The sequence below is a fragment of the Streptomyces corchorusii genome (assembly GCF_001514055.1).
In the GTDB taxonomy this organism is placed as follows: Bacteria; Actinomycetota; Actinomycetes; order Streptomycetales; family Streptomycetaceae; genus Streptomyces; species Streptomyces olivaceoviridis.
This window is the reverse complement of record NZ_KQ948361.1, coordinates 173015-230507: the sequence shown is the minus strand read 5'-3', so window position 1 is coordinate 230507 and position 57493 is coordinate 173015. Positions and strand designations below refer to the sequence as shown.

The window sequence follows — 57493 nt, the reverse complement described above, 5'->3', positions numbered from 1 at the left end:
CGACTCGACCGTCTCGCTCGGCAACGGCTGCCTGTGCTGTGCCGTCGACGTGAGCGAACTCGACGGCTACCTGGACCGGCTCGCCGCGCCCGACGCCGGGATCGACGTGATCGTCATCGAGGCCAGCGGGTTGGCCGAGCCCCGGGAACTCGTGCGCATGGTGCTCGCCAGCGAGCACCCGGGCATCGTCTACGGCGGCCTCGTGGAGGTCGTCGACGCCGCCGAGTTCGACGACACGCGGGCGAAGCACCCCGAGATCGACCGGCACCTGGCGCTCGCCGACCTGGTCGTCGTCAACAAGCTCGACCGAGCGGACGACGCCGAGCGGACGCTGGCGGCCGTCCGTGCGCTCACCGGCCGAGCCGCCGTCGTCCCCGCCACCTACGGCCGGATCGACCCCGAGTTCCTCTTCGACTGCCGGCCGAGCGAGGAGCGCCTCGGGCAGCTCTCCTTCGACGACCTCACCGACCGCGACGCCGACGACCACGCCGGACATCTGCACACCGGCTACGACAGCCTGTCCTTCACCTCCGGCGTGCCCCTGGAGCCCCGTCGGCTCATGCGGTTCCTGGACAGCCGGCCCGAGGGGCTGTACCGGATCAAGGGGTACGTCGACTTCGGGCCGTACGACCCGCTCAACCGCTACGCCGTGCACGCCGTCGGCCGGTTCCTGCGCTTCTACCCGGAGCCCTGGGCACCCCGCGAGGACCGCCTCACCCAGCTCGTGCTGATCGGCACCGGCATCGACGCCGACACCCTCGGCAAGGAACTGGAGGCGTGCAGGGGCGACGACGCCCCACACACCGACGAACACGGCATGTGGGGCGTCCTGCGCTACGTACAGGGCCCGGACGAAGCGGACGCCGACGTGGAGGATCCGCCCGCCTAAAGCCCCGCCTAAAGCCCCGCCTGGAGCCCCGCCTGGAGCCCCGCCTAGAGCCACCGGGCGGCCCCCGGGGAGCCCGCCCGGAGCCCGTCTACAGCACCGGCCCCGCCACCACCGCCACCGTCTTCGCCAGCGACGTGCCCGAGCCGTCCCGGCGCGGGTCCGGCTCCGGCAGGTCCGCCGGGGTGCCGTTCTTCTGCGCCGCGAGCGCGGGCGTCGGGCCCGCCCAGGCCAGCGACAGGCAGTCCTCGCCCTTCAGGAACCGCTGGCAGCGCACGCCGCCCGTGGCCCGGCCCTTGCGCGGGTACTGGTCGAACGGGGTGAGCTTGGCCGTCGTCTGCACCGAGTCGTCCAGCGTGCCGCGCGAGCCCGCGACCGTGAACACCACCGCGTCGACGGCCGGGTCGACCGCCGTGAAGGAGATCACCTTCGCGCCCTCGGTGAGCTTGATGCCCGCCATGCCGCCCGCCGGGCGGCCCTGCGGGCGCACGATGGAGGCCTGGAAGCGCAGCAGCTGCGCGTCGTCCGTGATGAACACCAGGTCCTCCTCGCCGGTGCGCAGCTCCACCGCGCCGACGATCCGGTCGCCCTCCTTGAGCGTGATGACCTCCAACTCGTCCTTGTTGGACGGGTAGTCGGGCACCACGCGCTTGACGACGCCCTGCTCGGTGCCGAGCGCGAGACCCGGGGACGATTCGTCCAGCGTGGTCAGGCAGACCACCGTCTCGTCGTCCTCCAGGGAGACGAACTCCGCCAGCGGGGCACCTCCGGAGAGATTCGGCGCGCCGGCCTGCTCGGGCAGCTGCGGCAGGTCGACCACGTTGATCCGCAGCAGCCGGCCCTCCGAGGTCACCGCGCCGATCACCCCGCGCGCGGTCGCCGGCACCGCCGAGACGATCACGTCGTGCTTGACGCGCTTGGCGCCCGCCGCCTCCGGGAACGGCTCGTCGGTCGCCGTACGCGCCAGCAGCCCCGTCGAGGACAGCAGCACCCGGCACGGGTCGTCGGCCACCTGGAGCGGGACGGTGGCCGCCGGGGCGCCCGCGGACTCCAGCAGGACCGTGCGCCGGTCGGTGCCGAACTTCTTCGCCACGGCGGCCAGTTCGGCCGAGACCAGCTTGCGCAGCTCCACGTCCGACTCCAGGATCCGGGTCAGCTCCTCGATCTCCGCGGTGAGCTTGTCCTTCTCCGCCTCCAGCTCGATCCGGTCGTACTTGGTGAGCCGGCGCAGCGGCGTGTCGAGGATGTACTGCGTCTGCACCTCGCTCAGCGAGAAGCGCTCGATCAGGCGCTCCTTGGCCTGCGCGGAGTTCTCACTGGACCGGATGATCCGGATGACCTCGTCGATGTCGACCAGCGCGGTCAACAGGCCCTCGACCAGGTGCAGCCGGTCGCGCTTCTTGCCGCGGCGGAACTCGCTGCGGCGCCGGACCACGTCGAAGCGGTGGTCCAGGTAGACCTCCAGCAGCTCCTTCAGGCCCAGGGTGAGCGGCTGGCCGTCGACCAGGGCGACGTTGTTGATGCCGAAGGACTCCTCCATCGGGGTCAGCTTGTACAGCTGCTCCAGGATCGCCTCCGGCACGAAGCCGTTCTTGATCTCGATGACCAGGCGCAGGCCGTGCTCGCGGTCGGTGAGGTCCTTGACGTCGGCGATGCCCTGGACCTTCTTCGCGTTGACCAGGTCCTTGATCTTCGCGATGACCTTCTCGGGGCCGACCGTGAACGGCAGCTCGGTGACCACCAGGCCCTTGCGGCGGGCGGTGACCGTCTCGACCGAGACGGTCGCGCGCATCTTGAAGGTGCCGCGGCCGGTCGCGTACGCGTCCCGGATGCCGTCCAGGCCGACGATCCGGCCGCCGGTGGGCAGGTCCGGGCCGGGGACGTGCTTCATCAGCGCGTCCAGGTCCGCGTTCGGGTTGCGGATCAGGTGGCGGGCGGCGGCGATGACCTCGCGCAGGTTGTGCGGCGGCATGTTCGTCGCCATGCCGACCGCGATGCCCGAGGAGCCGTTGACCAGCAGGTTCGGGAAGGCGGCGGGCAGCGCCACCGGCTCCTGCTCCTGGCCGTCGTAGTTCGGCGCGAAGTCGACCGTGTCCTCGTCGATCGACTCGGTCATCAGGCTCGTCGCCTCGGCCATCCGGCACTCGGTGTACCGCATGGCGGCCGGCGGGTCGTCGTTGCCCAGCGAGCCGAAGTTGCCGTGGCCGTCGACCAGCGGCACGCGCATGGAGAAGGGCTGCGCCATGCGCACCAGGGCGTCGTAGATCGACGCGTCGCCGTGCGGGTGCAGCTTGCCCATGACCTCGCCGACGACACGGGCGCACTTCACATAGCCGCGTTCGGGGCGCAGGCCCATCTCGTTCATCTGGTACACGATGCGGCGGTGCACCGGCTTCAGGCCGTCGCGGGCGTCCGGCAGGGCGCGCGAGTAGATGACCGAGTACGCGTACTCCAGGTAGGAGCCACGCATCTCGTCCACGACGTCGATGTCGAGGATCCTCTCCTCGAACGAATCGTCGGGCGGCGGGGTCTTCGTGCTGCGGCGGGCCATCGCTGCCGGCTCCTTGCTGAAAGGATGGACGGAACTGACGCCGACCATTGTGGACCGAGGCAGTGACAACCCGTGCCGCGACCCGGTTCCCAAGGCCCCGCCGGGAGCCGGGAGCGGGTCCCGGGCGGGTCACGGGATCCGCTGTGGGCGTACGCCCCGCGGGAACTTCGCCGAGGCCCCGCACGCTTTGCATACAGTGGCAGGAACGGCAGGAAAACCGCGGTTTCCATCAACCGCCTCCGCTCGCGAAGGGACGTACATGCCCATGGGTCACACGACCACAGCCGAGGCAGGCTCCGGGGGCCTGACAGCGACCGAGCACCGCCTGGCCAACGGTCTGCGCGTGGTGCTCTCCGAGGACCACCTGACCCCGGTGGCGGCGGTCTGCCTCTGGTACGACGTCGGCTCACGCCACGAAGTCAAGGGGCGTACCGGCCTGGCTCACCTCTTCGAGCACCTGATGTTCCAGGGCTCCGCGCAGGTCAAGGGGAACGGCCACTTCGAGCTGGTGCAGGGCGCCGGCGGCTCGCTGAACGGCACCACCAGCTTCGAGCGGACCAACTACTTCGAGACCATGCCCGCCCACCAGCTGGAGCTGGCGCTCTGGCTGGAGGCCGACCGCATGGGCTCGCTGCTGGCCGCCCTGGACGACGAGTCCATGGAGAACCAGCGGGACGTCGTCAAGAACGAGCGCCGCCAGCGCTACGACAACGTGCCGTACGGCACCGCCTTCGAGAAGCTGACCGCGCTCTCCTACCCGGAGGGCCACCCCTACCACCACACGCCGATCGGCTCGATGGCGGACCTGGACGCGGCCACCCTGGAGGACGCCCGCCAGTTCTTCCGCACCTACTACGCGCCGAACAACGCGGTGCTCTCCGTGGTCGGCGACATCGACCCCCAGCAGACGCTCGCGTGGATCGAGAAGTACTTCGGCTCCATCCCGTCCCACGACGGCAAGCCCGCCCCCCGCGACGGCTCCCTGCCGGACGTCATCGGCGAGCAGCTGCGCGAGGTCGTCGTGGAGGAGGTCCCGGCGCGTGCCCTGATGGCCGCCTACCGGCTCCCGCACGACGGCACGCGCGCGTGCGACGCGGCCGACCTCGCCCTGACCGTCCTGGGCGGCGGAGAGTCCTCCCGCCTGTACAACCGGCTGGTGCGCCGGGACCGGACGGCCGTCGCGGCCGGCTTCGGTCTGCTGCGACTGGCCGGCGCTCCCTCCATGGGCTGGCTGGACGTGAAGACCTCCGGTGACGTCGAGGTGCCGGTCATCGAGGCCGCCATCGACGAGGAGCTGGCCCGGTTCGCCGCGGAGGGCCCCACGGCCGAGGAGATGGAGCGCGCCCAGGCCCAGCTGGAGCGCGAGTGGCTGGACCGGCTCGGCACGGTCGCCGGCCGCGCCGACGAACTGTGCCGGTACGCGGTCCTGTTCGGCGACCCGCAGCTCGCCCTGACCGCGGTCAAGCGCGTCCTGGAGGTGACCCCGCAGGAGGTCCAGGAGGTCGCCAAGGCCCGTCTGCGGCCCGACAACCGCGCGGTCCTCGTCTACGAGCCGAAGTCCCCGGAGTCCGTCCCGGACGCCGGGGTCCCCGAGGACCCGGAGCAGGAAGCGACCGTCGAGGCGGGCCGCGACGAGACCGAGAACGAGGAGACGGCCAAGTGACCGAGCTCGCCACCATGGACTTCCACCCCCAGCCGCGGCCCGGCGAGGCCAAGCCGTGGGCGTTCCCGGCGCCCGAGCGCGGCACGCTGGACAACGGCCTGACCGTGCTGCGCTGCCACCGCCCGGGCCAGCAGGTCGTCGCCGTCGAGGTGCTGCTGGACGCGCCGCTGGACGCCGAGCCGGCCGGCCTGGACGGCGTCGCCACGATCATGGCGCGGGCCTTCTCCGAGGGCACCGACAAGCACTCCGCCGAGGAGTTCGCCGCCGAGCTGGAGCGCGCGGGCGCCACCCTCGACGCGCATGCCGACCACCCCGGCGTGCGGCTCAGCCTGGAGGTCCCGGCCTCCCGCCTGGCCAAGGGCCTCGGCCTGCTCGCCGACGCCCTGCGCGCGCCCGCCTTCGCCGCGAGCGAGGTCGAGCGGCTGGTCCGCAACCGCCTGGACGAGATCCCGCACGAGCTGGCCAACCCCTCCCGCCGGGCCGCCAAGGAGCTCTCCAAGGAGCTGTTCCCGGCGACCTCGCGCATGTCCCGTCCGCGCCAGGGCACCGAGGAGACGGTCGAGAAGATCGACGAGGCGGCCGTACGCGCCTTCTACGACCGTCATGTGCGGCCCGCCACGGCCACCGTGGTCGTCGTCGGCGACCTGACCGGCGCCGACCTGGACGCGCTGCTGGGCGACACCCTGGGCGCCTGGACCGGCACCCCGGGCGAGCCCCGGCCGGTGCCGCCGGTGACCGCCGACGACACCGGGCGCGTGGTCATCGTGGACCGGCCCGGCGCGGTCCAGACCCAGCTGCTCATCGGCCGGATCGGTCCCGACCGGCACGACCGGGTGTGGCCCGCCCAGGTGCTCGGCACGTACTGCCTCGGCGGCACCCTCACCTCCCGCCTGGACCGGGTGCTGCGCGAGGAGAAGGGCTACACCTACGGCGTGCGGTCCTTCGGGCAGGTCCTGCGGTCCGCGCCGGACGGCACGGGCGCGGCGATGCTCGCCATCAGCGGCTCCGTGGACACCCCGAACACCGGCCCGGCGCTGGACGACCTGTGGAAGGTGCTGCGCACGGTCGCGGCGGACGGTCTGACCGACGCCGAGCGGGACGTCGCCGTGCAGAACCTGGTCGGTGTGGCGCCGCTGAAGTACGAGACCGCGGCGGCCGTCGCGAGCACGCTGGCGGACCAGGTCGAGCAGCATCTGCCCGACGACTTCCAGGCGAGGCTGTACCAGCAGTTGGCGGCCACGGGCACGGTGGAGGCCACCGCGGCCGTGGTGAACGCCTTCCCGGTGGACCGCCTGGTGACCGTCCTCGTCGGGGACGCGTCGCAGATCAAGGCGCCGGTGGAGGCGCTGGGCATCGGTGAAGTGACCGTGGTGGCGGCCGAGTAGGCGACCGCGGTGGCGGCCGGACGACGGCACGCGCGCGTGGGGCCCTGGCGACCTACGGGTCGTCAGGGCCCCACGCTGTTCCACTCCGTCCGCCAGATGCCCGTTTTGGGGCGGAGGTTGCCTGTCTGCCCTGTGGGATGCGCTACAAAATCCGGGATGTGTTTGAGGATTGACAGCGTGCTTGCGTAGTTTCGTCCGGGCTGTTCGTCAGGCAGTGCGCCGCACCCGCGGCACCGGACAGTCATCGCCGAGTCCCCGTACGGCGCGAGCCAGGGGAGCCGGGGACCCACCGTCCCTGGGGTGAATCGGGCGCCCGCGCTGCTGCGAGGGGGCCCGTAGGAGACCTTCCTGCTCCGAACCCGTCAGCTAACCCGGTAGGCGAGAGGGAAGGAAAGGACCAGCCACTTCATGGCGTTCATGTGCGCCACCGGGAAGCACCGCAAGCCCGGCCGGGTCAAGCGGACCACCGTCCAGGCGGCCGGCGTCGCGGCCCTCACCACCACCGGTGTGATCGGCACCCTCGCCGCCTCCCCGGCGCTCGCCGCCGAGACATCCACGGAGCAGACCGGCCTCACCCCGGTCGTCGCCGTGTCCGAGGACGTCGCCGACGAGATCGACGCGCAGGCCGCCGCGCAGCAGCAGGCCGCCGAACAGAAGGCGGCCGAGGAGGCCGCGGCGAAGGCGGCGGCGAAGCGGGCCGAGGAGGTCCGCGCCGCCAAGGCCCGGGCGGCCCGGGAGGCGGAGCGCAAGCGGCTGAACGCCTTCGTGGCCCCCATCGTGCACTCCTACGTCTCCACCGCCTACCGGGCCAGCAGCTCCCTGTGGTCCTCCGGTGCGCACACCGGCATCGACTTCCACGCGGCCAGCGGCACGGCCGTCCACGCGGTGGGCTCCGGCACGGTCGTCTCCGCGGGCTGGGGCGGCGCGTACGGCAACCAGGTCGTGATCCGCATGGCCGACGGCATGTACACCCAGTACGGCCACCTGTCGTCCATCGGGGTCGCGGTGGGCCAGAAGGTCGTCCCGGGCCAGCAGATCGGCCTGTCCGGCGCCACCGGCAACGTCACCGGTCCGCACCTCCACTTCGAGGTGCGCACGACCCCCGAGTACGGCTCGGACGTCGACCCCGTCGCCTACCTCCGCAAGCACGGCGTGCACGTCTGACACCGACCGCACGGCTGTCCGAGGCCCCGGCTCACCGAGCCGGGGCTTTCGCCGTTTTTCACGGTGTCCGCCGGATCCGCTGTCCAAAAAATCGCCATGGATTAGGGTCCGCCGTCGGAAATTCCGGTTCGTTGGAATAGAGTCTCGGAACACGCGTCCATCGTCGACGTTTCACGGGGATTAAGACGGAGGTCGGTCATGCGTATTCCGGCGCACTCGGTGTGCACGGCCATCCGGGACGACATCGTCGCGGGTGTCTACGAGCGCGGCAGCCGCCTCACCGAGGAAGTCCTGGCCCGCCGCTACGGCGTCTCGCGCGTCCCCGTGCGCGAGGCCCTGCGCACCCTGGAGGCCGAGGGCTTCGTGGTGACGCGCCGGCACGCGGGCGCGTGCGTGGCCGAGCCGACCGAGCAGGAGGCCGCCGACCTGCTGGAGATGCGGACGCTGCTGGAGCCGCTGGGCGCCGCCCGGGCCGCCCAGCGGCGCACCGAGGCGCACCTGAAAGTGCTGCGCGGTCTGGTCCGGCTGGGCCAGGAGCGGGCCCGCAGGGGCAGCAACGAGGACCTGCGCTCGCTGGGCGGCTGGTTCCACGAGACGCTGGCCCAGGCCTCCGGCAGCACCTCGCTGACCTCGATGCTCACCCAGTTGCGGCACAAGATCGCCTGGATGTACACGGTGGAGGCGCCGGTCGGCCCGGTGGAGTCCTGGACGGAGCACGGTGCCATCGTGGACGCGGTGGCGCGTGGCGACGCGGAGCGCGCGCGGGCGCTCACGGCGCTGCACGCCGAGCGTGCGACGGGGGCGCACCGATTGCGGTTTTCTCCCGCCACGGAGCGCGTGAGGACTTCGCAACATGCCGTAAACATGCCGGGCCCGCGGCATTAACAAGGGCACCGTATACAAAGAAGAGGCATTTCCCGTCGGGGTATTTCCTGCTGCCCCGAATTCATCGTGCCGTAATTCCGCGGAGTTCACCGGGCGCCTGCGGGCGGTGAATCGACGGCACATCGGGTCGAGTGCGTCCGTGTGCGGTCGACTTCGTCCCGGATACGGCGGAGCCGCGCCGCCCCGAAAGGCGAACGCGGCTCCGGCGCTCTGCGCGGTGGTCGCTCAGACGGTCTCGGGCAGCTCTTCCAGGCCCTCGGAGACCAGCTTGGCCAGACGGTCCAGGGCGGCGTCGGCGCCCTCAGCGTCGGAGGCGAGGACGATCTCCTCGCCACCCTGGGCACCGAGGCCCAGGACGGCCAGCATGGAGGCCGCGTTGACGGGGTTGCCCCCGGCCTTGGCGATCGTCACCGGGACGCCTGCGGCCGTGGCGGCTCGGACGAAGATGGAGGCGGGGCGGGCGTGGAGGCCCTCGGCCCAGCCGACGTTGACGCGGCGCTCAGCCATGTGTTGCTGCCCTTCGGTGTTCAGGTTGTCTAGACCAGTTTCCCATATCGTGAAGCCTCTCCGGAGCGGACGTGCGTCCCCTCCGGTGCGGCACCGGACCGCGGCCTCGGTCCGGCTTCTCGTCCTCCACAGACTGCCTCGCGACGTTGTCGGACGCGAGCCGTACTCTGGGGCCCATGCAGACCTCGGCGGGCCGGCAGGACCGGCACCAGTACCCCGCCCACTGGGAGGCGGACGTGGTGCTGCGCGACGGTGGCACCGCGCGCATCAGGCCCATCACCGTTGATGACGCCGACCGCCTGGTCAGTTTCTACGAGCAGGTCTCGGACGAGTCGAAGTACTACCGCTTCTTCGCGCCGTACCCACGACTCTCCGCCAAGGACGTCCACCGCTTCACGCACCACGACTTTGTGGACCGGGTGGGACTCGCGGCCACCATCGGCGGCGAGTTCATCGCCACCGTACGCTATGACCGCATCGGCACCGGCGGCATGCCCGCGTCCGCGCCCGCCGACGAGGCCGAGGTCGCCTTCCTGGTGCAGGACGCCCACCAGGGCCGCGGGGTCGCCTCCGCCCTGCTGGAGCACATCGCGGCCGTCGCGCGCGAGCGGGGCATCCGCCGCTTCGCCGCCGAGGTGCTGCCCGCCAACACCAAGATGATCAAGGTGTTCACGGACGCGGGCTACACCCAGAAGCGCAGCTTCGAGGACGGCGTCGTCCGCCTGGAGTTCGACCTGGAACCCACCGACCGCTCCCTCGCCGTGCAGCGCGCGCGGGAGCAGCGCGCCGAGGCCCGTTCGGTACGCAGGCTCCTCGCGCCCGGCTCCGTCGCGGTCGTCGGCGTCGGCCGCGCCCCCGGCGGGGTGGGCCGCGGCGTCCTCGGCAACCTCCGCGACGCCGGCTACCCCGGCGCCCTGTACGCCGTGAACACGGCCTTCCCCGTCGACCTCAAGGAGGTCGACGGGGTGCCCGCGCACCGCTCGGTGCGGGACATCGACGGGCATGTCGACCTGGCCGTCGTCGCCGTACCGGCCGCGTACGTGCCCGCCGTCGTCGCCGAGTGCGGGGAGCACGGCGTCCAGGGGCTGGTCGTGCTCTCCGCCGGATACGCCGAGAGCGGGCCCGAGGGGCGCGAGCGGCAACGGGCCCTCGTCCGGGCCGCGCGCGCGTACGGCATGCGGATCATCGGCCCGAACGCCTTCGGGATCATCAACACCGCCCCGGACGTCCGGCTCAACGCCTCGCTCGCCCCGCAGATGCCCCGCCCCGGCCGCATCGGGCTGTTCGCCCAGTCCGGCGCCATCGGCATCGCCCTGCTCTCCCGGCTGCACCGGCGCGGCGGCGGGGTCACCGGCGTCACCGGCGTCTCCACCTTCGTCTCCGCCGGCAACCGCGCCGACGTCTCCGGCAACGACGTCCTCCAGTACTGGTACGACGACCCCGAGACCGACGTCGTCCTCATGTATCTGGAGTCCATCGGCAACCCCCGCAAGTTCACCCGCCTCGCCCGGCGGACGGCGGCGTCCAAGCCGCTCGTGGTGGTGCAGGGGACCGGCACGGCACCGCAGGGGCACGCGGTACGGGCCACCCGGCTGCCGTACGAGACCGTCTCCGCGCTCCTGCGGCAGGCCGGTGTGATCCGGGTCGACACGATCACCGAGCTGGTCGACGCGGGCCTGCTGCTCGCGCGGCAGCCGCTGCCCGCCGGACCGCGCGTGGCCATCCTCGGCAACTCCGAGTCGCTGGGCGTGCTGACGTACGACCGGTGCCTCGCCGAGGGACTGCGGCCCGCGCGGCCGGTCGACCTGACGACCGGGGCGACGGCCGAGGACTTCCACCATGCGCTCGCCGCCGCCCTGGCCGACGGCACGAACGACGCCGTCGTCGTCACGGCGATCCCCGCGATCGGGGAGAGCTCGCCGGGGGACCCGGAGCTGGCGGAGGCGCTGCGGTCGGCCGCGGCGGCGGTGCCGGGCAAGCCGGTGCTCGTGGTGCACGTGGAGCTCGGGGGACTGGCGGAAGCGCTGTCGGCGGCGGCGAGCACCGCACCGGGAGCCGCCGACAGGGCGCCCGGCACCGAGGGAGCGGCGGCCCCCGCCTCGCTGACCACCCCGCCCGAGGGCACCCACCTCATCCCCGCCTACCCCGCCGCCGAACGCGCCGTCCGCGCCCTCGCGGAAGCCGTGAAGTACGCGCAGTGGCGGCGGGAGGCGGCCGATCCCGGGAGGGTGCCGGAGTACGACGACATCGACGAGAAGGGGGCCGCCCGGCTGATCGGCGAGCTGCTCGCGCGCGGGCAAGGGCTCACCATCTCCGACGCGGAGACCTGCCGGCTGCTCGCCAAGTACGGCATACCCGTGCGCCGCGCCCTGCCCGCCCCCACCCCGGACGCCGCCGTCGAGGCCGCCCGCGCGCTCGGCTACCCGGTCGCCCTCAAGGCCACCGCCCCCCACCTCAGGCACCGCGCCGACCTGGGCGGCGTCCGCCTCGACCTCGCCGACGAGGAGCAACTGCTGCGGGCGTACGCCGAACTGACCGAGCTGTTCGGGCAGCCGGAGGAACTGCGGCCGGTGGTGCAGGGCATGGCACCGCGCGGGGTCGACACGGTTGTACGCGCGGTGATCGACCCGGCGGCCGGGGCCGTGCTGTCCTTCGGCCTGGCCGGGGCCGCCTCACAGCTCCTCGGGGACATGGCCCACCGGCTGATCCCCGTCACCGACCGGGAGGCGACCTCGCTGGTGCGGTCGATCCGGACGGCACCGCTGCTGTTCGGCTGGCGCGGCTCCACCCCGGTGGACACCCCGGCCCTGGAGGAGCTGCTGCTGCGGGTGTCGCGGCTGGTCGACGACCATCCGGAGGTGGTCGCGGTCACCCTGGAGCCGGTCGTCGTCGCCCCCCACGGAGCCAGCGTGCTCGGCGCCACCGTGCGGCTCGCGCCGCCGCCCGCCCGTGACGACCTCGGCCCGCGCACCCTGCCGGCCTACTGAGCGGGACCGGGGGGCCACATGGAGATCGCCGGACGCGAGCTGCCCGAGGGCAGCCGGCGGGACTGGGAGATCATCGCCTGCGACGCGGGACGGCTGCGCCTGGCCGCCGGGTACGGCCTCACCCGTCCCCACGGCCTGGAAGTGATCTTCACCGACCCGCGTTCCGTCTCCTGCCCGCCGAGCTTCAACCCCGTCTTCCGTCCGCCCACGCCCGAGGAGACGGCACGTCCCGCGTACGGCCTCGGGGACGGCGCGCCCCTCGTCGTCGCGTTCGAGGCGGACGCCGGAGGACGGGCGGCCGTCTCCTGCCTGACCGCCGCCGAAGGGCTGGAGATCCGGCCGGGGTTCGTGCCGAGGCCCCCGCGCGCGGGCGCACAGACCACCGCCGGTCCGCGCGACTGGCCCGGACCCCCCTTGCCCACGGATTAGGATGGACGCCATGGCCAAGACCAGTACGACGACCCAGGGGCTGCGCGCGGCGATCGAGCGCAGCGGCTACTACCCGGCCCTCGTGGCCGAGGCGGTGGAGGCCGCTGTGGGCGGCGAGCCCATCCGGTCGTACCTGGTCCACCAGGAGACCACGTTCGACCAGAACGAGGTGCGCCGGCACGTCACCGTGCTGGTCCTGACCGGCAACCGCTTCATCGTCAGCCACACCGACGAGCAGGCCGCCGACAGCACGTCCCCGACGCCGTACGCCACCACCTCCACCGAGTCCGTGAAGCTCGACCGGATCTCCTCGGTCGTGGTCAGCCGGGTGGTCGCCAACCCCGAGCAGTACACGCCGGGCACGCTGCCCCGCGAGGTCGTGCTGACCATCGGCTGGGGCGCGGTCAGCCGCATCGACCTGGAACCCGCCGCCTGCGGCGACCCCAACTGCGACGCCGACCACGGCTACACGGGCAGCTCCACGGCGGACGACCTCAGCCTGCGCGTCAGCGAGGCCGGGGACGGCCCGGAGACGGTGCGCCAGGCGCTCGCCTTCGCGCAGGCCATCTCGGAGGCGACCGCGGACGTCACGCGCTGATGTCCCAGCTCTCCGCCTGGGACCACCCGGAACCCCTCGCCCTGGACACCGCGCCGCTGCCCGAGTACGGCAGCGGCTCCCTCGCCGACCTGCTGCCCACCCTGGCCGCCGGCATGGGCGTGCCCGGCCTGACCGCCACGATCGAGGAACTGACCCCCGCCGACCGGGTCTGCGTCTTCCTGATCGACGGCCTCGGCTGGGAGCAGCTGAAGGCCCACCCGGACGAGGCCCCGTTCCTGACCTCCCTGCTCGGCAGTTCACGCGGCGGCACCGGCCGCCCGCTCACCGCCGGCTACCCGGCGACCACCGCGACCTCCCTCGCCTCCGTCGGCACCGGCCTGCCGCCCGGCGCCCACGGTCTGCCCGGCTACAGCGTGCGCAACCCGGACACCGGCGCGCTGATGAACCAGCTCCGCTGGCAGCCGTACACCGAACCGCGCCCCTGGCAGCCGTACCCCACCGTCTTCCAGCTCGCCCACCAGGCCGGGGTGCACGCCGCCCAGGTGTCCTCGCCCGCCTTCGAGCACACCCCGCTCACCAAGGTGGCGCTCAGCGGCGGCAGCTTTCACGGACGGCTCACCGGCGAGGAGCGCATGGACCTGGCGGCCGGGCAACTGGCCGCCGCGGACCGCGCGCTGGTGTACACGTACTACGCCGAACTGGACGGCTCCGGACACCGCTACGGCATCGCCTCCGACACCTGGCGCGGCCAGCTGATGTACGTCGACCGGCTCGTCCAGCGCCTCGCGGAGCAACTGCCGCCGCGCAGCGCCCTCTACGTCACCGCCGACCACGGCATGGTCGACATCCCGTTCGACGAGCGGCACCGCATCGACTTCGACGAGGACTGGGAACTGCGCGCCGGTGTCGCCCTGCTGGGCGGCGAGGGCCGGGCCCGGCACGTGTACGCGGTGCCGGGCGCCGAGAACGACGTGCTGACGGTGTGGCGCGAGGTGCTCGGGGAGCAGTTCTGGGTGGCCTCGCGGGACGAGGCGATCGCGGCCGGCTGGTTCGGGCGGCCCGGCGAGTGCGACGAGCGCGTGTACCCGCGGATCGGGGACGTGGTCGCCGCCGCGCACGACGACGTCCTGATCATCGCCTCCGAGCGGGAGCCCAAGGAGTCGGCGCTGGTCGGCAACCACGGCTCGATGACCCCTGCCGAGCAGCTCGTCCCGCTGCTCGAAGTACGCTCCTGAACCGTCCCCCCTCCTCAGCGACTCGCCGAAAGGTGCTCAACTCCTCATGCCCGAGCTGGTGTTCTTCTCCGGAACGATGGACTGCGGGAAGTCGACGCTGGCTCTCCAGATCGAGCACAACCGCTCCGCGCGCGGCCTGGCCGGCATGATCTTCACGCGGGACGACCGCGCCGGCGAGGGCAAGCTGTCCTCCCGGCTGGGCCTGGTCACCGACGCGGTGGAGGTCGAGGACGGCCAGGACGTGTACGCCTTCCTCGTGGACCACCTCTCGCGGGGCGGCCGGGCCGACTACGTGATCGCGGACGAGGCGCAGTTCCTCGCCCCCGAGCAGATCGACCAGCTCGCGCGCATCGTGGACGATCTCGGCCTGGACGTGTTCGCCTTCGGCATCACCACCGACTTCCGCTCCAAGCTGTTCCCCGGCTCCCAGCGGCTGGTGGAGCTGGCCGACCGGATCGAGGTGCTCCAGGTGGAGGCGCTGTGCTGGTGCGGCGCCCGCGCCACGCACAACGCCCGCACGATCGACGGCGAGATGGTGGTCGAGGGCGCCCAGGTGGTCGTCGGCGACGTCAACCAGTCCGCGGGCCAGGTCGGCTACGAGGTGCTGTGCCGGCGCCACCACCGGCGCCGGATGACAGCGGCGACGGCCCGCGCGGCGGCCCTGTCCCCGGACGTGCTGCCCGTCCCGACCTCCGGCACGCCCTGAGGGCTCAGCGCGGACCCTGGACCACCGAGAACTCGGCGCCCTCCGGGTCCGCCACCGTCGCCAGCCGCCCGTGCGGGCTGTCATGGGCCGGCTTGAGGATCCAGCCGCCCAGGCCGGTGACCTGCCGCAGCGTTTCGGCGAGGTCGGCGACCTCGAAGTACGTCCGCCAGTACGGCCCCCGGTCCGGGGGCAGGCCGTGGCCCACGCCGTGCAGCCCGGCCACCGGACGGCCCTCCAGGCGCAGGGCCAGGTAGTCGAAGTCGGCGGAGACCACCGGCTCCTCCTCGTAGCCGAACACGCTTCTGTAGAACTTGGCGACGCTCTCCGTCTCGTAGGTGACCAGTTCGTTCCAGACGGGCGTGCCGGGTACGCCGGTGATCGACGTGCCGAGATGCGCGGAGCCCTGCCAGATGCCGAACACCGCCCCGGAGGGGTCGGAGGCGATCGCCATCCGCCCGGCCTCGGCCGCGTCCAGCGGGCCGACGGCCAGCGTGCCGCCGCACAACCGCACGGTGTCCGCGGTCCGGTCCACGTCCTCCGAGGCGAAGTACGGAGTCCAGGCGACCGGCAGCCGACGGTCCGCCGGCAGCCGGCCCATGCCGGCGACCTCCCGCCCGTCCAGCAACGCCCGCACATAGGGCCCGAACTGCTGCGGGCCCGGCAGGAACTCCCAGCCGAACAGCTCACCGTAGAACTCCTCGGTGGCGTCCAGCGCGTGCACCATCAGGCTCACCCAGCAGGGCGTGCCGGGCACGCGCCGCGCGTGCGGACCGGCCGACTCCCGTGCCTCGGTCATCGATCACTCTCTCCCCGGCCCCTCGTGGTGGCCGTGTCGCTTCCGCTCCCCGGAAGGGTGTCCGCGCTGGTGGCGCGTACGCCCGTGCCGGTGCCCGCATCCTCGCGGTGCCGTGGGGCCGTACCGCGCCGCTCGGCCGTATGTCCGGGAGGATGCCCGATCTGCCGTCTTTCGCCGCTTCCTGACGATGGCCGGCGGGTGTCCGTCGGCTGTACAGCACGTGCTCGATCACGCACAGTGGGTGATCGAGCGTGTCCGGCCGAGCAGAGTAGCGGGACCTGGACGCCGCGGCCACCCCTGGCGTATGGATGGACGCCATGACAGCCATCATCACCGCATCCGAACTCGCACACGAGCTGACCGGCGGCAACCCGCCGGTGCTGCTGGACGTGCGCTGGCAGCTGAGCACGGCGAAGGCGGCGGGCGCGCCCGCCTTCGACGGACGGGCCGAGTACGCGGCCGGTCACATCCCCGGCGCGGTCTTCGTCGACCTGGACCGCGAGCTGGCCGCCGCCCCCGGCGCGCACGGCCGGCATCCGCTGCCGGACCTGACGGAGTTCGGTGCCGCGATGCGCCGCGCGGGCGTGTCGGCGGGCCGGCCGGTCGTCGTGTACGACGGCGGGCAGGGCTGGGCCGCGGCACGCGCGTGGTGGCTGCTGCGCTGGACGGGTCACCCGGACGTGCGGGTGCTCGACGGCGGGTTGCCGTCCTGGGAGGGCGAGCTGTCCACCGGGACGCCGGTCCCGGCCGAGGGCGACTTCGAGCCGGCGCCGGGCGCGGCGGGTCTGCTGGACGCGGACGGCGCCGCGGCCCTCGCCCGCACGGGTGTGCTGCTGGACGCGCGCGCGGGGGAGCGGTACCGCGGTGAGGTGGAGCCGATCGACCGGGTCGGCGGGCACATCCCGGGCGCGGTGTCGGCGCCGACGACGGAGAACGTGGGCCCGGACGGCCGGTTCCTGCCCGCGGCGGAGCTGAGGGACCGCTTCAAGGCCCTGGGGGTGTCCGAGGGTACCGAGGTGGGCGTGTACTGCGGTTCGGGCGTCTCCGCCGCCCACGAGGCCCTCGCGCTCGCGGTGGCGGGCATTCCGGCGGCCCTGTACGTCGGTTCCTGGTCCGAGTGGTCCGCGGACCCGTCCCGGCCGGTGGCGGTGGGAGCGGATCCGCAGTAACCGGGCAGCCGGAAGAGGGGGCACGCGCGCGTGCCCCCTCTTCCGGTCGGTAGGACCGTCCTGCTCCTACTCCTGCTTCTTGCGGCGCGTGCCGAACACGATCTCGTCCCAGCTCGGTACGGCGGCGCGGCGGCCGGGGCGGACGCCGTCGGCCTCGGCCTGGCGGTCGGTCGCGCCGACGAGCCGGTCGCGGTGGCTGCCCACGGAGCGCGGCATGAGGACGTCCGCGTAGGCGGAGCCGGCGGACGCGGCGGGCGCCGGCGGCTCCTCGGCGGCGGACTCCTCCTCGGCGTCCTCCGAGGGTTCCGACGGGCGTTCGGGGACCACCAGGTCGCCGCGGAAGCTCGGAACGGCCTCCAGCAGGCTGGTCAGCGAGTCGCGTTCGCCCGTGCTCTCCTCGGCCGGCTCCGACGACGGCGCGGGCAGGCTGGGCCGCTCCCGGTCGCTCCGGTCGAGAGCGCGGTCCATGGTGCGCTCGCGCGGCAGCCGGGCGATCCTCGGGACGAACGGGAAGCTCGGCTCCGGTACGGCGAGGTCGTCGGACTCGCCGATCAGCGAGCGCGCCTCGTCGTCGACGGCCTGGACGAGCCGCCGCGGCGGGTCGTACGTCCAGCTCGCCGAGTGCGGTTCGCCCGCGACCCGGTAGACGAGGAGCACCTCCCAGGTGCCGTCGTCGCGGCGCCAGGAGTCCCACTGCACGGTGTCCTTCTCGGCGCCGCGCAGCAGCAGCCGCTCCTGCACGGCCTCGCCGAGCAGCGGGCCGGAGTTCTCGCCGGGGCGGCGGACCGGGGTCTTGCGGGCCCGCTCGGCCATGAAGGCGCGCTCGGCCAGCACCGGACCCTCGAAGCGCCGTACCCGGTCGACGGGGATGCCGGCGAGCTGCGCGACCTCTTCCGCCGTGGCACCGGCTCGTATCCGCGCCTGGATGTCGCGCGGGCGCAGATGGCTCTCGACCTCGATCTCGATCTGGCCGAGGCGGGGCCGGTCGCCGCGGACCGCGGCGCGGAGCCGTTCGTCGATCGGAAGCGTGTACTCCGTAGAGTCGGCAGCCTTCAGCACCAGCCGTGTGCCGTCATTCGAGACGGCCACGACACGCAGTTCGGGCATGGGGACCTCCCGGGTGGTGCCTGCCGACGTCACGTGCGTCGCTGCTTCCGCTAGTCGAGTGTGGCCTGCCCGGGTGCAGCCTGCCACAACCTTGCCGAGTTGCCCGGCGTGTCGGGCACGGGCCCAGGACCGCCGTTATGGCACGGTTACCTGTTCGCAACGCTAAGTGACCAACTCCGTCACCCTGAGCAACTAGCCCCCTCCCGGCGATCCTGCAAGGCCGCGGGCACCCTGATGGGAGACCGGACCCAGGGCTCGCAACAGTACTCCATTTGGACCACGTGCGTGGATTGGCGCGCCGCCCAACTTCTGGCAAGGGGTGCGACTTGGTCGTCCGCAACCGGTTTTGTGGATCATGAACGTGGCGAACTTCACGCAATCGCCAGAAACGGAACTAATGGTTTCGTTCGTACGTCCCTTTCTCGTGCGGTCGGTCGGCCGATGTCGTCGACTGCGGCAAGTGCTCCATGAGGTGCGGGAAAGGCAGGCAAGTTCCGGGTATGCGTGAGACGCCCGATACGGGTCGCAAGCGGATCGACCTGAACGTCCCCCAGGTCGCGGGCAGCGCCCTCGCGGCGGTGGTGGCGGCCAAGCTGGCGTCGTACTTCGGCGTGTACGGCACGATCCTCGGCGCCGGTGTCGTCAGTGTCGTCGCCACCTGCGGCGGCTCGGTCTTCCAGCACTTCTTCAAGCGGACCGGGGAGCAGCTCCGGGAGAAGACCGCGGTGGCGGCCCGGCCGCTGGAGGACCGGGAAGCGCGGGCACGGGGGCGGCGGGTGCCCCCGGCGCCGGACGGGTTCACCGAGGGCACCGTCTACCGCGCGCGGGCCGGGAGCCGGCGCCGCCCGCTGGTCGCCGCCGCCCTGGTCTTCGGGGTCACGCTGGCCGGCATCACGGCGTACGAGCTGGTCTCCGGCAGCAGCTTCAGCGGCGGTACCGGTACGACGGTCAGTGACGCCGTCACCGGCCGGGGCTCCTCCGGCGCCGCGTCCGACCGGACACCCGCCCCTTCCCGTACCACCTCCCCGGAGCGCACGCCGTCCACCGGCGACGGTGCGAGCCATGGCACGTCCCCGGCGCCCGGCGCCTCACCGAGCGGCCGGCCGACCGGGCAGCCGGACCCCGAGCGGAGCGGGGAACCGAGCGGCGACCCGGCCGCTTCGGCCCCCACGCCCAGTGCCCCCAGCGCGTCCGCCACGACGCCTACGCCCCCAGAACCCTCCGCAGATAGTCGTTCTGGAACAGCCGGTCCGGGTCCAGACGGTCCCGCAGCGCCGTGAACTCGCCGAAGCGCGGGTACACCCGGGAGAAGTACTCCGCGTCGCGCGTGTGCACCTTGCCCCAGTGCGGACGGCCCTCGTGCGCGGTGAAGATCCGCTCGGCGGCCGTGAAGTACGCCTGGTACGGCGTGCCCCGGAACATGTGCACGGCGATGTAGGCGCTGTCCCGGCCGGAGGCGGTGGACAGGGTGATGTCGTCGGCCGGGGCGGTGCGCACCTCGACCGGGAAGCTGACGCGCAGCCCGGAGCGGTCGACCAGGGCCTTCAGCTCGCGCAGCGTCTGCACCAGGGCCGCGCGCGGGACGGCGTACTCCATCTCCACGAAGCGCACCCGGCGCGGTGAGGTGTAGACCTTGTGGGGGATGTCCGTGTACGTCCGCGCGGACAGGGCGCGGCTGGAGATCCGCGCGATCGCCGGGACGGTCGCCGGGACCGCGCGGCCGGCCCACTGGGCCACCTGGAAGACGCCGTTGGAGAGGAACTCGTCCTCGAACCAGCCCGCGAGCCGGCCCACCGGCTGCTCGGGGCCGGCGCTGCGGTTGTTCCGCTTGGTGTTGGTGTTGCCGGTGTGCGGGAACCAGTAGAACTCGAAGTGTTCGTTCTCGGCCCACAGCTGGTCGAACTCGGCGAGGACCCGCTCGAAGGGCATGGGTTCCTCGCGCGCGGTGAGCAGGAAGAGCGGCTCCACGGCGAAGGTGATCGCGGTGACGACGCCCAGGGCGCCGAGGCCGATGCGGGCCGCCGCGAAGACCTCCGGGTTCTCCTTCTCGGAACAGGTGAGCACCGAGCCGTCGGCCGTGACCAGTTCCAGTGCCTTGATCTGGGCGGCGATGGAACCCGACGCGCGGCCGGTGCCGTGCGTGCCCGTGCTGGTGGCCCCGGAGACGGTCTGCTCCATGATGTCGCCCATGTTGGTGAGCGAGAGACCCTCGCGCGCGAGAGCGGTGTTGAGTCTCTTGAGCGGAGTGCCCGCCTCCACCGTGACCGTCATGGAAGCCCGGTCGATGGTGCGTATACCGGTCAACAGTTGAGGGCGGATCAACACACCGTCGGTGGCGGCGATCGAGGTGAAGGAGTGCCCCGTGCCGACCGCCTTCACCTTCAGGCCGTCCTCCCGGGCCCGGCGCACCGCACCGGCCAGCTCCTCCACCGAGGCCGGCGTGACCTGCCGGACGGGCCGGGCGGAGACATTGCCGCCCCAGTTACGCCAGGTGCCGTTCTTCCCGCTCGCTGTGCTGCTCAACGGTGCCTCCCCGACCCGAGGCCGGCCTGCGCAGCCGGCGGTACCCGAGGAAACCGACCGCGACCGCGACGGCCCCGGACACGGCCGGGACCCCGTACCCGGCCCGCGCCCCTGCCGCGTCGATCACCCAGCCGGCCACGGAGGAGCCGGCCGCGATGCCGACGGCGAGGCCGGTGCTCACCCAGGTCATGCCCTCGGTGAGCTGCGCGCGCGGTACGTGCTCTTCGATCAGGGACATCGTCGTGATCATCGTCGGCGCGATGGACAGCCCCGCCACGAACAGCGCCACGGCCAGAAGCGGCAAGTTTCCGACCAGTAGGAGGGGGATCATACTCACGGCCATCGCCGCCACGCCCAGCAACCAGCGACGTTCCGGCGCACCGCTGAGGCGCAGCAGTCCGAAGACCACGCCCGCGACGCACGAACCGGCCGCGTACAGCGCCAGGACCAGGCTCGCGGCGCTCTTGTGGCCGCGCTCGTCGGCGAAGGCGACGGTGACCACGTCCACGGCTCCGAAGATCGCGCCGGTCGCCACGAAGGTCGCCACCAGCACCTGGAGCCCCGGCGCGCGCAGGGCGCTGCCGCCGCCCCGCCGCTCGCGCGGATGCGGTTCCGGCTCGGTGGCGCGCTGGGCGGTCAGCCAGCAGACGCCGGCCGCCAGGAAGCAGGCGGCGAGCAGCGGGCCCGCCTCCGGGAACCAGGCCGTGGACAGGCCGATGGAGATGATCGGGCCGAAGATGAAGCACACCTCGTCCACGACCGACTCGAACGAGTAGGCGGTGTGCAGCTTCGGGGTGCCCCGGTACAGCGCGGCCCAGCGGGCCCGGATCATCGCGCCCAGGCTCGGCACCGAGCCGATCCCGGCCGCGCAGACGAACAGCACCCAGTCCGGCCACCGGAAGTGTGCGGCGAGCAGCAGCCCGGCCGCCGCGAGCAGGGCCACCAGGGTCGCGGGGCGCAGCACCCGGCGCTGCCCGTGCCGGTCCACCAGCCGGGAGATCTGCGGACCGATCGCGGCAGCGGACAGCGCGATGGCGGCCGACAGGGCGCCCGCGAGGCCGTAGCGCCCGGTGAGCTGGGAAACCATCGTGACGACGCCGATGCCCATCATCGACAACGGCATCCGCCCGAGGAATCCCGCGGCGGAGAACGCCTTGGTGCCGGGCTCGGCGAACAGGGCTCTGTAGGGGCTGGGCACGTGGTCTCCGAAGCGGCTCGGTAAGGCGCGAATGCGGCTGATACAGCTTACGAGTTAGGGGACCCTAAACGCACCCGATATGACACCTGGACAAACCCCCCTGAACCGACTGGAATCCGACTCTTCACCCCGCTGTTTCCCCGCCGTCAGTGCCGGGTGGCAGGATCGACCCATGCCAGACGCGCTCGATCCCACCCCGTACGACGCCCTGCTCCTGCTCTCCTTCGGCGGCCCCGAAGGCCCGGACGACGTGGTCCCGTTCCTGGAGAACGTCACGCGCGGGCGCGGCATCCCCAAGGAACGCCTCAAGGAGGTCGGGCAGCACTACTTCCTGTTCGGCGGGGTCAGTCCCATCAACGCCCAGAACCGCGCCCTGCTGGACGCCCTGCGCGAGGACTTCGCCGACCACGGCCTGGACCTGCCGGTCTACTGGGGCAACCGCAACTGGGCGCCGTACCTGACGGACACCCTGCGCGAGATGGTGGCCGACGGCCGCCGCCGGATCCTGGTCCTCGCCACCAGCGCCTACGCCTCCTACTCGGGCTGCCGCCAGTACCGGGAGAACCTCGCCGACGCGCTGGCCACCCTGGAGGCCGAGGGCCTGGAGCTCCCCAGGATCGACAAGCTGCGGCACTACTTCAACCACCCCGGCTTCGTCGAACCGATGATCGACGGCGTACTGCGCTCCCTCGCCGACCTCCCCGAGGACGTCCGCGCGGGCGCCCACATCGCCTTCACCACCCACTCCATCCCGACCTCCGCCGCCGACACCTCCGGTCCCGTCGAGGCCCACGGCGAGGGCGGCGCCTACGTCGAGCAGCACCTGGACGTGGCCCAGCTGATCGCCGACGCCGTCCGCGAGCGCACCGGCGTCGACCACCCCTGGCGGCTCGTCTACCAGTCCCGCTCCGGCGCCCCGCACATCCCCTGGCTGGAGCCGGACATCTGCGACCACCTTCAGGAGCGGCACGCCGCCGGCGTCCCGGCCGTCGTCATGGCCCCCATCGGCTTCGTCTCCGACCACATGGAGGTCCTCTACGACCTCGACACCGAGGCGACGGCCAAGGCCGGGGAACTGGGCCTGCCGGTGCGCCGCTCGGCCACCGTGGGCGCCGACCCGCGGTTCGCCGCGGCCGTCCGCGAGCTGATCCTGGAGCGGGCCGCCGTGGAGCGCGGCCAGGGGGCCACCCCCTGCGCCCTGGGCGCGCTCGGCCCCAGCCACCACGTCTGCCCGGTCGGCTGCTGCCCGGCCCGCGCCCCGCGCCCCGCCGCCGCGGGCGCCGACAGCCCCTACGCGTGAGGAGACCCGTGACCGACGCCCTGCACCGGGACCTGCTCGAACTGGCCCAGGAGGCCGCCCGCCGCGCCGGTGAGCTGCTGCGCGACGGCCGCCCCGCCGACCTCGCCGTGGCGAAGACCAAGTCCAGCCCCATCGACGTCGTCACCGAGATGGACATCGCGGCGGAGAAGCTGATCACCGATCTGATCTCCGGGCAGCGCCCCGACGACGGCTTCCTCGGCGAGGAGGGAGCCTCCGTCGAGGGCACGAGCGGCATCCGCTGGGTCATCGACCCGCTGGACGGCACCGTCAACTACCTGTACGGCCTGCCGACCTGGGCGGTGTCCATCGCCGCCGAGCAGGACGGCGAGACGGTCGTCGGGGTCGTCGCGGCTCCGATGCGCGGCGAGACGTACCACGCGGTGCGCGGCGGCGGGGCCTGGGCCACGGGCGCGTGGCAGGGCGAGCGGGCGCTCGCCTGCCGCCCCGCGCCCCCGCTGGACCAGGCCCTGGTCTCCACCGGCTTCAACTACGTCACCGAGGTCCGCGCCCGCCAGGCCGAGATCGCCGCCCGGCTGATCCCCGTGTTGCGGGACATCCGGCGCGGCGGTTCGGCGGCGGTGGACCTGTGCGACGTGGCCTGCGGCCGGCTCGACGGGTACTACGAGCGGGGGCTCCACGCGTGGGACTTCGCGGCGGGGGACCTGATCGCCCGGGAGGCCGGCGCGCTGACCGGTGGACGGCCCGGGGAGCGGCCGTCGCGGGGTCTGACCGTGGCCGGGTCGCCGGGCGTCTTCGAGCCCCTCCAGCGGCTGCTGGAGGACTTCGGAGCCTGGCACGACTGACCCCGGTGGAGTGGGCATGCGAAGGGACCCCGGCGCTGGATTCGCAGGGGTCCCTCCTTGTGCTGCCGGGCTGATCAGACGCGTGACGTCGCGCCGACCTCCACACCGTGTTCGGCGGCGAGGCGTCGCAGGTCGTCGAGCTCTGCCTGCTCCACCTCGACGAGGAAGTCGTCGCCTTCGTCGCGAGCCCGCGACAGGTCGGACTCGGTCGCCTTTATGCGCTGGAGAAGTCCTGCGGTGAAAGCGTCCATGCTGCGCCCCCTCGTCCTGGGTCGTGGGTCGGTGGCACGGGGGTGTGCCGTAGAAAAGGGGCGATCACGTCTCTCGCAGGTGCCCAGCGCTGCCCGGCCGGGCGGCGACGGTGCCGGACACCCACGCCCGCTCTGCGAAGCGGAGGCCGAAGTACCGCATGGTGCTGCGGCACATGCAGAGCGTGATCGCGGGGTGTAAAGCCGTCCTCCCCCCGCTCCCCTCCGCGGAAACCTCAACCGGAGGAGAAAATCTCGTATTCCCGCCCCCGGACCCCGTCCCCGCGGTCCGGACACCGCCTTACAGCCGACTTATGGCCGAAAAGGGCAGGATGGGGGTCACATCCACGGACACCCCTGCCCGCACGCGCCCACGGCGCGTCCTCGCGGGTGGACACAGGAAGGACAAGCGACGTGCGCGTACTCGTCGTCGAGGACGAGCAGCTGCTCGCCGATGCGGTGGCCACCGGACTGCGCCGGGAGGCCATGGCCGTCGACGTCGTGTACGACGGTGCGGCCGCCCTGGAGCGCATCGGCGTCAACGACTACGACGTGGTCGTCCTCGACCGCGACCTCCCGCTCGTCCACGGCGACGACGTCTGCCGCAAGATCGTCGAGCTGGGCATGCCCACGCGCGTGCTCATGCTCACCGCTTCCGGTGACGTCAGCGACCGCGTCGAGGGGCTGGAGATCGGCGCCGACGACTATCTGCCCAAGCCGTTCGCGTTCAGCGAGCTGATCGCGCGCGTGCGCGCCCTCGGCCGGCGGACCAGCGTGCCGCTGCCGCCGGTCCTGGAGCGCGCCGGCATCAAGCTCGACCCCAACCGCCGCGAGGTCTTCCGCGACGGCAAGGAGGTCCAGCTCGCGCCCAAGGAGTTCGCGGTGCTGGAGGTGCTGATGCGCAGCGAGGGCGCGGTCGTCTCGGCGGAGCAGCTGCTGGAGAAGGCCTGGGACGAGAACACCGACCCGTTCACCAACGTGGTGCGCGTGACGGTGATGACCCTGCGCCGCAAGCTGGGCGAGCCGCCCGTCATCGTCACCGTCCCCGGCTCCGGCTACCGGATCTGATCCCCGTGGCCACGACACCGGCGCCGCCCCAGGCACCCCCGAAGCCCACCTGGGACCCCAGGAGGCCGCAGCCGCCCTTCCCGTGGCTGCGCCCGACCATCCGCATACGGCTGACGCTGCTCTACGGCGGCATGTTCCTGATCGCCGGCATCCTGCTGCTGTCGATCATCTATCTGCTGGCCGCACAGGCGATCAGCACCGGCAACCAGCCGCTGTTCAAGATCGTCAGCGGTTCGGCGATCAAGGTCACCAGCGACAACTGCCCCGCGGTCACCGCGATCAACTCCGGCCCGGTGCCGCTGTCGGACTTCAACGAGGCCATCGCCCACTGCGTGGACCAGCAGCGCCAGGCGGCCCTGGACAACCTGCTCAGCCGCTCCCTGCTGGCGCTGCTGGGCCTCGCCGTGATCGCCTTCGCGTTCGGTTACGCGATGGCCGGCCGTGTGCTCTCCCCGCTCGGCCGGATCACCCGTACCGCCCGCCAGGTCGCCGGCTCGGACCTCTCGCGCCGGATCGAGCTGGACGGCCCGGACGACGAGCTGAAGGAGCTGGCCGACACCTTCGACGACATGCTGGAGCGGCTGGAGCGGGCCTTCACCGCCCAGCAGCGCTTCGTGGGCAACGCCTCGCACGAGCTGCGCACCCCGCTCGCGATCAACCGCACGCTCCTCGAAGTGCACCTGTCGGACCCGAACGCGCCGATGGAGCTCCAGCAGCTCGGCAAGACCCTGCTCGCCACCAACGAGCGCAGCGAACAGCTGGTCGAGGGGCTGCTGCTGCTCGCCCGCAGTGACAACCAGATCGTCGAGCGCAAGCCGGTCGACCTGGCCGAGGTCGCCACGCAGGCCGTCGACCAGGTGCACGCCGAGGCCGAGGACAAGGGCGTGAAGATCCGCGGCGAGCGCAAGCCCGCCGTGGTGCAGGGCAACGGCGTGCTGCTGGAGCGGATCGCGCTGAACCTCGTCCAGAACGCCGTGCGGTACAACGTGCCGGAGGACGGCTGGGTCGAGGTGGACACCGAGATCCAGCACGGGCAGGCGGTGCTGACCGTCACGAACACCGGGCCGGTCGTGCCGGCGTACGAGATCGACAACCTCTTCGAGCCCTTCCGGCGGTTGCGTACCGAGCGGACGGGCAGTGACAAGGGGGTGGGCCTCGGCCTGTCCATCGTCCGGTCCGTGGCCCGCGCGCACGGCGGTCACATTCTGGCCCAGCCCCGGGAAGGCGGCGGTCTGGTGATGCGCGTCACCCTGCCGCTGTGATCAGGGACGACACACGCGGAGGACGTTCGCTTCGCGCGGAATTTTTCGACCGCCGTACGTGGTTCTTCCTGTGTGATCGATCACATGGGCGGATTTCCGGCCATGTACGCACGGTGATCATGACAGAAGGTGGAAAGCCGGGAAAGTCCGGGTTTTCAGGGCTCTTGATCACGGGAAGTACACGGTGAGGCGCCTTTGAGGTGCGGCATTCGAACCGTGTACGGTCCTCACCGCCATCCAAGCCGATCACTCTTGAGGGATCGGGTTGGGTGTCGATTGAGTAACAGACCTTGATGTGAGGCAAAATCTCCGCCTCAGGTCGGGCACAAGTCCGGCCTCTCACGCGTTACGTGCGCTGGAGACACCGCAGACACCCAGAGGGGGAGAGCGATATGGCAACCGATTACGACACTCCACGCAAGACCGACGACGACGTCGACTCGGACAGCCTTGAAGAGCTGAAGGCCCGGCGGAACGACAAGTCCACCTCGTCGGTGGACGTCGACGAGTTCGAGGCCGCAGAGGGCCTCGAACTGCCCGGCGCCGACCTCTCGAACGAGGAACTGGCCGTCCGGGTGCTGCCGAAGCAGCAGGACGAGTTCACCTGCATGAGCTGCTTCCTGGTGCACCACCGCAGCCAGCTGGCCAGGGAGAAGAACGGCCAGCCGATCTGCCGCGACTGCGACTGAGGACGGGTCGGCCGTGTCTGGCTCGACCCCTCCCCGGAAGCGCCGCTTCCCCCTGCGGAAAGCGGACCAAGGGCCGTTCGGCGGCCCGCACGGCGCGCGTGACGGCGAGCGGGGCTCTCCTGTGACGGGAGCCCCGCTCGAACCGGCGGCCGACCGGGAGAACCCTCCCGCGCCGGCGCAGCACCCCGCACCCGTCGCCCGTCGCCGGGCGGCGGTCATCCGTGAGAAGGCCCGGGATCTGGCCCGGGAAGGCGCCCGTAAGGGCGGCAGCCGGGCTCGCGCGGGACTGGCGTACCTCGCGGACCGGATCATCGAGATCGCCCCGCGTATCCCCGTACGCGACCTCGCGACCCTGCGCGGGCAGTTCCCCGGCCTCGGACCCGAGGAACTGGCCGACAAGCTGGTGGCGGGTGCGGCGGCCGGCACCTCCACTGTCGGAGCCGGGATCGGAGCCGCGGCCATGCTGCCGGTGCCGCCGGCCATGCCGACCGAGCTGGCCGCGGAGATCACCGGGGTCGCCGCGATCGAGCTGAAGCTCATCGCCGAACTGCACGAGGTCTACGGCGTACGCCCGCCCGGGAACCTCAAAGCCCGCTCCGCCGCGTATCTGTCCTCCTGGTCGGGGGAGCGCGGGATCGACGTGATGAAGCCGTCGACGTACGACACGGCCATGGGCGGCCACATGAAGCGCCGGCTCCGCCAGCAGATCATGAAGCGGATGGTGCGCGACCTGCCCAACCTGATGCCGTTCATGGTCGGGGCCACGGTCGGGGCGGTCATGAACCGCCGGGACACCAAGAGACTCGCGGCCCGCATCCGGGCCGACCTGCGCAAGATCCAGGTGCCCTGGGACGAACTGCCGGAACTGCCGCCGCTGGAGAAGCCGGCGGAACCGCTGAGACTGCGCGAACTGCCCGACGGACTCTAGGCGTGCGCCTTGCGCGCCGCCTCGATCGCCGCGGCCAGCTTCTCCGGCTCCCGCGTCGACAGGTACAGGTACGGCGTCGGGTCCTGCGGGTCCGTGACCTCCACGCGCAGCGCCGTCGGGATGTAGGCGCGCAGCAGCAGGAACGCCCGGGTGTCGGCCTTGTACGTCCGCCAGGCGCGGGCCTCCTCCGCGTCCAGGATCCGCGCCTCGCCCAGCGCCGCCACCGGGATCTTCGCCTCGCCCGCGATCAGGGAGTCGCCCACGAGCCGGATGCGCGGGGAACCGTAGGCGCTGGCCACCACCGCCGCCGCGGCCGTGCCGCCGACCAGGCCGCCGAGCAGCGGCAGGGTGCCGAAGGGCAGCAGGATCAGGGCGAACGAGACGCCCACCAGGAAGCTGATCAGCCACCACGAGCGGGGGGCGGTGAGGCGTTCTTCGTACGGGGTGGCGGAGAGCTGCATGGAGCCAGCTTGGCACGGGATCGGCATACGCCAGGAGCCGGGGCGGTCGGCGCGGAGCGCTGTCGAGTGGGGCGGTGGCGGGTGACGGGCGGGCGGGTAAGGTCTGCGCCTGTGAGTGGTAGTTCCGCAGCTCTTCAGCCCCCCGCCGACGCGGGGAAACCGGTACGGCACCCCGACGCACCCGCGCCCGGGGAGCTCCTCGGCGCCCACTACGAACACTGTTTCGGGTGCGGTCCCGGGCAGCCGCACGGACTGCACCTGGAGGCCCGCGCCGGCGAGGGCGTCTCGCTGACCGCCGAGTTCACCGTGCAGCCCGCCCACCAGGGCGCCCCGGGCCTCGCGCACGGCGGAGTGCTCGCCACGGCCCTGGACGAGACCCTCGGCTCGCTGAACTGGCTGCTGCGCACCATCGCCGTCACCGGACGGCTGGAGACCGACTTCGTACGGCCCGTGCCCGTCGGCACCACGCTGTACCTGGAGGCCGAGGTCACCGCCGTCGCCGGGCGGAAGATCTACTCCACCGCCACCGGACGCATCGGCGGCCCCGACGGGCCGGTGGCCGTCCGCGCCGACGCCCTCTTCATCGAGGTCAAGGTCGACCACTTCATCGACCACGGCCGCCCCGCGGAGATCCAGGCCGCCATGAACGACCCGGACCAGATCCGCCGCAGCCGCGCCTTCGAGGTGAACCCGTGAGCCGAGACCCGCTGAACGTCCTGATCCGGCGCGTCGACCCGGACGTACCGCTTCCGGCGTACGAGCATCCCGGGGACGCCGGAGCCGATCTGCGCACCACCGAGGCGTGCGAGCTGGCGCCCGGAGAACGGGCCGTCCTGCCCACGGGTGTGTCGATCGCCCTGCCGGAGGGGTACGCGGCCTTCGTGCATCCGCGTTCCGGTCTCGCCGCCCGCTGCGGTGTCGCCCTCGTGAATGCCCCGGGGACGGTTGATGCCGGGTACCGTGGGGAGATCAAGGTGATCGTGGTGAATCTCGACCCGCGCGAGAGCGTGCGGTTCGAGCGCTTCGACCGGATTGCCCAACTGGTCGTCCAGCAGGTCGAGAGGGTCCGCTTCCAGGAGGTCGCGGAACTTCCCGGCTCGGCGCGGGCCGAAGGGGGCTTCGGGTCCACCGGTGGCCATGCCGCGGTGGGCGGCGAGAGCGGCACAAGCGGTCAGGCCGCCGACGGCGGTCCGACGGGTGGGAATCGATACGCTTCGGTCGTATCCGACCGGGAAGGACAGTGACGTGTTCGGACGTCGCAAGAAGAAGGGTGCCGCCGAGGACGCGGCCGGCGAGGCCGAGCAGGTCGTCGACAGCGTCGACACCGAGGCGGACGAAGAGGAGGCCGAGCGCGAGCGCGTCCGGCTTGAGCCCGGGCCCCGGCCCGACGGGCCGTGGGACAGCAGCGAGGTGCGCGACCCGGCCGAGGGCCGCGTGGACCTCGGCGGTCTGTTCGTACCGGGCGTCGACGGCATGGAGCTGCGGGTCGAGGTCGCCGGTGACGCCATCGTCGCCGCGACCGTCGTGCTGCGCGACAGCGCCATCCAGCTCCAGGCGTTCGCCGCGCCCAAGCGCGAGGGCATCTGGGGCGAGGTCCGCGAGGAGATCGCGTCCGGCATCACCCAGCAGGGTGGCATCGTCGACGAGGTCGAGGGCCCGCTCGGGTGGGAGCTGCGCGCGCAGGTCCCGGTGCAGCTTCCGGACGGCACCGGCGGCTTCCAGGTCGTCCGGTTCGTCGGCGTGGACGGCCCGCGGTGGTTCCTGCGCGGGGTGATCTCCGGCCAGGGCGCGGTGCAGCCGCAGGCCGCCGGGCTGCTGGAGCAGATCTTCCGGGACACCGTCGTGGTCCGCGGCGAGGGTCCGATGGCCCCGCGCGACCCGATCGTCCTCAAGCTGCCGAACGACGCGCAGATGGTCCCCGAGGGGGTCCAGCAGGAGGAGGGCTCGCGGTTCTCCGGCGGGATGGGGCAGTTGCAGCGGGGACCCGAGATCACCGAAGTCCGCTGACGGCTTCGGCAGCGATACAGCGATACACGGGCCGTCCCCCCAGGGGGGCGGCCCATTCTCCTGCGGGGGCGCGCCGTCGGGGTGCCCGGCCGTCGCCGGGTGCGGGTTCGTCGTCGTCGCTCGCGCAGTTCCCCGCGCCCCTTACGAGGCGCCACCCTGACCGGTGATACTGATGCGCGGTCGACCGGGGGAGGCGGTATGAGCGGGCGCGTGGTCACCGAGACCATGGTGCGGGTCGAGGGCGTGCACAAGTCGTACGGGGTGGGGGCCGCCGCCGTGCACGCGTTGCGCGGGGTGTCCTTCGAGGTGCCCCGGGGGCAACTCGTCGCCTTGAAAGGGCGGTCGGGGTCCGGCAAGACCACCCTGCTGAACATCGTCGGCGGGCTGGACACACCCGACCAGGGCCGGGTGGAGGTCGAGGGGCGGGACCTCGCCCGGCTCGGCGAGAGCGAGCTGCTCCGGCTGCGGCGGGACCGGGTCGGGTTCGTGTTCCAGTCCTTCGGGCTCATCCCGATCCTGAGCGCCGCCGAGAACGTCGGCGTACCGCTGCGGCTGCGTCGTGCCGACCCGCGTGAGCGCGAGGAGCGGGTGGAGCTGCTGCTCTCCCTCGTGGGGCTCGCCGGGCACGCGGCCCAGCGGCCCGGCGAGCTGTCCGGCGGCCAGCAGCAGCGGGTCGCCATCGCGCGGGCCCTCGCCAACCGGCCCGCCCTGCTCATCGCGGACGAGCCCACCGGCCAGCTCGACGCCGAGACCGGGCACGCCGTGATGGAGCTGCTGCGGGCCGTCGTCCACAGCTGGGGGCACCTCCCAGGCCCTTTGGGGCACTGGGGGAGGGTCACGGCGCTGGTCGCCACGCACGACGCGACCCTGCTGGACCTGGCCGACCGGGTGCTGGAGCTGCGCGACGGGGAGATCACCGAGCACTGAGCCGCGCCGCCCGGCGGGCTCTCATCAGGGTTCCGTCAAAGTTGCGCCCCGCTCCCGCTCCCCGTCCCGTTCGCCGTGATCGCGGGCCGTAGGGTCGACGCTGCGCAGGCGACACGCACGGGAAGACAATGGGGCCATGGCACGCGGCAAGCTTCGGATCTACCTCGGTGCGGCACCGGGCGTGGGTAAGACCTACGCGATGCTCTCCGAGGCGCACCGCCGGGTCGAGCGGGGCACCGACTGCGTGGTCGCGCTGGTGGAGAGCCACGGCCGGCCGCGCACCGAGGTGATGCTGCACGGTCTGGAGCAGGTGCCGCGCAGGCAGCTGGAGTACCGGGGCGCCGTCTTCGGCGAGATGGACGTCGAGGCCGTGCTGCGCCGGGCGCCCGCCGTCGCCCTCGTGGACGAGCTGGCCCACACCAACATCCCCGGCTCCCGCAACACCAAGCGCTGGCAGGACGTGGAGGAGCTGCTGGCCGCCGGCATCGACGTGGTCTCCACCGTCAACATCCAGCACCTGGAGTCACTCGGCGACGTGGTCGAGTCGATCACCGGGGTGCGGCAGCGGGAGACCGTCCCGGACGAGGTCGTACGGCGGGCCGACGACATCGAGCTGGTCGACATGTCCCCGCAGGCCCTGCGCCGCCGCATGGCCCACGGCAACATCTACCAGCCGGACAAGGTCGACGCGGCCCTGTCCAACTACTTCCGCCCCGGCAACCTCACCGCCCTGCGCGAGCTGGCGCTGCTGTGGGTGGCCGACCGGGTCGACGCGTACCTCAACGCCTACCGCAGCGAGCACCGGGTCTCGACGATATGGGGCTCCCGGGAGCGGATCGTGGTGGGCCTGACCGGCGGCCCCGAGGGGCGCACCCTGATCCGCCGGGCCACCCGGCTCGCCGAGAAGGGCGCCGGCGGCGAGGTCATGGCCGTCTACATCGCCCGCAGCGACGGGCTGTCCTCGGCCTCCCCGAAGGAGCTGGCCATCCAGCGCACCCTGGTCGAGGACCTCGGCGGAACGTTCCACCAGGTGGTCGGCGACGACGTCCCGGCCGCCCTGCTCGACTTCGCACGCGGGGTCAACGCCACCCAGATCGTGCTCGGCTCCTCCCGCCGCAAGGCCTGGCAGTACGTCTTCGGGCCCGGCGTCGGCGCCACGGTCGCCCGGGACTCCGGCCCCGACCTGGACGTGCACATCGTCACCCACGAAGAGGTCGCCAAGGGCCGGGGACTGCCCGTGGCCCGGGGCGGCCGGCTCGGGCGGGCCCGGATCATCTGGGGCTGGGCGGTCGGTCTGGCCGGTCCGGCGGTCCTCGCGGTGCTGCTGAACACCGTCGACCTCGGCCTCGCCAACGACATGCTGCTGTTCCTGGCCGTCACCGTCGCGGCGGCCCTGCTCGGCGGCCTGCTGCCCGCGCTGGCCTCGGCGGCCTTCGGCTCCCTGCTGCTGAACTACTTCTACACCCCGCCGCTGCACCGGCTGACCGTCGCCGACCCCAAGAACATCGTCGCCATCGCGATCTTCTTCGGGGTGGGGATGGCGGTCGCCTCGGTGGTCGACCTCGCCGCCCGGCGCACCCACCAGGCCGCCCGGCTGCGCGCCGAGTCCGAGATCCTCTCCTTCCTGGCCGGGAACGTGCTGCGGGGCGAGACGAGCCTGGAGGAGCTGCTGGAGCGGGTCCGCGAGACCTTCGCCATGGAGTCGGCCGCCCTGCTGGAACGCGCCGGCGACGTGGCGCCCTGGACGTGCGCGGGCCGCGCCGGCTTCGGGCCGCCGCTGGAGCGCCCCGAGGACGCCGACGTCGACGTGCCCGTCGGCGACCACATGGCGCTCGCGCTCAGCGGCCGGGTGCTGCCCGCCGCGGACCGCCGGGTGCTCGCCGCGTTCGCCGCCCAGGCCGCCGTCGTGCTCGACCGCAGGCGCCTGAAGGAGGAGGCCGACCGGGCCCGCACCCTCGCCGAGGGCAACCGCATCCGCACCGCCCTGCTGGCCGCCGTCAGCCACGACCTGCGCACCCCGCTGGCCGGCATCAAGGCCGCCGTGTCCTCCCTGCGCTCCGACGACGTCGCCTGGTCCGAGGAGGACCAGGCGGAGCTGCTGGAGGGCATCGAGGAGGGCGCCGACCGGCTCGACCACCTCGTGGGCAACCTCCTGGACATGTCCCGCCTCCAGACGGGCACGGTCACCCCGCTGATCCGCGAGATCGACGTCGACGAGGTCGTGCCGATGGCGCTGGGCGGCGTACCCGAGGACAGCGTGGAGCTCGACGTGCCCGAGACGCTGCCCATGGTCGCCGTCGACCCCGGGCTGCTGGAGCGGTCGGTGGCCAACCTGGTGGAGAACGCCGTCAAGTACAGCCCGCACGGGCGGCGCGTCCTGGTGGCCGCGAGCGCCATCGCCGACCGCGTGGAGGTGCGCGTGGTGGACCGCGGGCCGGGCGTCCCGGACGAGGCCAAGGACCGCATCTTCGAGCCCTTCCAGCGGTACGGTGACGCTCCGCGCGGTGCCGGCGTCGGGCTCGGCCTCGCGGTCGCCCGGGGCTTCGCCGAGGCCATGGGCGGCACCCTCACCGCCGAGGACACGCCGGGCGGCGGGCTCACCATGGTGCTGAGCCTGCGCGCCGCAGGACCGCGTCCCGAGCCCCTCCCCGCCGGGGAGTCCCGTACCGAACCGGAAAGGCAGGCCACATGGTGAGCCCGGCTGGGGGGTCCCCCCAGACCTCCACGAGGGTGCTCGTGGTCGACGACGAGCCGCAGATCGTGCGCGCCCTCGTGATCAACCTCAAGGCACGCAAGTACGAGGTCGACGCGGCCCCCGACGGCAGGACCGCGCTCGAACTCGCCGCCTCCCGCCACCCCGACGTGATCGTCCTCGACCTGGGCCTGCCCGACATGGACGGCGTCGAGGTGATCAGGGGGCTGCGCGGCTGGACCCGGGTGCCGATCCTGGTGCTGTCCGCCCGCCACTCCTCCGACGAGAAGGTCGAGGCGCTGGACGCGGGCGCCGACGACTACGTGACCAAGCCGTTCGGCATGGACGAGCTGCTGGCCCGGCTGCGGGCCGCCGTCCGCCGGGCCGAGCCGGCCGGGCCGGGCGAGGACGACGTGACGACCGTGGAGACCGAGGGCTTCACCGTCGACCTCGCCGCCAAGAAGGTCAACCGGGGCGGCAAGGACGTCCGGCTCACCCCGACCGAGTGGCACCTGCTGGAGGTGCTGGTCCGCAACACCGGCCGGCTGGTCAGCCAGAAGCAGCTGCTCCAGGAGGTGTGGGGGCCGTCGTACGGGACCGAGAGCAACTACCTGCGGGTGTACATGGCCCAGCTGCGGCGGAAGCTGGAGTCGGACCCGTCGCACCCGAAGCACTTCATCACCGAGCCGGGGATGGGGTACCGGTTCGAGACGTGAACCGTGGGGTATCGGTTCGAGACGTGAACCGCCCGGCGGGCAGGAGCCGCCCCCGGGGGGGAGAGCCAGCCGCGGGAGTGAACTGCGCTACGGCCCTGTCGGCGCACCCCGGTACGCTTCAGGTATGACTGCTGTTCCTCGTTCCGAAAAGCAGGCCGGCCGGTTCCGGCGCATGCTCGACCGGCTCTCCTCGTCGCAGGAGGACCTGGAGTCCGAGGAGCTGCGCGAGGACGCGGAGACGGCCGGGTGCACGAAGATCGGTGACTGTCACGACCGGCAGATCGTCACCGTAACTGGTACCTTGCGCACGGTCACCCTGCGCCCGCGCGCCGGCGTCCCGGCCCTGGAGGCCGAGCTGTTCGACGGCTCCGCCGCGCTGGACGTGGTGTGGCTCGGCAGGCGCTCCATCGTGGGGATAGAACCGGGGCGCAAGCTGATCGCATCGGGCCGGATCTCGATGAGCCGGGGCCGCCGGGTGCTGTTCAACCCGAAATACGAACTGCGACCCCTCGGACGGGAGTAGCCGGTGACGTCCCTCGACAAGCCGACCCAAGACACCGACCAGACTCAGCCCGACGACGCCCGCGCGGTGACCGAGGCGGCGCTGTTCGAGGCCTTCGGCGGGGTCCGCGGCATGGTCGAGACGGTCCTGCCGGGCCTGCTCTTCGTCGCGATCTTCACGGTCAACAAGAACCTGCACATGGCGGCGATCGCCGCGCTGGCCCTGTCGCTGATCCTGGTCGTGGTCCGGCTGGCGATGAAGGACACCGTCAAGCACGCCTTCAGCGGTGTCTTCGGCGTGGTCTTCGGTGTCGTGTTCGCGATGTTCACCGGCAACGCCAAGGACTTCTACCTCCCCGGCATGCTGTACACGCTGGGCCTGGCGCTGGCCTACATCATCACCACGCTGGCCGGTGTGCCCCTGATCGGTGTCGTCCTCGGCCCGGTCTTCAAGGAGAACCTCTCCTGGCGCACCCGCAACCCCGGCCGCAAGAAGGCGTACGCCAAGGCCAGTTGGGCCTGGGGCCTGATCCTGCTCGCCAAGTGCGCGATCCTCTTCCCGCTGTACTGGTGGGCCGACACCGCGCAGCTCGGCTGGGTCCTGGTCATCCTGAAGATCCCGCCGTTCCTGCTGGCGGTGTGGCTGACCTGGGTCTTCCTCGCCAAGGCGCCCGCGCCCATCGACGTGTTCGCGGAGATGGAGGCGGAGGAGAAGGCGGCCGAGGAGAGGAAGGCCGCTGCCGATGCGGCCGGCGGCCGACACCGCCGGGAGAGCTAGGCCGGCCCCTCCGGGGACTTACGACGACGAAGGGCGCCCTTGGTGACAAGGGCGCCCTCCGTCGTCGTACGGTCAGTCCTTCCGCCGCACCGACAGCAGGTCCTCCAGCTGCTCCTCCCGGGCCTGCGCGGCCACGAAGAGGAGTTCGTCGCCCGGCTCCAGGGAGTCCTCCTTGGAGGGCGTCAGCACCCGGGTGCCGCGGATGATCGTGACCAGGGAGGTGTCCTCCGGCCACTGCACGTCCCCGACCTGGGTGCCGGCCAGCGCCGACTCCTCCGGCAGGGTCAGCTCGACGAGGTTGGCGTCGCCGTGGCTGAAGCGCAGCAGCCGGACCAGGTCGCCGACGCTCACCGCCTCCTCGACCAGGGCGGACATCAGACGCGGGGTGGAGACGGCGACGTCGACGCCCCAGGCCTCGTTGAACAGCCACTCGTTCTTCGGGTTGTTCACCCGGGCCACGACGCGCGGAACGCCGTACTCCGTCTTGGCGAGCAGCGAGACGACCAGGTTCACCTTGTCGTCGCCGGTCGCGGCGATCACGACGTTGCAGCGCTGCAACGCCGCCTCGTCCAGCGAGGTGATCTCGCAGGCATCGGCGAGCAGCCACTCCGCCTGCGGGACGCGCTCGACCGAGATGGCGGTCGGCGCCTTGTCGATCAGCAGGACCTCGTGGCCGTTCTCCAGCAGCTCGCCCGCGATCGAGCGGCCGACGGCGCCGGCCCCGGCAATGGCGACCCTCATCAGTGACCGCCCTCCTCTTCCGGGCCCCCGGCGAACGCCGCCTCGACCTTGTCCACGTCGTCCGTCCGCATCATCACGTGCACGAGGTCGCCCTCCTGCAACACCGTCTGCGAGGTGGGCAGGATCGCCTCGCCCAGGCGGGTCAGGAACGCCACCCGGACGCCCGTCTCCTCCTGGAGCTTGCTGATCTTGTGGCCGACCCACTTCGGGGAGGCGTGCACCTCGGCGAGCTGCACCCCGCCGGTGGGATCGCGCCACAGCGGCTCGGCCCCGGAGGGCAGCAGCCGGCGCAGCATCTGGTCGGCGGTCCAGCGCACCGTGGCCACGGTGGGGATGCCCAGGCGCTGGTAGACCTCGGCACGGCGGGGGTCGTAGATGCGGGCGGCCACGTTCTCCACGCCGAACATCTCGCGTGCCACGCGCGCCGAGATGATGTTGGAGTTGTCGCCGCTGGAGACGGCGGCGAAGGCGCCGGCCTCCTCGATGCCCGCCTCGCGCAGGGTGTCCTGGTCGAAACCGACGCCGGTGACCCGGCGGCCCCCGAATCCCGGGCCCAGCCGACGGAAGGCGGTGGGGTCCTGGTCGATCACGGCGACCGTGTGTCCCTGTTGCTCCAGGGTCTGGGCAAGAGCGGAACCCACTCTTCCACAGCCCATGATGACGATGTGCACGACCGTCCTTCCGGTGTCCAAAAGCTACTGCTCAGCATCAGGGTCTCAGACCGACGCCCAAAGCTACACACGGGCGCCGCGCGGTGGGCACCCCTGTGCCGCGGGTGGTGGCCGCAGCCGTCGGCGAGTGATGCTGCGCACGCTGCACAGGGTCAGGATTCCGAGGCCGCCGAGGGCGAGCAGCGCCCCGATCAGCTCCGCGGTCGCGGGCATGGAACCTCCGAAGTGCGATGACAGGCGGGGTTTGCCATCTAGGCACGACGGGCACACGAAGCACGGATTCCGTAGTTCCGTGCGCCCCCGATTTCACTCGTGAGGCAGATCCAGCACGCCGGGTGGGCGGGTGCCAGTTCGAAGGCTTACGATCCTCTCTCGTGTCCAAACTGACCGACGTGCCCAAACGGATCCTGATCGGGCGCGCACTGCGCAGTGACCGGCTGGGCGAAACGCTCCTGCCGAAGCGCATCGCACTCCCCGTCTTCGCTTCCGACCCGCTGTCCTCCGTCGCCTACGCGCCGGGGGAGGTCCTGCTGGTCCTGTCCATCGCGGGCGTGTCGGCGTACCACTTCAGCCCGTGGATCGCGGTCGCGGTCGTCGTGCTGATGTTCACCGTGGTCGCCTCCTACCGGCAGAACGTGCACGCCTACCCGAGCGGCGGCGGCGACTACGAGGTCGCGACCACCAACCTCGGCCCCAAGGCCGGCCTCACCGTGGCCAGCGCCCTGCTCGTGGACTACGTCCTGACCGTCGCCGTCTCCATCTCCTCCGGCATCGAGAACCTCGGCTCCGCGATCCCCTTCGTGGTCGAGCACAAGGTGTTCTGCGCGGCCGCCGTGATCGTGCTGCTGACGCTGATGAACCTGCGGGGCGTGAAGGAGTCGGGCAAGCTCTTCGCGATCCCGACCTACGTCTTCGTCGGCGGCGTCTTCATCATGATCGCCTGGGGTGCCTTCCGCGGTCTGGTCCTCGGGGACACCATGCGGGCGCCGACGGCCGACTACCACATCAAGGCCGAGCACCAGGGCCTCGCCGGCTTCGCGCTCGTCTTCCTGCTGCTGCGTGCCTTCTCCTCCGGCTGTGCCGCCCTCACCGGCGTCGAGGCCATCTCCAACGGCGTCCCGGCCTTCCGCAAGCCCAAGTCGAAGAACGCGGCCACCACGCTCGCCATGATGGGCCTGCTGGCCGTCACCATGTTCTGCGGCATCATCGCGCTCGCCATGACCACCAAGGTCCGCATGGCCGAGCGGCCGGCCACCGACCTGCTGCACAACGGCGTCCCGCTCGGCTCCGGCTACGTCCAGAACCCGGTGATCTCCCAGGTCGCCGAGGCGGTCTTCGGCAAGGGCAGCTTCCTGTTCGTCCTCCTCGCCGCCGCCACCGCGCTCGTCCTGTTCCTGGCGGCCAACACGGCGTACAACGGCTTCCCGCTGCTCGGCTCGATCCTCGCGCAGGACCGCTACCTGCCGCGCCAGCTGCACACCCGCGGCGACCGGCTCGCCTTCTCCAACGGCATCGTGCTGCTCGCCGGCGCGGCGATGCTGCTGGTCTTCATCTACGGCGCCGACTCCACCCGCCTGATCCAGCTCTACATCGTCGGCGTGTTCGTGTCCTTCACGCTCAGCCAGACCGGCATGGTCCGGCACTGGAACCGCCACCTGCGGGTCGAGAAGGACCCGGCCAAGCGCAGCCACATGATCCGCTCCCGGGCCATCAACGCGTTCGGCGCCTTCTTCACCGGCCTGGTGCTCGTCGTCGTCCTGGTCACCAAGTTCACGCACGGCGCCTGGGTGGCCCTGCTCGGCATGTGCATCTTCTACGCGACGATGACCGCCATCCGGAAGCACTACGACCGGGTCGCCGAGGAGATCGCCGCGCCCGAGGGCCCGGCCGACGACATGGTCCGCCCGTCGCGGGTGCACTCGGTGGTGCTGATCTCGAAGATCCACCGTCCGACGCTGCGCGCCCTGGCCTACGCCAAGCTGATGCGCTCGGACACCCTGGAGGCGCTGACCGTCAACGTCGACCCGGCCGAGACCAAGGCGCTGCGCGAGGAGTGGGAGCGGCGCGGGATCGACGTACCGCTCAAGGTCCTGGACTCGCCGTACCGCGAGATCACGCGGCCGATCATCGAGTACGTCAAGGGCCTGCGCAAGGAGTCCCCGCGCGACGCGGTCTCCGTGATCATCCCCGAGTACGTGGTCGGCCACTGGTACGAGCACCTGCTGCACAACCAGAGCGCGCTGCGCCTCAAGGGCCGTCTGCTGTTCACACCCGGCGTGATGGTCACCTCCGTCCCCTACCAGCTGGCCTCCTCCGAGGCCGCCCGGGCCCGCGCCCGCAAGCGGCAGGAGTGGAACGCACCGGGCGCCGTCCGGCGCGGTCCGGCGGTGGTACGGCCGAAGGAGCCGTCGGGCAAGGACTGAGCCGTCGGGAACCGGGGCCCTCGGCGAGGTCCGAGTCGGTATCGCCCGAGTCGGCGTCGACGGAAGCCCCGGTGAAGTCCGAGTCGGCGTCGTCCGAGTCGGCGTCGTTCCCGCCCCGCCTCGGGCGAGGCCCGAGGCGGGGCGGGAAGGCCGTAGACTGGTGGGCTGTTGTCGGGCCCGCCGGTGCGGGCCGCCCCCTTTCCCCGATTTCCCGGTCTGGAGTCACCCCACCATGCAGGCAGAACCGACCAAGTCTCTGGTGGGCGAGGAGTACGAGGTCGAGATCGGCCCCGTCGCCCACGGCGGCCACTGCATCGCCCGTACCCCCGAGGGACAGGTGCTGTTCGTCCGGCACACGCTGCCCGGCGAGCGGGTGGTGGCGAGGGTGACCGAGGGGGAGGAAGGCGCCCGCTTCCTGCGCGCGGACGCCGTACGGATCCTGGAGGCGTCCAAGGACCGCATCGAGGCGCCCTGCCCCTTCGCCGGCCCCGGCCGCTGCGGCGGCTGCGACTGGCAGCACGCCAAGCCGGGCGCCCAGCGCCGGCTGAAGGCCGACGTCATCGCCGAGCAGCTTCAGCGGCTCGCCGGCCTCACCCCCGAGGAGGCGGGCTGGGACGGCACCGTGGTCCCGGCCGAGGGCGACAAGCTGCCCGCCGGACAGGTCCCGCAGTGGCGCACCCGCGTCCAGTACGCCGTCGACGCCGAGGGCCACGCCGGTCTGCGCCGGCACCGCTCGCACGAGGTCGAGCGCATCGACCACTGCATGATCGCGGCGGCAGGCGTCAGCGAGCTGGGCATCGAGAAGCGGGACTGGACCGGCATGGAATCGGTCGAGGCCGTCGCGGCGACCGGATCCCAGGACCGCCAGGTCATCCTCACCCCGCGCCCGGGCGCCCGCCTCCCGCTGGTCGAACTGGACCGGCCGGTGTCGGTCCTGCGGGTGGACGAGAAGTCCGGCGGGGTGCACCGCGTCCACGGCCGCCCCTTCGTCCGCGAACGCGCGGACGGCCGTACGCACCGGGTGGGCAACGGCGGCTTCTGGCAGGTGCACCCGAAGGCGGCGGACACGCTCGTCACCGCCGTCATGCAGGGCCTGCTGCCCCGCAAGGGCGAGACGGCCCTGGACCTCTACTGCGGTGTCGGCCTCTTCGCCGGCGCGCTCGCCGACCGCCTCGGCGACAAGGGCGCGGTCCTCGGCATCGAGTCCGGCAAGCGGGCGGTGGAGGACGCGCGGCACAACCTGGCCGACTTCCCGCGGGTCCGCGTCGAGCAGGGCAAGGTCGAGTCGGTCCTGCCGCGCACCGGCATCACGGAGGTCGACCTGATCGTCCTCGACCCGCCCCGCGCCGGCGCCGGCCGCGACACGGTCGCCCACCTGTCCTCCCTCGGGGCCCGCCGCATCGCCTACGTCGCTTGCGATCCCGCTGCGCTGGCCCGGGACCTGGGGTACTTCCGGGAGGGCGGCTACCGGGTGCGGACGCTTCGGGCGTTCGATCTGTTTCCTATGACGCATCATGTGGAGTGCGTCGCCATCCTTGAGCCTGCCGGGAAGGGCTCCTGACCCGCGGTTTCGTCGAATTCCCAGACGCGGCCAGGTGTGCCCGACCGGTTTCCTGAAGTGCACCATGTGAACCACGACAAATGCAGGGTGCATGGCACTGACCTGGTGTTTCGCGAGTCGCGCCGAGCGCTGGACGCGCTCCGTCCGGCCCACCTCGGCTCTCGCGGCGGCAAGTGGTCTTGGCACTCGGTCGACGCCGGTTCTGACGGCTGTCAGGGCCTCCTGCGAGGTGTGTGCAGCGAGTCGGCAGGCCAGCCCGCCGCCCACCGCCTTGCACGACTGGCGCGGATGCTGGCGCCGATCACCGCCGTGCCAGGGCGGAACCGCCCTACGAGGCGGTGGCGCTGCGGGAGGCGCTGTGGCGGCAGCGGGGCCACGCCCACGACGCGGCCCGCATCCGGCTTCGCGAGGAGAGCCGCCCGGATCGGTGCACCACTGCCCGCACAGGCTAGGAGCGAGACGATGATGGCACCTCCCAGGCGTCGGTCCTCTCCCGTGCCGCTCGCATCTCGGAGGCGTTCAGCCCTGTGCGGCGACCGGTAGGGCCCGTACACCTACCGCGTCGCCGTCCTGCGCGAGCCCGCCGGGCGCGGAGGGCCGGCCTACGTGCACGACCGACTGATGGCCCGATGACCGGGTGGGCGTCGGAGGCCTGCACCATTACTTCCCCTCGTGTCGGCCGACCGCTCCCTGCTCGTCGCGGGCGGCATGTGGGTCCACGTGGCCGACACCTGCCTCGCACTGTCGCCGTGCAAGGCTCCGGAGGTTGCACCGCCTGACCTTCAGCGCCTTTCCCTGCCCATCCGTATGTCCGTGTTCCATGCATTGCTCCGGCCGTTGGCCCCGGTCTTGCAGACCGCGTCGTAGCAGCGCCAGAACCAGCTTCCGTTCTTGTGGCGGCGCAGCTCGATGCTCGTGCCGCCGCAACGGGCACAGTTCGGCGGGCGGGTGAAGAGCTCGGCGTGCTCGTGCTCCAGCAGCTTGCGGGCGAAGTGGCCGCCACGCATCGTCACCATGACTTCTCGGGTCCGCGACTGGGACAGGGTGTTGAGGCTCCCGATCATCACCGTGAGTTCGTCGATCACCGCGATCTTCTGGTGCATGACGTTGACGGGGATGACGGTGTGGACGACGGCTCTGAGGTCGGCGATGAGGCTCTGGTTGTCCGGGCGGGCCTGGAGCTGGTCTGTGTCGTCACGGATGAACACGGTCACGCGTACACCGCGTCCGGTGGCCTCGCGCAGCAGCGGCAGGATGCCGCGCACTCGGTTCGCGACCCACGGCGCCCACAGCCAGACCGAGGTGCGGGCCTTGCGGATCTCGTCCTCGAACGTGCTGAAGAAGGTGATTTCGTCGTCGATGCCCGTCACCTCGACGTGCCGGGCCAGGACGTCGGCGAGTGCGGCCCCGAAGCCGCCGAGGTCCCGCGCCTCCTCGTGCGGCGGGGTGATCAGATGGCTGGCCCGCAACCGTCGTACGCCGGCGGTGCCGACCAGTGCCGCCAGATGCGAGAAGGCCCTGCCGTCGCGTGCCGAGCGGATTCTTTCCCAACTGCCGATGACGTAAAGGCGCGACTGGACGTGGGTGGCCGCCACGTTGAACAGGCGTACGCCGTTGCGCGCCCAGTCCGACGCGTCGGGCTCCCGGTGTGCCAGGGACATCCACAGTTCCCGGCCGTCGGCACCCTCGACCGTGTCGAAGATGACGACGGGGAACTCCCGGCCCTGGAAGCGGTGCGCCGTGCCCACCTCCGCCAGGGCGCCGCCCCCGGCCTCCACGTCCCGCAGAGCCTCCAGGGTCGCGTCCGCCTGCGTACCGTACGGCGTGACGATGCCCGTCTCCTCACCCTCTGCGCGGTGGTACTCCACGAGGGCTCTGGAGATCAGCACGCCGGCCGGCCACCAGCCGCTGCGCCGGCCGGTCAGGTGGGGCCGCGCCAGCTCGTGCAGTCCGTCGGTGTCGACAACGACGATCTCCGGGTCGTCGGGTAGCCTCGGCGCCACGGTCTGCTTGCCACCCCGCAGTGTCCCGCCGTAGGCCAGTGAGTTGGCCAGCCGCATGACCGCAGGGCCGAAACGATGCTGTTCGGTCAGGGTGACGCAGGCCGGGTGCCGGTGGGCGTCCGCCGGTTCCCGGATGCCGCAGTGCTCGAAGACGTCCGGGAGCAGCCAGCGCTTCACATCCGGGCGGTCGAAATCCTTCAACTGCTCCTCGATGACGGGGCCGAGTTGCATGAAATCACCGAGAAGCACAGCCGTCCGGGTCGCCTTCGCCGCCGCGAGGATCACCTCGGGCAAGGTCGCCGCACCGGCCTCGTCGACGAGGACGACGTCATACGGGCCTTCGAAGACCGCCTTGTTGGTGCGGAACCGCGCGAGCGTCGTGGCGATGAGCCGGGCACCTTTGACGATCTCGCCCTGGGCGTTGCGGGCGAGACGTTCGTACTCCTCCTGGACCTGCCGGAACTGTTCCTCCAGAGCGGTGCGACCGGCGGTGTCGGCCGTCACCTGCGGGCGCAGCCGTTCGGCGCGGGCGTGGCGGGCGGGCCAGTCCTCCCGCTGGGCGAGAGCGGTCATCTCTGCGGCGTCGAGGGCGCGGACGACAGCCCGCTCAAGTTCGGTGGCCTCGTCCCTGCGGGCGGCTGCGGCGTCGGCGGCTGATCTGCCGGCCGCCCGGGCCGTGGCGAGCGCCTGCTCCCGGGAGGCGATCTGCTCTGGTGTGTGCGCGATGCCGGCGATCAGCTCCGCCAGTTCCTTCTCCAAAGCGGCGGCGTACGCCTCGGCCGTCGCGCGTGCGGCCTGCGCGGCGCGGCGTGCACGGTCGACCTCTTCCTCCCCGGCGGCCACCTGCTCGCGGAGAGTCTGCCGTCTCTCCCGGGTGCGCCATCTGGCCATGGACCCCTGGGCGTCGAGCTGCCTCAGATCCTTTTGCAAGGAGTGGAGTTGCTCCTCGGCCAGCAGGGCCGCGGCCTCTTTCTGGTCCGCTGCCTGGCGAATGCGTGACCGCTCCGTGTGCAGGCGGTCGGCCTCCGACCACTGACGGCGGGATTCCGCCGCTTCCTCGTGGCGCCGCATCGCAGCCGCGACGGCCCTCTCGGCCGTCTCCCGGGCAGCTTCGGCCTGCTCCAGCAACTCCGTGGCGTGCTCCATGCGTTGCCGCGCGGACACCGGATCCTGGCCGGGCGTGCGCAGCAGTTTCAGCGCGGCGAAGTAGGCGGGGGGATCGAAGCGGATGAGGGAGGCGTCCAGCGCGGCGAGTTCCGCCGCGCGGCTGCGCATGTCCACGAGTGCGGCCTCGACGGCACGCCTGCGCTCCTCCGTCTCGGCCAGCCGTTCACGCACCATGAGAGGAAGCGACACACGGGGGTTGTCGGCGACCTCTCTCAGCTGCGGCGGGCCGACGCGCACGATGGCGCCCGGTGCGTGCCGGTTTTCCTTCAGCACGCCCAACAGGGCATTGTCCACGGCGATGTTGGTGGCCGAGACCAGCAGTATCCGGTCGCCGCGGGCGATCAGGTCGCCGATGGCGCGCTTCAGCACGGTCGTCTTGCCGGTGCCCGGCGGACCCCATACCAGGTGCACGCCCTGGCTCAGGCACGCGCGGTAGGCGTCCGCCTGTGCGGGATGGAAACCGGGAGGGTCCGGGGCGGAGGAGGACGCACCACCGATGACCCCCGCGGCCAGGGCACTCGCCAGCGGGGTTTCGCCCAGCCCGGCGATCCCGTCGCGCAGTGCCTCCACGAGGAAGGTCGGCGGTTGCTTTAGCAGCCACAGATACGCATCCGGGAGGTCGGCGAACTCGGCGACCTTCAACGTGAGCAGGGAGCCGTTCTGCACCGTCTCCGAGACGGCGAATCCCTTCGTCTCGACGTGCTCCGGCTCCGGGCCGGCGAGTCGCAGCGAGTCCAGCTGGTCCGGGCCGATGTCCGAACCGCGCAGGTCCACCGCGTACCAGCCCGCCTCCCTGGCGCGGACCGCGCGTCCCACGCGCTGCCAGCGCGGTTTGCTCCCTGAGCCGCCCATGAGCCTGACGAGCTCACCCAGGGCTGTGGCGATCTCCTCACGCCACCCCACCCGCGTCACCCCCCCCGTTGCGCGACGTGCTGGAGATTCCGGTCGTCGTGGCGGTCTCCGTGCGGACCTTACCCAGGCCTCCCCCCGGGTGATTCCGCAGGACGGTCCCGCAGGCGATTTTCGGCCGAGGGGCCGGGGCGACGGGCTTGAGGGGCCGGAGCCACGGCGGCCCGTCGATCTAGACTGTGGCCGGCCGTCCGCACGGGTGCCGCGCGGGGCGGGGAACCAGACGCCGAGGGGGAGATGGGCCGCTGTGGAACCGCTGAGGAGTGACGACCCCACGCACATCGGGGGCTACGCCCTTCGCGGCCGGATCGGCTCCGGCGGCATGAGCCGGGTCTACCTGGGCGAGTCACCCGCCGGTCAGCTGGTCGCCGTCAAGGTGATCAAGTCGTCCGTGTTCGACGCCGAGACCCGCAGCCGGTTCGTGCTCGATCCTGATGGACAAGAACGATCCGGACAGCGTGTTCGCGCCGGGCAAGAATGCGGAAGGGCACCTCGACTTCTCGGACACCGCGGACGGGAACGGGCGGAGCGTCGTCCGGGGCTTCCTCAGCACCCTGGGCCAGCACCCGGACGCCTACGCGACGGTCTCGACCGCGGAGCAGGTCTACACCCGTAGCGCGCTGGAAGAGACGGTGGGCCCGGACGGAAGGATTCACGAGGGCGCTGCCAGGGCGACCGTGCGCGTGGGCGCCGAGGTGCAGGGCATGCTGGACCAGTCCCGGGCCGACCAGGTGGAGGCGACGAACCTCAAGACCCACGAGGACTACGAGAAGGCGGTCGCCAAGCGGTCCGGCTGGGTCGAGTTCGGGGCCACCGCGGGCATCGCGGCGGGCGTCGCCTTCCTGCCCGCGACCGCGGCCGTGGGAACGGCCGCGGTGCTCATTCCGCTGGCGACCGATACGGCCAGTGGTGCCGCCGAACAGCTCATCGGCCAGATGGTCGGCGACGTCTCCGACAACTCGGTGGACGAGCACAAGGAGAAGATGGAGGACCTCACCAGGGAGGAGAAGACCAGGGTCTACTCCGCTGGTGAGGGCATGGCCGAGGCCCCGATGGAGGAGTTCCTGGAGCGTCGCGGTGTGGGGAAGGACAGCGTTTTCGGGCAGGACCTGCACGAATCGATGCTGATCGGCTACGGGGTCGGCAACGACCGGGAGAACCAGCAGGGAAACGACCCGGAGACGGGCTGAGGCCGGTGGACGGCCGAGGACACGTGAGGATGCGGACAGTGATCAGTCGTAGGTCGGTACGCGGGGGGCTTCTCTCGGCGGCCGTGGCCGGCTCGTTGTTTCTCGGGGCCACGGGTTGTGGAGGGAGCGGAGACGTGGACGGAACTCCGAAAACTCCGAAGGACTACGCGGTCGTTGCGGGGACACGACTCTGCGGTGGCGATGCCATGTCCGCTGACGCGTCCAAGGCACTGAAGGTGATCACGGGGTCGTCGCGGTTCGAGGCCTCGGCGGAGAAGTACACCGTGGCGAAGGCCGCGGCGAACCTTGCCGGAACGTTCCCGGGCTCCACCGTGCCGAAGGACGCCTGCCGTGTGTACACGCCCATCGGTACGCCGGGCTTCGAGCTCAGAATCACCTGGGACCTGGCCGACAACGCCCCGACGGGTCTCTCGGCCCCGCAGTTCACCGAGCTGAAGATGGGGGAGCGGGCCGTGGCTGCGGCGGACAAGGCGTACGTCTTCTTCGCGTGCCGGAGCGACAGGCTGTCCGGCTCGTCGGAAGCGGCCCACATCATCATCGGCGTGGAGCGCGGGGGCATGCCGAAGCCACCCGAGGGCGACGTGGAGACGTTGAAGGACGCCTACGCGACCGTGGCCCATTCCTTCTCCCTGGCCATGGCCAAGGAGCTGCGCTGCGAGAAGAACGGCGGGCTTCCCGCGAAGCCCGTGCTGAATCCCGCGTAGCCGCTGACGAGCGCGGAAACGAGCATGCCGTATGCGGTGTGCCACGGACGAGCGGGGCACGGGCCTCGTCTCCAGGGGGCGCCGACCTCGCGCTCGCCCACGACTTCGACCCGGTCCGGCTCCCCGTACCGGGCGGTGCGGAGAAGCCCTCCTCGGCGAAGAACCAGTCGGGATCTGCCGTCGGTGGCGAGCTTCCATCCCCATGCGGTCCGCCGTGCCACCGGCGCCCTGCTCTGCCTGCCGCCGGAAGTGAGCGCGGCTCCTGGCCGGCCCACTCGCCAGATCCTTCGACGCGGCCGGACGAGCAGAAGCGAGCACCGCCCGGGGTGCCGGCTGGAGGAGCAGAGGTAGTTCTCAGTCATGACGCTCCGGCCGCCTCGCAGCCGGCGCCTGGGGCGGGAAAGCAGGCGATCCTCGACCGGCGGCCAAGGGTTCCTGACCGCCGCTGCGAGCAGTGCCGGGAATGCCGGCGCCTGGTGCGTGCTCCCGGCCTTGGCGGGGTCCGCGCCGGGCAGTTCTGACGTAGCACACAGCGGGCCATCCGGTCGAGGTGTTCCACCAGCGCTGCCGCATCCGCCGCCACCGGGCGGCAGCTTGATCATCCGCCACTGGGGTGTGGCGCATGGGTGTCCGCCGCGGTGAGCATGCCGGTCGCCCGGGTCGCCACCGCGGCGGCGACCCGGGACCGCGGCGACGTCCTGCCGGTGGGGCGGGAGGAGCCGCACCGTAGGCCGTCGCCGCTTGACCCCTTCGTGTGTGGCAGGTCCCGTCAGGTGCGGGTCCAGCGTTGGTTGCTGCCGTTGGAGCAGGAGTAGAGCTGGATCAGGGTGCCGTTGGCGGTTCCGCCTCCGACGGCGTCGAGGCAGAGGCCGGACTGGACGCCGACGATGGATCCGTCGGAGTTGAGGCGCCATTTCTGGTTGTCGCCGCCCCAGCAGCTGTAGATCTGGACCTTGGTGCCGTTGCCGGTGCCGGCGGCGTCCAGGCACTTGTCGCCGTAGACCCTGAGCTCGCCGGCGTCGGTGTACGTCCACTGCTGGTTGGTGGCGCTGTGGCAGTCGTACAACTGAACCTGGGTGCCGTCGGTGGTGCTGGCGTTGGGCACGTCCAGGCAACGGCCCGAACCGACGCCCTTGATCTGTCCGCCACCCGAAGGCGGCGGCGTGGAGGAGCCGCCGTTGAGTGCGTTGAGGACGGCGGTGTAGGCAGCCTTCTTGCTGCCGTCGCCGTTGAACAGCAGCGGCGTGTCCCCCGATCGCCAGGAGTCGGTGTCGCGCACGCCCCAGACGGTGATGCCCAGGCAGCGCGAGACGGCCAGGCAGTCGTTGGTCACGGCGGCGTAGGTCGAGGACGACGCGCCCTGGATGTCGAGTTCGGTGATGGCCACGTCGACGCCGAGGGCGGCGAAGTTCTGGAGGGTGGTGCGGAAGTTGCTGTTGTAGGGGCTGCCGCTGTTGAAGTGCGACTGGAAGCCGACGCAGTCGATCGGCACACCGCGCTGCTTGAAGTCGCGGACCATGTTGTACACGCCCTGGGTCTTCGCCCAGGTCCAGTTCTCGATGTTGTAGTCGTTGTAGCAGAGCTTGGCCGCCGGGTCGGCGGCGCGCGCGGTGCGGAAGGCGACCTCGATCCAGTCGTTGCCGGTGCGCTGCAGGTTGGAATCCCGGCGGCCGCCCGAACCGTCGTCCGAGAAGGCCTCGTTCACGACGTCCCACTGGGCGATCTTGCCCTTGTAGTGGCCCATCACGCCGTTGATGTGGTCGATCATCGCCTGGCGCAGTGTGCTGCCGCTGAGGCTCTGCATCCAGCCGGGCTGCTGGGAGTGCCAGGCCAGGGTGTGGCCGCGCACCTGCTTGCCGTTCTGCACCGCCCAGTTGTAGACGCGGTCACCGGCGGAGAAGTTGAACTGGCCCCGCTGCGGTTCGGTGGCGTCGATCTTCATCTCGTTCTCGGCCGTCACCATGTTGAACTCACGGCCCGCGATCGTCGTGTACGCCGAGTCGCCCAGCTTGCCCGAGGCGATGGCGGTGCCGAAGTAGCGGCCGCTCTGTGCCGCCGCGGCGCCGAGCGTGCTCTCGGCGGCGTGTGCGGTCGGCGGCGCCACCAGTGCGGTGACCGTACCGAGGACGCCGACGACCAGCGTCAGCAGCAGGCCGTGGATCTTCCGGCGGATACCGGATCTGGGAAGGGCGTACGAGCCCATGACTGTGCCTCCAGGGTAGACGTCACGGATGGACCGAAGCGCTGGGGATTGCGCCGTCCGCTCCGATGCGGCAGACGGACGGGGCGGGCCGGAGCCCCGGCAGCACGGCATCACCGGGCACCGCGGTCATGGGTCGACACAGGCATGGGCTACTCCATCGCGGCTCAGCCGGGGGACCGTCACACGGCGTCGCGGGCCTCTCCGACTGCGCGAAGAGCCAGGATGCGCTGGTGCGAACCTCACCGGAACGAAACGGGGTGGCGCAGGTGCTGCGGTGCGCGGATCTGTCGTGGATCTGTCGTGCGGCTGGTCGTGATCTGGCGTGCGGTACGGATCGTCCAAGCCGACAGGGCACGGAATCACGAACCGGGGCCGGTTTCCCAGACACGGATGATTGAGGTGGTGACCGTGGGTCGTCAATACTCCCCGCAGAAGAAATTTCCGATTGTCGTGCGAAACTTTCGGAATTCGGTGAGCCGGATGGCGAACCCCGGGTGCCGGCGTCGGTGGATGTCGGAGATCAGGGCCGGGAGCAGGGCGGCCGTACGGATGCTGATCACTTCGGGGCACGGTCGAGTGGGTGTCGGCGCCGTCCCTACCTCGCTCGGTTCCGGGGTCAAGGGGCGTACCGGCCGACCATTTGACGTGTGTCGCGTGCGCACTTCGGCCCGTAGGAGTCCGAATACTTTCGGTGCTGACGGCGATTCATGCGAGAGGTATTGACGCCGTCCGCCGGTTCTTTATCATCCGGATGGCTCGATACATCGACCGTTGTTCGGTCCGCCGCGCGTCGAGCGATCCGACCCATCCCCAGGCTGGTCCGCTCCGCAGCCGCTGTTCACGGGAGCCAACGGCGAGGTCTGCCGGGCGAGAGGGGGCGTGAAATGAACGCGTCATAGGATGACTCGTCCCAACTCACGGCTTACTGAAGGAAACAGATGGGTAGACAGATACGGCGCTGGGCGGCACTCGCCGCCCCGCTCGCCCTCGGTGCGGCACTGCTCGCTCCGGCCACCGCTCAGGCGGAGACCGTCGTCTCCGGGAACTACACCGCGGTGTTCAACTACCCGACGCCCACGACCTACGACTCCTCGATCAACACGTCGGTCGGCAGCCTCATCGATCTCGCGGCGCCCAACTCGACGCTGTACATGGGCATGTACTGGTTCAGCAGCTCCGATCTCCAGGGGAGGCTCGCCGCCGCCCAGAGCCGCGGCGTCACGCTGCGCATCATCTCGGAGTCGGCGAACCGGGCCAGCAGCAACCTGGACGGTCTGACGCTGACGGGCAACTCCAGCCTCACCTGGTGCTCCCGCGGCTGCCTGGGCAACGGCTCGGGCGACACGAACGCGATCGACCACGACAAGTACATCGTGTTCGACGCGCTCACCGACGGCCGCACGAACGTCGTCTGGCAGAGCTCGCAGAACCTCGCGGGCGGCCAGGACGGCGAGATCAACAACGCGGTCGTCGTGTCCGGCAACGCGGCCCTCGCCGCCCGGTACCGCGCGCACTTCAACGACCAGATCAAGCACGCCGGCGACAGCCTGCACACCACGTACGACTACACCACGGGCGACCCGAACTCTCCCGTCGAGGCGTTCTTCTTCCCCCGCAACACCGCCTCGGACGCCACCCACTACGGCAACGCCGACATCCTCGCCTCGTTCATCGACAAGGTCGACTGCTCGATCGACGGCAAGATCAGGATCTCGGCCGCCGAGCTCGACCAGCGGACCACCCGCCCGGCCGTCTACGACGCCCTCCAGGCGAAGCGGTCCCAGGGGTGCAGCGTCGACGCGAACGTCCGCGACCTCAGCAACGGCGGTGGCAACGACGGCGTCAACGACCTGACCGCGCTCGACGTCGCGGCCTACGGCAACCGCCCCGGCGGATGCCGCTACAAGTCCTCGGCGACCGCCTCCTGCAACCACGGCACCACCCACTCCAAGTACCTGCTGACGGAGTGGACGAAGTCCGACGGCACCAAGGTCCAGCACGTGTACACGGGCTCCCACAACTGGACCGCGGGCTCGCTGAAGACGAACGACGAGACGCTGCTGCGCATCGACGACCCGGCGGTCTACCAGGCCTACGTCGCCAACTTCAACAAGGTGCGTTCGGGTGCGGTCGACATCGACGCGTCGAAGTACGGCTCGACGTCCCAGCACTACTCCCGGGTCAACGTGCAGGCCGACGGCGACCAGCACTACAGCGCCGTCGCCTCCGGCGGCACCTCGTCCGTCTACACCGCTGTGGTGTACGAGCAGGGCGACCGGCACGACTCCTCGGACACCGAGCTGGGCACCGACGTGTACATCCGCATGTACAAGGACGGCGCCCCGCTGTGGAACGAGAAGCTGCTGAGCAACAGCGGCACCGCCGGCAACACGACCTGGTCGCACCAGAAGCCCGACGTCGGCGTGGACGACCAGGGCAACGCGATCGTCGCATGGGCCAAGGACGACGACGGCAACAAGTACGCCGACATCGCCGTGGTCAAGGTGGCCCCCGACGGCACGGTGACCGCCCTGCCGCGCCCGCACGCCTCCGGTAGCGGGGACCAGCTGCGGCCGACGGTCGCGGTGGCCGGCGACGGCTCCTACACCGTGGCCTGGGAGAGCACGGCCGACGGCGCCACGCTCAACCAGGTCTACGCGAGCAGCTGGTCCGGGACCGGTGCGCTGCGCTACCAGGACGTCCAGGTCAGCACGATCAACTCGGGTGCTGCCGGGTCGAACCGCCGCCCGGACGCGGCGATCGACGACGCGGGGAACACCGCGATCGTCTGGGAGGAGGACGCGGACGGCAACGGCGGCCTCAACATCGGTCTCGCCAAGCTGAACACCTCGGGCGGCTTCGCCGTGGCCCGCAAGGTGGCCAACTCCCTCACCGACGGCCAGCAGACCGTTCCCGCGGTGGCGTCGGCGGGCGACGGCCGGTTCGTCGTGGCGTGGACGGACGAGTACACCACCGGCACCGGCACGCCGGTGCGCCCGCAGCGGATCTACGACCGCGTGTTCTCCGCGACCGGCGGTGCCGCGGCGGCCGAGCAGCGGACCACCGAGGACGGCACCGGCAGCGGCCCGTACGTCGACGGCCAGCGGCCGATCTCCGACCAGGACGCCGCCGATGTCGCGGTCGCCGACGACGGCAGCTTCGTGGTCGCGTGGAAGGAGGCCTTCGACGTGAACATCGGCGGGACCGTGTACCCGGGCAAGGACGACGTGTGGGCCCGCGGCTTCAACGCGGACGGCACGACGGCCGGCAGGCTGCCCGCCTACCGGATGAACGTGGTGACCGGCGGCGGCCAGGGCGGCCCGGCCGTGACCCTCGCTCCGACCGGCCGGCTCGCGCTGACGTACTCGGACGACTACGACGGCAACGGCTTCAACGAGGTGCGGCTGCGGGACGCCTTCGGCAACTCCTGAGTCCCGGGGAGCCATCGCTCCCGAGTCCCGCGCGGTAGTGTGGCCGGTGGCTCCCGCGCGGGCCGGGTCGGACACGACGGGGGGTCGTTGGTGGGGGGTTGGCGCCGGCAGGAGCCCGGGCGTGTGGCCGACCGGTCGGCGCCCGTGCTGCCCCCGTCGTTGCGCGTGCCGCTCGGACCGGTCGCGGCCCTCGCCGCGCTGGTGGTCGTCGTGCTCGGGGTCCTGTACGCCGGCCACGGCGAGCCCGGCACGGTGGACAGGTGGGTCGTCCGGCCTACGGCGGACAGCGTGCGCCCACCGTGGCGGTACGTCGCCCTGGCCCTGGACTTCCTGGGGGAGCCCGTGGGAGCGGTGATGCTGGTCGGGGCCGCCGTGACCGGCTGCCTGCTGCTTCGGCGTCCTCGGGGAGCGGTGCTCGTCGTCGCCGGCGCCGGTGTGGCCGTAGGGACGGCGACGCTGCTCAAGCACGTGGTGGGACGCACCATCCACGGCCCCGGCAACCTGTCCTACCCGAGCGGGCACACCGCCTTCGCCACCGCGCTCGCCTGCGCGGTGGCCCTGCTCGCGGCCGGCCGGCCCGGCCTCGGCAGGGCGGCCGGCGCATCACTCGTGCTCGTCTCGGCGCTGGTGGCGGGCGCCGCCATGGGCTGGGCGGAGGTCGCCCTGAGCGCGCACTACCCGACCGACGCCCTCGGCGGCTGGTGCGCCGCGCTGGCGGTGACACCGGCGACCGCGTGGCTGGTCGACCGCACGGCCGACCGGCTGGCCGGGCGGACGGCCGGCGCCGGCCGGCGAGAGGGCGACTGACCCTGGGTCAGGCCAGCCGGCGGAACACCGGCTTCACCGGGCGCCCGCCCAGCCAGGGGGTGGGGTCACCGGCGTCCAGCGCCTTCCGGTACACCGCGCACGCCTGGGCCACCACGTCGACGGTGTGGTCGATGTCCGCGTCGCCGAGCGCGCTGCTCACCACGAACGACGGGGCCAGCACCCCGCCCATGAGGAGCCGGCGCAGGAACAGGGTGCGGTACTGCTGCGACGGCTGCCCGTTCCCGTCGAGGGTGGCGAAGACCAGGTTGCTGGCCCGGCCCCGGACGACGACGTGGTCGCCGACGCCCATCGTGGCCGCGGCCTCGCGGACACCGGCGGCCAGCCGCTCGCCGAGGGCGTGCAGGCGCGCGGTGACGCCCTCCTCGACGTAGGTGGCGAGCACGGCCATCGCGGCGGCCAGGGAGTGGGTTTCCGCGCCGTGCGTGGTGGACAGCAGGAACACCCGGTCACCGGAGTGGCGCAGCCCGCCCCGCTCCATCAGTTCCCGGCGCCCGGCCAGCGCGGAGACGGCGCACCCGTTGCCCAGCGCCTTGCCGAACGTGGAGAGGTCGGGCACGACGCCGTACAGGCCCTGGGCGCCCGCCTCGGACCAGCGCAGGCCGGTGATCATCTCGTCGAAGACCAGGACGCAGCCGTGCCGGTCGGCCAGCTCGCGCAGGCCGGCGAGGTACCCGGGCGGCGGCTCGGTGTGGGTGGCGGGTTCGAGGATCAGGCAGGCGACCTCGTCCTGGTACCGGGTGAGCAGCTCCTCCGTGGCGGCGAGGTCGCCGTAGGGGAACGTCACGGTGAGCTCGGTGGTCGACTCCGGGATGCCGGCGGACATCGGTGTGGTGCCGATGAACCAGTCGTCGACGGAGAAGAACGGGTGGTCGGCGCAGAGGGCCACCCGCGGGCGCCCGGTGACGGCACGGGCGAGGCGCACCGCGGCGGTGGTGACGTCGGAGCCGTTCTTCGCGAACTTCACCATCTCGGCGGTCGGCACCGTCGCCAGGAAGCGTTCGGCGGCCTCGACCTCCACGATGGACGGCCGGACGAAGTTGCCGCCGCGGTCGAGTTCCCGCCGCACCGCCTCGGTCACGCGCGGGTGGGCGTGGCCGAGGCTCACCGACCGCAGGCCGGAGCCGTACTCGACGTAGCGGTTGCCGTCGACGTCCCACACGTGGGCGCCCCGGCCGTGGCTGATGACCGGGGCCAGGTCCTCGGGGTACTGGTCGTCGCCCTTGGCGTAGGTGTGCGCGCCCCCGGGGACCAGGGCGTGCAGCCGCTCGTTCGCCGCCCGCGACCTGGGCAGGTGGAACTCTCCGCTGTCCAAGCCGACTTCACCCTTCCGTGTGCTTCAGGGCCTCGGCGAGGCTCGGCGCCTCCCGGTCCCGCCGGGACATCGATGTGGCCGGCAGCGGCCACGGAATGGCGAGCTCCGGATCGTCGAAGGCGATCGTCACGTCCTCGGCCGGATCGTGCGGGCGGTCGATCCGGTACGAGGTGTCGGCGGTGTCGGTGAGCGCCTGGAAGCCGTGCGCGCACCCCGCCGGCACGTACACGGTCGCCTGCGTCTCGCCGGACAGCTCGAAGAAGGCCCGGCCCAGGTACGTCGGCGAGTGGGGCCGCAGGTCCACGACGACGTCGAAGATCCTCCCGTACGAGCACCGCACCAGCTTGGCCTCGCCGGCGCCGGAGCGCAGGTGCAGGCCGCGGAGCACGCCCCGGACCGAGCGGGACACGCTGTCCTGGACGAAGGCGCACGGGTCGAGGCCCACCGAGCGGACCACGTCGGCGTCGAAGGTGCGGCAGAAGAAGCCGCGCTCGTCGGCGTACGGCGTCGGCTCGAACAGGTACGCGCCGGCGATCTGGGGGACTTCGGTCGCCTTCATGGAGCCTCCTGGCGGGCGGGGGAGCGGGTGTGGCCGGTCGTCGGGAACAGGGCCGTGGTCAGAGCGGTGAACTGGTGGTCGAGGTGCCGGGCGGCGGCCAGGTTCCGCTCGACGAGGGTCCGCCGCAGCCCGGCCGACCGCTTCTCCAGCGCCCGGAACTGGGCGAGCAGCCGGTCGGCGTCGAGCTCGCGCGCCGGGTGGCAGTACGCGCCGAGGCCCATCCGTTCCATGAGCGCCTCGCTCTTCGCCGCATAGGTGACGGCGAGCGTCGGCGTCCCGGTCTTCAGCGCGCAGATCAGGTTGTGGTACCGGATCGCCACCACGGCGTCGGCAGCCGCCGTCTCCTTCATCAGGTCGGCCAGCGAGGCCGCCTCGGCGGCGGTGACCAGCGGCGAGTCGACCGCGTCGAGGATCGCGGCGACCACCGGCGCGTCGCACGCGTCGCCGGTGAGCAGCCGGACCTCCCTGCCCTCCTCGACCAGCGCGCGGACGAACCGGATCGTCCCGTCCAGGTAGCGCCGGTGGATCTGCCCGGCCCGGGAGCGGTCGTCGTCGCCGCCGTGGAAGTCCATGACACCGACACAGACCGGTCCCGGCGGGCCCGAGGGCGCGTTCGCCCCCGGCGTCGGCAGGGCGAACGCGAGGTCCGGGTAGACCTCGTCGCGTGCGGTGTCCACGCCCATCGCCCGCATCGCGTCACGGGACTGGGCGTCCCGGTACGAGCGGTACGCGGCCAGCCGCGCCGACCAGCGCACCAGGGCCCGGGTCCGCCGGTTGCCGATCCTCGCGGCGCCGACGCTGACCAGCGCGACCCGGGTGCCCAGCAGCCGGCCGCTCGCGCACAGCAGGAACAGCGCGTACGGGAAGCCCCACGGCCGCAGCGGCAGCGTCGCCTCCAGGACGCCCATGCCCGGCACGATCACCACGTCGTGCCGGCGCACCCAGGCGGCGGTGCGGAAGACGTCGACGAGTTTGCCCAGGCCCTTCGACGCGATCGCGCCCGCACGCGACGCGGTCCGGTACTCCCCGCGGTACCAGTGCAGCCGCGTCGCGGGGATGCCGAACCGGGCCGTGACGGCCTCGGGTCCGCCGCACAGCGCGTCCACGACCGCCTCCGGGTGCTGGGTGCGGAGGTACCCGAGCAGGGCCTCCAGCGACCCGTCGTTGCCGAGGTTGCCGGAGCCGAGCAGGCCGAACAGCCCCACGCGTGGCGCCCTCACGCCGGCCTCCCCTCACGGCCGGCGACCAGGGCGTCGACCGAGACGGTGAGCCCCGCCGGGTCGACCGGGGCGCGGTCCTCGACCCGCTCGCCGGCGCCCGGCCGGGCCCGGCTGGCCATCCAGGCGGCCAGGTGGCGGTAGCACGCGCGCCGGTCGGCCGGGGACAGCGGCGCCCGCCGGATCGCCGAGACGAAGCCCCAGACGTACTCGGCGAGCAGCCGGGGCGTCGGGTGCAGCGGGCCGGCCCGGCGCGGGTCCAGATTGACGCACCGGGAGCGCTTGGACGGGTTCGCCCGCTCGGCGCGGGTGGGGTGGTCGCGGCGGAAGTACAGCAGCTCCGGCACCTGGTGGAAGGGCCCGTGCAGGCCGATCTCGGCGACGAACGTGCGGTCCGCGTGG

48 protein-coding genes, 1 pseudogene and 1 riboswitch (2 of these 50 cut by a window edge) are annotated in these 57493 nt (G+C 71.9%); of the genes and pseudogenes, 32 read left to right on the top strand and 17 right to left on the bottom strand.

Translation table 11 applies throughout. The annotated features are described in order from the left end of the window. Positions 1-889, top strand: the 3' portion of a protein-coding gene (locus tag AQJ11_RS28225; RefSeq protein WP_059264988.1) for a CobW family GTP-binding protein. It extends 194 nt beyond the left edge of the window; 889 of the gene's 1083 nt are visible here — the last part of the coding sequence; its start codon lies off the left edge, out of view; its stop codon occupies positions 887-889. An 88-nt stretch (positions 890-977) separates the two neighbouring features. Here the strand turns inward: AQJ11_RS28225 and AQJ11_RS28220 are convergent, their stop codons facing one another. Next, entirely contained in the window at positions 978-3437 is a 2460-nt protein-coding gene (locus AQJ11_RS28220) for a DNA gyrase/topoisomerase IV subunit A (RefSeq protein WP_059264986.1), read from the bottom strand. 259 nt (positions 3438-3696) lie between these two features. On the opposite strand from AQJ11_RS28220, the gene AQJ11_RS28215 reads away from it, so the two are divergent. The 4 genes from AQJ11_RS28215 to AQJ11_RS28200 all read left to right on the top strand — a co-directional run bounded on the left by AQJ11_RS28215 (position 3697) and on the right by AQJ11_RS28200 (position 8534). Continuing rightward, positions 3697-5100: a M16 family metallopeptidase gene (locus tag AQJ11_RS28215; RefSeq protein WP_014675495.1), complete on the top strand. Its 1404-nt coding sequence runs from the start codon at positions 3697-3699 to the stop codon at positions 5098-5100. Beyond that, entirely contained in the window at positions 5097-6485 is a 1389-nt protein-coding gene (locus AQJ11_RS28210; RefSeq protein WP_059264984.1) for a M16 family metallopeptidase, read from the top strand. Before AQJ11_RS28215 ends, AQJ11_RS28210 begins: the two co-directional genes overlap by 4 nt. Before the next feature lie 235 nt (positions 6486-6720). Beyond that, positions 6721-6881: riboswitch (cyclic di-AMP (ydaO/yuaA leader) on the top strand. A gap of 12 nt (positions 6882-6893) precedes the next feature. Then, positions 6894-7649 (top strand): M23 family metallopeptidase, encoded by a 756-nt coding sequence (locus AQJ11_RS28205; RefSeq protein WP_014675497.1) that lies wholly within the window; start codon positions 6894-6896, stop codon positions 7647-7649. 198 nt (positions 7650-7847) lie between these two features. Next, positions 7848-8534 (top strand): GntR family transcriptional regulator, encoded by a 687-nt coding sequence (locus AQJ11_RS28200; RefSeq protein WP_014675498.1) that lies wholly within the window; start codon positions 7848-7850, stop codon positions 8532-8534. 225 nt (positions 8535-8759) lie between these two features. Here AQJ11_RS28200 and AQJ11_RS28195 read toward each other — a convergent pair whose 3' ends face one another. After that, positions 8760-9041: an HPr family phosphocarrier protein gene (locus AQJ11_RS28195; RefSeq protein ID WP_014675499.1), complete on the bottom strand. Its 282-nt coding sequence runs from the start codon at positions 9039-9041 to the stop codon at positions 8760-8762. 176 nt (positions 9042-9217) lie between these two features. On the opposite strand from AQJ11_RS28195, the gene AQJ11_RS28190 reads away from it, so the two are divergent. Genes AQJ11_RS28190 through AQJ11_RS28170 form a run of 5 tightly spaced genes read left to right on the top strand, consistent with a single transcriptional unit; the run spans position 9218 to position 14957 of the window. Then, positions 9218-12028: a bifunctional acetate--CoA ligase family protein/GNAT family N-acetyltransferase gene (locus AQJ11_RS28190; RefSeq protein WP_208616627.1), complete on the top strand. Its 2811-nt coding sequence runs from the start codon at positions 9218-9220 to the stop codon at positions 12026-12028. Positions 12029-12046: 18 nt separating this feature from the next. Beyond that, entirely contained in the window at positions 12047-12457 is a 411-nt protein-coding gene (locus AQJ11_RS28185) for a hypothetical protein (protein ID WP_059264982.1), read from the top strand. Position 12458: 1 nt separating this feature from the next. Further along, positions 12459-13055 (top strand): DUF5998 family protein, encoded by a 597-nt coding sequence (locus tag AQJ11_RS28180; RefSeq protein ID WP_014675503.1) that lies wholly within the window; start codon positions 12459-12461, stop codon positions 13053-13055. Next, positions 13055-14251: an alkaline phosphatase family protein gene (locus AQJ11_RS28175; RefSeq protein ID WP_058082200.1), complete on the top strand. Its 1197-nt coding sequence runs from the start codon at positions 13055-13057 to the stop codon at positions 14249-14251. Before AQJ11_RS28180 ends, AQJ11_RS28175 begins: the two co-directional genes overlap by 1 nt. A 46-nt stretch (positions 14252-14297) precedes the next feature. Further along, entirely contained in the window at positions 14298-14957 is a 660-nt protein-coding gene (locus AQJ11_RS28170; protein ID WP_014675505.1) for a thymidine kinase, read from the top strand. Between the two features lie 4 nt (positions 14958-14961). Here AQJ11_RS28170 and AQJ11_RS28165 read toward each other — a convergent pair whose 3' ends face one another. Beyond that, positions 14962-15753, bottom strand: a complete 792-nt coding sequence (locus tag AQJ11_RS28165; RefSeq protein WP_059264980.1) for a VOC family protein — start codon at positions 15751-15753, stop codon at positions 14962-14964. Between the two features lie 317 nt (positions 15754-16070). Here AQJ11_RS28165 and AQJ11_RS28160 point away from each other — a divergent pair, with 317 nt between their 5' ends. Continuing rightward, positions 16071-16922: a sulfurtransferase gene (locus AQJ11_RS28160; protein WP_059264978.1), complete on the top strand. Its 852-nt coding sequence runs from the start codon at positions 16071-16073 to the stop codon at positions 16920-16922. A gap of 66 nt (positions 16923-16988) precedes the next feature. Here the strand turns inward: AQJ11_RS28160 and sepH are convergent, their stop codons facing one another. After that, positions 16989-18029, bottom strand: coding sequence for a septation protein SepH (gene sepH, locus AQJ11_RS28155; RefSeq protein WP_059264976.1), 1041 nt, complete (start codon positions 18027-18029; stop codon positions 16989-16991). Between the two features lie 500 nt (positions 18030-18529). Here sepH and AQJ11_RS28150 point away from each other — a divergent pair, with 500 nt between their 5' ends. Further along, on the top strand, positions 18530-19309 hold the full coding sequence (locus AQJ11_RS28150) for a hypothetical protein (protein WP_059264974.1): 780 nt from the start codon (positions 18530-18532) through the stop codon (positions 19307-19309). Here the strand turns inward: AQJ11_RS28150 and AQJ11_RS28145 are convergent. Both AQJ11_RS28145 and AQJ11_RS28140 read right to left on the bottom strand, forming a co-directional pair. Then, positions 19233-20552: a D-arabinono-1,4-lactone oxidase gene (locus AQJ11_RS28145; protein ID WP_059264972.1), complete on the bottom strand. Its 1320-nt coding sequence runs from the start codon at positions 20550-20552 to the stop codon at positions 19233-19235. The two genes, AQJ11_RS28150 and AQJ11_RS28145, sit on opposite strands and share 77 nt — an antisense overlap. Next, on the bottom strand, positions 20512-21750 hold the full coding sequence (locus AQJ11_RS28140) for an MFS transporter (RefSeq protein WP_014675510.1): 1239 nt from the start codon (positions 21748-21750) through the stop codon (positions 20512-20514). The genes AQJ11_RS28145 and AQJ11_RS28140 overlap by 41 nt, the downstream gene beginning before the upstream one ends. 172 nt (positions 21751-21922) lie before the next feature. On the opposite strand from AQJ11_RS28140, the gene AQJ11_RS28135 reads away from it, so the two are divergent. Together AQJ11_RS28135 and AQJ11_RS28130 are read left to right on the top strand one after the other, a co-directional pair. Further along, positions 21923-23050, top strand: a complete 1128-nt coding sequence (locus tag AQJ11_RS28135; protein ID WP_059264970.1) for a ferrochelatase — start codon at positions 21923-21925, stop codon at positions 23048-23050. A gap of 8 nt (positions 23051-23058) precedes the next feature. Then, positions 23059-23874, top strand: a complete 816-nt coding sequence (locus AQJ11_RS28130) for an inositol monophosphatase family protein (RefSeq protein WP_014675512.1) — start codon at positions 23059-23061, stop codon at positions 23872-23874. Between the two features lie 74 nt (positions 23875-23948). Here AQJ11_RS28130 and AQJ11_RS49965 read toward each other — a convergent pair whose 3' ends face one another. Beyond that, on the bottom strand, positions 23949-24125 hold the full coding sequence (locus AQJ11_RS49965; protein WP_014675513.1) for a hypothetical protein: 177 nt from the start codon (positions 24123-24125) through the stop codon (positions 23949-23951). A 411-nt stretch (positions 24126-24536) separates the two neighbouring features. On the opposite strand from AQJ11_RS49965, the gene AQJ11_RS28125 reads away from it, so the two are divergent. The 4 genes from AQJ11_RS28125 (at position 24537) to AQJ11_RS28110 (ending at position 28069) form a co-directional block, all read left to right on the top strand. Beyond that, complete coding sequence (locus AQJ11_RS28125) at positions 24537-25190, top strand: response regulator transcription factor (RefSeq protein ID WP_003993508.1); 654 nt, start codon at positions 24537-24539, stop codon at positions 25188-25190. A gap of 5 nt (positions 25191-25195) precedes the next feature. Beyond that, positions 25196-26452 (top strand): sensor histidine kinase, encoded by a 1257-nt coding sequence (locus AQJ11_RS28120; protein WP_058082209.1) that lies wholly within the window; start codon positions 25196-25198, stop codon positions 26450-26452. 392 nt (positions 26453-26844) lie between these two features. Beyond that, complete coding sequence (locus AQJ11_RS28115) at positions 26845-27141, top strand: DUF4193 domain-containing protein (RefSeq protein WP_003997302.1); 297 nt, start codon at positions 26845-26847, stop codon at positions 27139-27141. Positions 27142-27154: 13 nt separating this feature from the next. After that, a complete protein-coding gene (locus tag AQJ11_RS28110) occupies positions 27155-28069 on the top strand; it encodes a hypothetical protein (RefSeq protein WP_175252291.1) in 915 nt (304 codons plus the stop codon). Here AQJ11_RS28110 and AQJ11_RS28105 read toward each other — a convergent pair. Beyond that, positions 28066-28530, bottom strand: a complete 465-nt coding sequence (locus AQJ11_RS28105; protein ID WP_058082212.1) for a DUF3093 domain-containing protein — start codon at positions 28528-28530, stop codon at positions 28066-28068. The two genes, AQJ11_RS28110 and AQJ11_RS28105, sit on opposite strands and share 4 nt — an antisense overlap. Before the next feature lie 111 nt (positions 28531-28641). On the opposite strand from AQJ11_RS28105, the gene AQJ11_RS28100 reads away from it, so the two are divergent. From AQJ11_RS28100 to AQJ11_RS28065, 8 genes are all read left to right on the top strand, one after another. Then, positions 28642-29226, top strand: a complete 585-nt coding sequence (locus AQJ11_RS28100) for a PaaI family thioesterase (RefSeq protein WP_014675517.1) — start codon at positions 28642-28644, stop codon at positions 29224-29226. After that, the gene (gene dut, locus AQJ11_RS28095; RefSeq protein ID WP_014675518.1) at positions 29223-29774 is read left to right on the top strand and encodes a dUTP diphosphatase; all 552 of its coding nucleotides are present in this window, start codon (positions 29223-29225) and stop codon (positions 29772-29774) included. The genes AQJ11_RS28100 and dut overlap by 4 nt, the downstream gene beginning before the upstream one ends. Position 29775: 1 nt before the next feature. Continuing rightward, positions 29776-30537, top strand: a complete 762-nt coding sequence (locus AQJ11_RS28090) for a DUF3710 domain-containing protein (RefSeq protein ID WP_014675519.1) — start codon at positions 29776-29778, stop codon at positions 30535-30537. Positions 30538-30735: 198 nt separating this feature from the next. Then, positions 30736-31464: an ABC transporter ATP-binding protein gene (locus AQJ11_RS28085; protein WP_059264969.1), complete on the top strand. Its 729-nt coding sequence runs from the start codon at positions 30736-30738 to the stop codon at positions 31462-31464. Between the two features lie 136 nt (positions 31465-31600). Then, complete coding sequence (locus AQJ11_RS28080) at positions 31601-34159, top strand: sensor histidine kinase (RefSeq protein WP_059264967.1); 2559 nt, start codon at positions 31601-31603, stop codon at positions 34157-34159. Continuing rightward, positions 34153-34872, top strand: coding sequence for a response regulator (locus AQJ11_RS28075; RefSeq protein WP_051009734.1), 720 nt, complete (start codon positions 34153-34155; stop codon positions 34870-34872). The genes AQJ11_RS28080 and AQJ11_RS28075 overlap by 7 nt, the downstream gene beginning before the upstream one ends. A 124-nt stretch (positions 34873-34996) precedes the next feature. After that, positions 34997-35395: an OB-fold nucleic acid binding domain-containing protein gene (locus tag AQJ11_RS28070; RefSeq protein WP_079082424.1), complete on the top strand. Its 399-nt coding sequence runs from the start codon at positions 34997-34999 to the stop codon at positions 35393-35395. Positions 35396-35398: 3 nt separating this feature from the next. Then, positions 35399-36151 (top strand): DUF3159 domain-containing protein, encoded by a 753-nt coding sequence (locus tag AQJ11_RS28065; RefSeq protein WP_059264965.1) that lies wholly within the window; start codon positions 35399-35401, stop codon positions 36149-36151. Between the two features lie 72 nt (positions 36152-36223). Here the strand turns inward: AQJ11_RS28065 and AQJ11_RS28060 are convergent, their stop codons facing one another. From AQJ11_RS28060 to AQJ11_RS49960, 3 genes are all read right to left on the bottom strand, one after another. Further along, the gene (locus AQJ11_RS28060) at positions 36224-36892 is read right to left on the bottom strand and encodes a potassium channel family protein (RefSeq protein ID WP_059264963.1); all 669 of its coding nucleotides are present in this window, start codon (positions 36890-36892) and stop codon (positions 36224-36226) included. Further along, positions 36892-37563 (bottom strand): potassium channel family protein, encoded by a 672-nt coding sequence (locus AQJ11_RS28055; RefSeq protein WP_014675526.1) that lies wholly within the window; start codon positions 37561-37563, stop codon positions 36892-36894. The genes AQJ11_RS28060 and AQJ11_RS28055 overlap by 1 nt, the downstream gene beginning before the upstream one ends. Before the next feature lie 63 nt (positions 37564-37626). Then, entirely contained in the window at positions 37627-37776 is a 150-nt protein-coding gene (locus AQJ11_RS49960) for a hypothetical protein (protein ID WP_167360880.1), read from the bottom strand. A 161-nt stretch (positions 37777-37937) separates the two neighbouring features. Here AQJ11_RS49960 and AQJ11_RS28050 point away from each other — a divergent pair, with 161 nt between their 5' ends. Next, complete coding sequence (locus AQJ11_RS28050) at positions 37938-39986, top strand: APC family permease (protein ID WP_058082215.1); 2049 nt, start codon at positions 37938-37940, stop codon at positions 39984-39986. Between the two features lie 232 nt (positions 39987-40218). Continuing rightward, positions 40219-41547, top strand: coding sequence for a class I SAM-dependent RNA methyltransferase (locus AQJ11_RS28045; RefSeq protein WP_059264962.1), 1329 nt, complete (start codon positions 40219-40221; stop codon positions 41545-41547). A 782-nt stretch (positions 41548-42329) separates the two neighbouring features. Here AQJ11_RS28045 and AQJ11_RS28040 read toward each other — a convergent pair. Beyond that, positions 42330-45620 (bottom strand): AAA domain-containing protein, encoded by a 3291-nt coding sequence (locus AQJ11_RS28040; protein ID WP_059265090.1) that lies wholly within the window; start codon positions 45618-45620, stop codon positions 42330-42332. Between the two features lie 446 nt (positions 45621-46066). On the opposite strand from AQJ11_RS28040, the pseudogene AQJ11_RS28035 reads away from it, so the two are divergent. Both AQJ11_RS28035 and AQJ11_RS28030 read left to right on the top strand, forming a co-directional pair. Then, positions 46067-46816 (top strand): annotated as a pseudogene (locus AQJ11_RS28035) (hypothetical protein); the annotation flags it as partial. A gap of 206 nt (positions 46817-47022) precedes the next feature. Beyond that, a complete protein-coding gene (locus AQJ11_RS28030; protein ID WP_059264955.1) occupies positions 47023-47541 on the top strand; it encodes a hypothetical protein in 519 nt (172 codons plus the stop codon). 769 nt (positions 47542-48310) lie between these two features. On the opposite strand, the gene AQJ11_RS28025 is transcribed toward AQJ11_RS28030, so the two are convergent. Next, a complete protein-coding gene (locus tag AQJ11_RS28025) occupies positions 48311-49744 on the bottom strand; it encodes an endo-1,4-beta-xylanase (RefSeq protein WP_059264954.1) in 1434 nt (477 codons plus the stop codon). A gap of 938 nt (positions 49745-50682) precedes the next feature. Here AQJ11_RS28025 and AQJ11_RS28020 point away from each other — a divergent pair. Together AQJ11_RS28020 and AQJ11_RS28015 are read left to right on the top strand one after the other, a co-directional pair. Beyond that, on the top strand, positions 50683-53175 hold the full coding sequence (locus tag AQJ11_RS28020) for a phospholipase D-like domain-containing protein (protein WP_059264952.1): 2493 nt from the start codon (positions 50683-50685) through the stop codon (positions 53173-53175). Positions 53176-53298: 123 nt separating this feature from the next. After that, the gene (locus AQJ11_RS28015; RefSeq protein ID WP_059264950.1) at positions 53299-53982 is read left to right on the top strand and encodes a phosphatase PAP2 family protein; all 684 of its coding nucleotides are present in this window, start codon (positions 53299-53301) and stop codon (positions 53980-53982) included. Between the two features lie 7 nt (positions 53983-53989). Here AQJ11_RS28015 and AQJ11_RS28010 read toward each other — a convergent pair whose 3' ends face one another. The 4 genes in view from AQJ11_RS28010 to AQJ11_RS27995 are tightly spaced (at most 11 nt apart) and all read right to left on the bottom strand, a layout consistent with a single transcriptional unit that may run on beyond the window. Then, complete coding sequence (locus tag AQJ11_RS28010) at positions 53990-55315, bottom strand: glutamate-1-semialdehyde 2,1-aminomutase (protein ID WP_059264948.1); 1326 nt, start codon at positions 55313-55315, stop codon at positions 53990-53992. A gap of 7 nt (positions 55316-55322) precedes the next feature. Next, a complete protein-coding gene (locus AQJ11_RS28005; protein WP_059264946.1) occupies positions 55323-55874 on the bottom strand; it encodes a dTDP-4-dehydrorhamnose 3,5-epimerase family protein in 552 nt (183 codons plus the stop codon). Beyond that, a complete protein-coding gene (locus tag AQJ11_RS28000; protein ID WP_059264944.1) occupies positions 55871-57079 on the bottom strand; it encodes a polysaccharide pyruvyl transferase family protein in 1209 nt (402 codons plus the stop codon). Before AQJ11_RS28000 ends, AQJ11_RS28005 begins: the two co-directional genes overlap by 4 nt. A gap of 11 nt (positions 57080-57090) precedes the next feature. Further along, a protein-coding gene (locus AQJ11_RS27995) for a glycosyltransferase family 2 protein (protein ID WP_058082316.1) crosses the window boundary here: on the bottom strand, positions 57091-57493 show its 3' portion. The gene runs 545 nt beyond the window's last position; 403 of the gene's 948 nt are visible here — the last part of the coding sequence; its start codon lies beyond the right edge, outside the window — the gene reads right to left on this strand; it ends in the stop codon at positions 57091-57093.

Coding starts and splice junctions, on each gene's coding strand:
- AQJ11_RS28220 (WP_059264986.1), bottom strand. CDS start 3,437: ATGGCCCGCCGCAGCACGAAGACCCCGCCGCCCGACGATTCGTTCGAG.
- AQJ11_RS28215 (WP_014675495.1), top strand. CDS start 3,697: ATGCCCATGGGTCACACGACCACAGCCGAGGCAGGCTCCGGGGGCCTG.
- AQJ11_RS28205 (WP_014675497.1), top strand. CDS start 6,894: ATGGCGTTCATGTGCGCCACCGGGAAGCACCGCAAGCCCGGCCGGGTC.
- AQJ11_RS28200 (WP_014675498.1), top strand. CDS start 7,848: ATGCGTATTCCGGCGCACTCGGTGTGCACGGCCATCCGGGACGACATC.
- AQJ11_RS28195 (WP_014675499.1), bottom strand. CDS start 9,041: ATGGCTGAGCGCCGCGTCAACGTCGGCTGGGCCGAGGGCCTCCACGCC.
- AQJ11_RS28190 (WP_208616627.1), top strand. CDS start 9,218: ATGCAGACCTCGGCGGGCCGGCAGGACCGGCACCAGTACCCCGCCCAC.
- AQJ11_RS28185 (WP_059264982.1), top strand. CDS start 12,047: ATGGAGATCGCCGGACGCGAGCTGCCCGAGGGCAGCCGGCGGGACTGG.
- AQJ11_RS28180 (WP_014675503.1), top strand. CDS start 12,459: ATGGACGCCATGGCCAAGACCAGTACGACGACCCAGGGGCTGCGCGCG.
- AQJ11_RS28175 (WP_058082200.1), top strand. CDS start 13,055: ATGTCCCAGCTCTCCGCCTGGGACCACCCGGAACCCCTCGCCCTGGAC.
- AQJ11_RS28170 (WP_014675505.1), top strand. CDS start 14,298: ATGCCCGAGCTGGTGTTCTTCTCCGGAACGATGGACTGCGGGAAGTCG.
- AQJ11_RS28165 (WP_059264980.1), bottom strand. CDS start 15,753: ATGACCGAGGCACGGGAGTCGGCCGGTCCGCACGCGCGGCGCGTGCCC.
- AQJ11_RS28160 (WP_059264978.1), top strand. CDS start 16,071: ATGACAGCCATCATCACCGCATCCGAACTCGCACACGAGCTGACCGGC.
- sepH (WP_059264976.1), bottom strand. CDS start 18,029: ATGCCCGAACTGCGTGTCGTGGCCGTCTCGAATGACGGCACACGGCTG.
- AQJ11_RS28150 (WP_059264974.1), top strand. CDS start 18,530: ATGCGTGAGACGCCCGATACGGGTCGCAAGCGGATCGACCTGAACGTC.
- AQJ11_RS28135 (WP_059264970.1), top strand. CDS start 21,923: ATGCCAGACGCGCTCGATCCCACCCCGTACGACGCCCTGCTCCTGCTC.
- AQJ11_RS49965 (WP_014675513.1), bottom strand. CDS start 24,125: ATGGACGCTTTCACCGCAGGACTTCTCCAGCGCATAAAGGCGACCGAG.
- AQJ11_RS28115 (WP_003997302.1), top strand. CDS start 26,845: ATGGCAACCGATTACGACACTCCACGCAAGACCGACGACGACGTCGAC.
- AQJ11_RS28105 (WP_058082212.1), bottom strand. CDS start 28,530: ATGCAGCTCTCCGCCACCCCGTACGAAGAACGCCTCACCGCCCCCCGC.
- AQJ11_RS28085 (WP_059264969.1), top strand. CDS start 30,736: ATGAGCGGGCGCGTGGTCACCGAGACCATGGTGCGGGTCGAGGGCGTG.
- AQJ11_RS28080 (WP_059264967.1), top strand. CDS start 31,601: ATGGCACGCGGCAAGCTTCGGATCTACCTCGGTGCGGCACCGGGCGTG.
- AQJ11_RS28075 (WP_051009734.1), top strand. CDS start 34,153: ATGGTGAGCCCGGCTGGGGGGTCCCCCCAGACCTCCACGAGGGTGCTC.
- AQJ11_RS28070 (WP_079082424.1), top strand. CDS start 34,997: ATGACTGCTGTTCCTCGTTCCGAAAAGCAGGCCGGCCGGTTCCGGCGC.
- AQJ11_RS28060 (WP_059264963.1), bottom strand. CDS start 36,892: ATGAGGGTCGCCATTGCCGGGGCCGGCGCCGTCGGCCGCTCGATCGCG.
- AQJ11_RS49960 (WP_167360880.1), bottom strand. CDS start 37,776: ATGCCCGCGACCGCGGAGCTGATCGGGGCGCTGCTCGCCCTCGGCGGC.
- AQJ11_RS28045 (WP_059264962.1), top strand. CDS start 40,219: ATGCAGGCAGAACCGACCAAGTCTCTGGTGGGCGAGGAGTACGAGGTC.
- AQJ11_RS28030 (WP_059264955.1), top strand. CDS start 47,023: ATGTCCGCTGACGCGTCCAAGGCACTGAAGGTGATCACGGGGTCGTCG.
- AQJ11_RS28025 (WP_059264954.1), bottom strand. CDS start 49,744: ATGGGCTCGTACGCCCTTCCCAGATCCGGTATCCGCCGGAAGATCCAC.
- AQJ11_RS28020 (WP_059264952.1), top strand. CDS start 50,683: ATGGGTAGACAGATACGGCGCTGGGCGGCACTCGCCGCCCCGCTCGCC.
- AQJ11_RS28005 (WP_059264946.1), bottom strand. CDS start 55,874: ATGAAGGCGACCGAAGTCCCCCAGATCGCCGGCGCGTACCTGTTCGAG.